We start from the raw sequence: 56,241 nt of genomic DNA on the forward strand, positions 1-56,241 counted from the left end.
CTGTCGTTAGTTCCTCGGAGATCCATCGCAGCCTCCATTCGACAGGAATCCCACAACTAACTGATTCTCTGAGACTTTAGTCCGTGACCTTCTGACTCAGTAATGAAAAACGAGTGGTAAATGCACAACGGAAGGAATCCTTCCCTTGTGCATGCCATCATTGCTCGTGACCCGGATACAGGGAATTACAGGGAAATACAGGGAATAATCGTAAAAAATTCCCGGCCTGAGCAATATCAAGCAGTTGGCTGTCCCGAGTGCAGAATAACAGGGAATCCTCTGCCGGATTGTCGATGAACGCCGTCTCGGCAGATTTTCCTGAAATCAGCCTCTGAAGTCCTATGTCTGATCAATCGGTTCCGGCACCGGGCTGACCCCTCGCGCGCGGATATTCCAGACTGATATTTTCCAAATCACCACCGCTCGGCCCACGATTGCAAGGGCCACTTTCAGAAAAACGCTATGGTGCATGGCTCTCAACGGATTGGGCATGAGGAAGGCCCGCTCGATGAGGTCTTCGTCAGCCCGAAGCGGAGATGACGACGCCACCCCAGGAGTGCCCCACCAGAACGACGGGTCCGGCCTGCATGTCGAGCGCTCGCCACGTGGCGGCAACGCCGTCGGCCAGAGAACTCAATGGGTTCTGGGCCGACACGACCAAATGACGGCAGCTACATGCCGATGGCTCGCGGTGTTCGTCAAGGATCGCCTCAGGAAATCAGCGCAGCAATCGGCGCTCGAGAAAGCTTTGCATGTCTCGGCGCCCATCGACGATACAATAGACCGTCACGTCGCTGCCGGTGACGCGGTAGATGATCCTGTATGGCTTGTAGTGAGCTTCGCGGTAGTCAGCGATGCCGATGCCGACCAACTCCTTCGGGATATTGCCACGCTCGGGCATGTCGGCAAGCCTTCGGCAGGCGTCATCAAGTGCTTCGAGAACCCGGTCAGCGCTCACGAGCGAATCGTGGCGGGCGATATGGCGGTAAATATCCTCGACGTCGCGCTCGGCGCTGTCCGTCAGCAGGACGCGATAGCGCATCGCGGAATCAGTCCTTCAGGCGACCGCGAACGCGCTTGAAGGCTTCATCAACAGGCCGGATCCTGCCCGCTTCGATCTCTTTGTTCGTCAGCGCCAGTACCTTGAGAAGCGCCAAAGTCTCCTGCGTCTCCTCGTAGCGACCGACATCCTGGAGAACCGCTTTGGCCTCGCCGTGCAAGGTTATGATGACCGGCGCCTCGCCTCCGGCCAAGCCGCGAATGACCTCTGGAGCATGTGCTTTGAGGTAGCTGATTGGCTTCACGCGTCCGGAAAGTTTCATGGCGGCGGCACCTCTTTCGACCGAAATATGGTCTAAAGATAGTCCAGGTCAAGGGACCATTGGGCAATTATATACTTGACAAAGCAGCAACTTCGGACGGTACCTAAATACCTCGCGTGACAGGCCGACCGTGTAATACTTGTGTTGTTTTGTATTACAAAGTTGATTGTACAGACATTGGGGAATGCCCGTACATTCAGGAATTGTGGAGCGGGCGGGAATCGAACCCGAACGGCGAGGATAGGAAGCCAGCCTAGGCACCAGCCCTTCCCGCCCCACAAAATGACCGGAAGCCCGTTCGATGGACTGGGACTTCCGGGGGCCCGTAATGGGCTCACCAGTCTCCGGGCTGCGGTGAGCGGGGTGTGAGAGCTTAACGGGCGACTCACCCCCTCCATCGCGGAGACAAGCGAAACTGATAGCGATTGCCTGCGTCACGCGGCGATTCGTTTGGTGATTATGCGCGGTATCCACAGCCCACGGACTAATATTCATCTGGGTACGGCCTGATTCCGTTAATGAAATCCTTGTGAACAACCGACATGGCGAAAAAGCAGCCTTATGACGCCCTTAAGACGCCCGAACCTGAAAATCAGGAATTTGAGCGGGTTGTCCACAAGCTGTTGAAAACGCCCCACAAGCCCCACGCTACAGGGGAGAAGACGGCGAGGCCGAATGCACCTAAGCGGAAGCGACCTTCGGCATCGAATCCCTAGCAATACACGGCTCCCCCTTAGTCCCGGCGAGGCCTACCTTAACCGCCGTCACTGCGTCGATGAGCGTCGGTTGATCGAAAAGCTTGTCCAGATCGAACCCATGCTTGGCAAGGTCGGTTTCGTTCTCAATGACGCATCGCTGCCAACCGGCAGTGGCCTTCAATTGAATGGACGCTTCTTGGACGACGAGGTCGGGGATTGCCCCGTCACCAAAGTTCCAAGTGTGTTGGTGAAAAAGAAAGCGCGCGTTTTCGGAAACGAATCGGCGTTGCTTGGGGACTGCCAGGAAAACGGGAATAGCGATGCTCGATACCGCACCGATTGCGTGCATGCTGATTCGGAGAGGCAACGCGCGGAGATAGGTAAAGAGGGCAATGCCATCCTCTCCCCAACCGCCGTGGCTGGCGAAGAGGATCGTTACACTGGTGGAGCCCTCGTTCACGATGTCGTTGAGCTGATGTCGAAGGGCATTGCTAGCCGGCGGCTCAATCGGTCCGTAGAAAGACAAATATCTGTCGGCTGGAATGGTGTTCATGCGCCTTCCCCGTCCCTGGAAAGGGTAAGCCTAGCGTTTCTTCCGCATATTGTGGAGTCGGCGCGCCAGCTGCTTGTTCGTCTTTGGCTTAACCAACTGTCCTATACATTAGACGCTTTCCGCCGATGCCCTTCAAAGCCATCATGGTGCGCGGGCGGTATCTGAATAGCCGAGCTTCACGCGGTAGTTGTAGCGAAAGTCAAACTCAGCAAGATAGCGATGTAAAGGGGCTTCACCGCAATGCTGATACGTGCCGTGCATCCCGCGCTTGAAGATGTTCCACACGTTTTCGACGGTGTTTGTGTGAACGGTGCCGCGCACATATTCGTCATCAACGTGGCGCACGGTTTCGTGCTTCTTGAGTTCGTTGTCCACCATGACGTAAATCTTGCTTTCGTCAGTGTTCAAGTTTGACTTGCGCGAAGCATTGGTGTCGATGATGTCATGCACTTGGTCAGCGGTAGCGCGGTGAATGGTGCGAACGTTGCCGCCGCGCTCGACAAGGCCAAGCACCGCGCGCTTGTGAGCGGGACCACGCCCGCCCTTTGTGTACGGGGGTAATACTTGGAGCGCTTGCGCGGCGTTTCGAGCTTACCGAAATACGTTTCGTCTGCTTCGAGGGTCTTTCCTTCGCCGCCAAGAGGGCCAGGATTGCTTTCGGCCATCGCCGCACGAATGCGGTGCGCCATGAACCACGCCGTCTTGTAGGTAAGGCCAAGCATGCGGCCAAGCTGTTGGGCGCTGATGCCCTTCTTTGATGATGTCATGAGGAACGTCGCATGAAGCCACTTGTTCAGCGGTATTTTTGAACGCTCGAAAACTGTTCCGACCGTTACCGTAAATTGTTCACGGCAAGCGTTGCATTGGTAGACGCCGGGCCGATGAGCCTTACCCGCCAAGCCCGTAGCATCGGCAATCGAGCTGCAATGCGTGCAGATCGGGCCGTCTGGCCAGCGTTGGGCCTCAAGAAAGGCCCGGGCCTTGTCGGCATCGGTGAAGATCGGATCGTCTAGCTTAACCAAGGGCTCAACCTCTGTGCCCGTCAGTTTGGCCAATGGTTATGCTTTGTCAAGTATATAATTGGCAACCATTGGGTCGCAAGGATTAGTGGCCGGCGCCGTCCTCGACGATCACGTCGACGACCGTCTCTCCGGCATTCAGGAAATCGAGCGTCATCTCGAAGCGATCGCCGGGCTTGAGCGGCCTGACGAGTCCGATGAGGCGCAGGTGCCGCGCGGTCTTGCGCATGGCGACCGGCTTGCCCGGAAGCAGCTCGACCGATTTGAGGGCGGGATCGTCATAGCGGTTGTTCTGGCGCAATTCGATCATCGTGCAGATTGGCGAGCGGGCGGCCACCAGCTCATCGGCGTCCTGGCCGCGATTGGAGATGGGGACGAAGACCTGGGTCTCGTTCGATTGCGACGGCAGGCCCCAGACATGGCCGATGGCGATCTGGCCGAGCTTGAAGGAATGCGCCGAAGCGCCTCGCGCGGCGGTGGCCGACAGGGCCATGATGAGAAAGAGGCGGCGGTGCATCGGCCTACATCATCGTGTTGGTGGTGAAGAGCGAACCCCAGAACATGATGGCGCCTAAGGCCAGGATGACGAGACCGCCGCCCAAGCGCAAACCGAAGGCAGCGTAACCGAGCCAGGCCGCATCGCGCTTGGCGAGGCTGATCGCCAGCTTCTTCGAATAGACTGCGATGGTAGCGATGATCGAGACCGTGATCGCCGTGCCGAGCGCCATGATAAATGTCGAGGTAATGCCGGCCCAATAGATGCCGATGAAATTGGCGGAGACCAGGACAAGAAGTGCGCCGGTACAGGGCCTGATGCCGACGGCAAAGGCGAGGGAAAATGCTTTGGTCATGGACCATTCACCCTTGACCTGGCGCGCCGTCGGGACATGGGCATGGCCGCAGTCGCAGTGCGCATCATGATCGTGATTATGTGCGTGATGGTCATGATGCGCGTGGCCATGATGGTCGTGATGATGACCGGGATGGTCGTGATGGAGATGTCCATGATCATGTCCGCTGTGAGCATGCGCAACTTCATGGTTATGCGGACGCAGCGCCGTCCAGATGAGATAGGCACCCATCAAGCCGATGAGGGCATAGCTGGCACTTTCGAGGAAGCCGCCAACATCGCGAGCGGTCGAGCCGACCGCGGTCACCAACAGCAACAGAGTACTTATAACCATAATGGCGGTCAGAGCCTGGATCACCGCGCTCATGAAGGCGATGAGGATGCCGCGGCGCAGCTCGTTCTCGGTGGCAAGTAGCCAGGCGGAGATCACCGTCTTACCATGGCCCGGTCCTGCGGCGTGAAAAACACCATAACCGAAACTTAGAAGGATCAAAGTGGTAGCGGCAGCGAAGGACGATTGTGCCTTCAGCTGCTTTATGGAATTGTCCATAGCGCCATAAAAATTGCGTTGCTGGATCATGATCCATAGAGCGGGATCACTCCAGAAGGGCGGAGCCTTAAACGTGCCGTCGGCATTGCGCGGCGGCACCAGCAATTTGCGCTGGTCGATCCTGGGCGCGGTCGTGCCCTGCTGGTCCTGTGCAAAGCCCTGGGTCGGCAGCACCGCGGCCACGAGGCATAGCAGCATCAGGCCGGCGAGAAGCCGGGCAATCAATTTCATTTGTCGCATATGACGAGCGCCGGCTGCGCGAACAGGCCGCCGAAATCCTCATCATCCGGCGGCTTCCAGTCGGTGCCCTTGGTGGAGAGCATCTGGCGCGTCTGGTCGAGCTCCTGATCGGACACGACCGGCTTCACCGCGACGCGGCAGCCCTGCGGGATGCTGCCCACGATGCCAACCGGATCATCCTGGACATAGTCCATGGCGATGAAGAATTCCGGGTCATAGATCTTGTACTGGAATTCGGCGTTTTTCGGATCTACCGGGCTCGACAGCGGCACGGTGAAATGCAGCGCGAGCTTTCCGTTGCTGTAGATCTGGCCATAGTCGACCGGATCCGTGATGGCGACGACCTTGCCATCGACGCGCGGCACGACGAAATAATTGTAGTCCTTGAGCGACTTCAGGTTCTCCTGGGTCAGGGGCTCGAGCTCCGACTGGCTGTAGACGCCATCGCCATTGGCATCGAGGCCGTCCAGCGCCACCTGCGCATAGCCGTCATCGAAGGTCCATTCGACGGCGATGCCGCTGACTTCCGCCTTGTCGTTGAAGACCATATAGGAGCGCATGCTGATCCAGACATGGGGATGGGCACTCGCCTGGCCGGCACAAAGCAGGCTCATTGCCGTCGCCATCGCCGCCGTCACCAGACTCTGCCGCATCCCGTGCTCTTTCCTGTCATGCCCGAAAAGAAGGGATGATGGGGGAATGCGGCGGAAAAGTGAAGTTACGCTTCTGTAAAAGGGGTCAGTCTGATCAATTGTCGCGGGTGGCAAGGCAGGAGGTCAGCGCCGTCACGAAATTGCGCATCATGCCGGCATAGGCTTGCGGCCCCTTGGGTTCCCTGGCCCCCAGGCCGTCCAGCACCGCGGGCCTCGCCTTGGTGCCTTCGATGACCGTGTCGACATATCCCGATTCGAATTGCGGCTCGGCGAAGACGCAGACCGCATTGGTCGCAACGATGCGGTCATGGATCTCCTTGATGCGCCGGGCGCCGGGCATCACTTCCGGGTTGATGGTGATGCTGCCGGCCGGCGACATCCCGAAGCGGGCCTCGAAATACTGATAGGCGTCGTGGAAGACGATGTAGCGCCTCTCGCGCACCGGCGCCACGGCGGCCGTGATCTCGGTGGACAGCGCATCGAGGCTTGCCGCGAAGGCCCTGGCATTCGCCTCGTATTTCGCGGCATTTTCCGCATCGATCTCGCTTAGCGCCTTGGCGAGCTCGCTGGCGATCACCTTGGCGTTCCCGGGATCCATCCAGATATGCGGGTCGGCGCCACCATGGTCATGGTCGTGATCATGGTCTTCCGCATGGTCTTCCGCGTGATCTTCCGCATGGTCCGTATGGGCTGCGTCCTCCTCGCCCTCATGGTCATGCGACTCCCACAGATCGCCGCTGCGCACCGGCAAGGTGGTGATGCCCGGCAGCTCGGCGGCTTCCATGAGCTTCTTCCTGGCGATGTCGGGATTCTTGAGCGCCTTGGCGAGGAAGGATTCGAGATTGTCGCCGACGACCATGATGAGATCGGCATTCTGCATGGCCTCGACCTGGGACGGGGTCAGCTGCGCGGTGTGCTCGGAGACCGCGGCATCGAGCAGCAATTCCGGCTCGGCGATGCCCGCCATCACATTCGACGCGATGGAATGGATCGGCTTGATCGTCGCCACCACGCGCGGGGCGGCAAGAACCGGGGCCGTGAATGAAGTGGCAAAAAGCAAGGCCAAGGCAAGTCGGATGGTCGCGGGCACATTGATCTCCTGTAATATTATAACATAACAATAGTAAATTCACGGCAAAGTCAAGTGACGGTGTTTTGACAGGCTGCGGCCTTTCGTGAGTTGTGCGTCCTCGCGCGAACCGCCAAGTTGCGCGCGATGCGATTTGCGAGGTCTTAGTGTTCACCATCCTGACGGCCTTCCTCGGCGGGCTCCTGAGCTTCCTCAGCCCTTGCGTGCTGCCGCTGGTGCCGCCCTATCTGTGCTTCATCACCGGCGCCTCGCTCGATGACCTGACCGACGAGCAGGCGATCTCGCGCAAGCGCACCTTGCTCGCCGCTCTCGCTTTCGTGCTCGGCTTCTCGAGCGTGTTCGTGCTGCTCGGCGCCACGGCCTCGGCCGCCGGGCAGGTCGTGCGCGACTACCTGCCGCTCCTCGCCAAGGTGGCCGGCGTCTTCATCATCCTCATGGGCCTGCATTTCCTGGGCGTGTTCCGCTTCGCCCTCATCAACCGCGAGAAGCGCTATCACCAGGAGACGCGGCCGGCGGGATTGATCGGCGCCTATGCGGTGGGGCTCGCCTTCGCCTTCGGCTGGACGCCCTGCATCGGGCCGGTGCTCGCCACCATTCTCGCGGTCGCGGCGTCCGAGGACAGTGTCGGGCGCGGCGCCTTCCTGCTCGCGGTCTATTCGCTGGGGCTCGGCGTGCCGTTCCTCCTCGCCGCCCTCGCGGTCGAGCGCTTCCTCGAATTCATCAAGCGCTTCGCCAAGCATCTCGATATGGTCGAGAAGGCGATGGGCGTGCTCCTCATCCTCGCCGGCCTCGCCTTCCTCACCGGCCTGCACCAGAATTTCGCCTATTGGCTGCTCGAGACGTTTCCGATCTTCAGCCGGATCGGATAGTCAAATCGAGGGGCGGTGATGAAAACGGACTCCGGGAACGAGACAGTCTTTGCGATTCTCAGGCGACGCGCATTGGGGATTTACGCCCAGCTGTTCGTTGTAACTCTTGCTACAATGCTCCTGATGGCGTTGTTCAGAAGCGTCTTTCCCTGGTTTGTTGGCATGGTGCTCTTGGGCATCATCGGCATAAGAGCGAGAAAGAAAGTGTCCTGCCCATATTGTGATGGAAATGACCCGATAGGAGCATTCCATCGGCAATGGAATAATCCATTCCGTTTGCTGCGGGATTGTCGACGGTGCAAGACAGGGTTGGATGCTCCTTTCGATCCCTCGATGAAGATACAGCCTTGAGTCAGAGCTGCTCCGCAGAAAAGCGCGCCATGAGATGCGCTTCCCGCCGGTTGATGATGGCGCTCTTCTTCAGATGCGAGCGCTCGAGGCGGATGGTGAATTCAGTCAGCGATGGAAAGCCTTCCGCCGTCGTCAGCTCGCGCATATCCGCCGTGACGCTGCTTTTCATCATGACCGAGATCACCGTATTGGTGTCGTCCTCGGTACGCACGGCGACGGGCAAGGGAAGAGCGGCACGGCACAGCGGGTATCACGGCGTCCTTTCGGAAAAGGCGAGTGTTACTTCGTTAAATTTCACCTCAACGGATCTTCCTGGAGACAGGCTGTGGTATATTCCATAGACCTTCAGGGCCTCTTCGATTATTTTTGCTGTCTGCCGTTTTTCTTGCGCTGATGAAAATTCGTGGCTCTTGATTTCCGGATAAGTAATGCCTCCGATTTTTCTGATCACGCATTCTATGATTTCGCTGTCTTTCCCAACGAATCGATAGTTTGCCCAGAACAGTATGTTGCGGTCTCTGACTTTTAGGACGAAAAATGCTTCATCATACGTGATTTTGATATGATTCAGCTCCAATCCACGTTCGCGATCGATTGTTGTCCTGGCTGGCAGTCCGAATTTGTCGACCATTGGTTCGATAGTGAACATGAATACTCGCTAAGAAATGCTGTTTGCCTTACTCAGCTCGATCGGCTTGCCATGCGGGGTCGCCCTCGCGGCGCGGTCCCAGGCGTCGATGCGGGCGAGGCGTTCCTTCCCCGTCATCATCTGCTTCGCCTCGACGATCTTCTCCAGCGCCGCGAGCCAGCATTCGTAATAGCTGCGCGTTCCCTGCACCGCGATCTCAGCGCCCAGCGCCTCGGCCCATTCCGTCCAGGTGAAGAGGCCTTTGCCGTTGAGGCTTACCGTCATGGCGAAGGCCTGGGCTTCCCAGGGCTCGTTGAAGACCGGATCGTCAGGCGGGTTCAAGATAGGCCTCCCATAGATCGGCGGACACCGTGTCCTTCGGATGGCGCGCGTCGCCCCAAATATCGCGCGCGGCGAACCGCACGGTATAGAGGGCCTGCGGGTTCTCGCCCTGGCCATGCGCATTGCTGTCGGGGAAAACATGCGTGCCATGCAGGGTCACGATCTCACCCACATGGCCGCGCAGATAGCGCGGCAGGCGCGTATGCGTCACCGGGTGCATGTTCTTCGCGCGCACCCTGTCGCCCGGCTTGAAGCGCGGCGTCGTCGCGGCGCGAGAGGAAGGCCCGCCTTTGGCCAGCACCGCCGCCACATCCCTGGCGAGAAGCTTACCGGCCACTTTCTTCGCCGCCACCTTCATCCTGCCGGATGAGACCTCATCCTCGGTGACGAGGCCCGCGGCGAGCATGAGCTTGATGAGGCCGGCGATCCAGATCTCGTAATAGCTCGAGCCCAGATACTGCGCCGGGGATAAGCTTTCGCGCGCATGGCGCGAGATGTCGATATTCCATTGGCGCGTGGCGCCCATAGCGAGCGTCAAGGCCAGCGCCTTCTTCTCCCAGGGCGCATGGAAGATGGGCTCGTCCTTCTCGGGCGCCACCGGGCCGAAGCCCATCTGGCCGCCCAGATCCTGCGGGCCGTTCATCTTGCGTCTCCTTCGTCAGGCCGGTTCAAGATAGGGCTCCCACAGATCGGCCGATATCGTATCCTGCGGATGGGCTGCCTTCCCCCAGACCTCGCTTGCGGAGAAGCTCACCGTGTAAAGCGGGTGCGGATCCTCGCCCTTTCCATGGGCATTGCTGTCGGGAAAGACATGCGTCCCGTGCAGGCGGGTGATCTCGCCCACATGGCCGCGCAGATAGAGCGGCAATCTCGTATGGCCTTGAGGATGCATGTTGCGCGTGCGCACCTTGTCGCCTTGCGCGTAGCGCGGCGGCTTGGCGGTGTCCCTCGTGACCGGATCGCCTTTGGCGAGGACATCGGCCAGGTCCCTGGCCAGAAGCTTGCCCCTGACCTTCTTCGCCGGCACCATCATCCTGCCCGATGCAAGCTCCTCGGGCGTGACAAGGCCGGCCGAGGTCATGAGGTCGGCAAGGCCCGCGATCCAGATCTCGTAATAACTCATGGACAGATAGCGTGCCGGCGGAATGCGCTCATTGGCATGGCGCGACATATCGAGGGTCCATTCCCCGGTCGAGTCCATGCCGGAAGTCACCGCCATGGCGCGGCGCTCCCAGTCGGCGTGGAAGACCGGCTCGTCCTTTTCCGGCCTGACCGGGCCGAAGCCCATCCGGCCGCCCAGATCATGCGGGCCGTTCATGCAGCGGCGCGCGGCAGGCCGGTGCCGATCATCGAATCGCGGGTGACGATCCGGGCGAGCTTCTCCTCGCTCCAGCCTTCCGTGCCCTGGGGCCGCATGGGCAGGACGAGATAGCGGATCTCGGCGGTCGAATCCCACACGCTGATCGCCGTCGTTTCAGGAAGGGTCACGCCGAACTCGGCCAGCACGCCTCTCGGATCGATCACCGCGCGCGAGCGGTAGGGCGGCGCCTTGTACCAGACCGGCGGCAGGCCCAGCACCGTCCAGGGATAGCAGGAGCACAGAGTGCAGACGACGAGGTTATGCGTCTCGGGCGTGTTCTCGACCGCCACCATATGCTCGCCCTGGCGGCCGGTATAGCCCAAGGAAGCGATGGCCGCGGTCGCGTCCTTGAGGAGCCAGGCCTTATAGGCCGGGTCGCTCCAGGCCCTGGCGACGACATGGGCGCCATTGCGCGGGCCGATCTTCGTCTCATAGGTCTCGACAATGGCATCGAGCGCCTCGGGGTCGATATAGCCCTTCTCGGTGAGGAGCGATTCCAGCGCCTTCACCCTGAGCGCGATGGGCGACAGGGCCGAGCCCTCGTCGTGGTCGTGATCGTGGTCGTGGTCATGCGGCATTGTGTTTCTCTCCAAGGCCGCTAGCATAAGCTGGAGAAGTCGGGGAGAGAAGCCGTCCAATGGCGAAATTCGAGGGCATCAGAGCCTGCGTCTTCGACGCCTATGGCACGCTGTTCGACGTCCATGCGCCGGTGGCGAAGCTTGCCGCGGAAATCGGCGAAAAGGCCGACGCGCTGTCGAAACTGTGGCGCCAGAAGCAGCTCGAATATTCCTGGCTCAGAAGCCTGATGGGCGTCCATGCCGATTTCTGGCATGTGACCGGCGATGCGCTCGATTATGCGCTGGCCTTCCACGGCATCGACGATCCGGGACTCAAGGACGAGCTCATGGTCCTCTATCTCAAGCTCGATGCCTATCCGGACGCAAAGCCGGCGCTGGAGGCGATCAAGTCGCGCAACCTGCGCACCGCGATCCTCTCCAATGGCAGTCCCTCGATGCTCGATGCCGCGGTGCGCTCGGCCGGCCTCGACAAGCTTCTCGATGAGGTGCTCTCGGTCGAGGATGTCGGCATCTACAAGCCGAGCCGGCGCGTCTACCGCCTCGCGATGCAGAAATTCGTCATCCATGACGCGCCCGCCATCTGCTTCGTCTCGTCCAATTGCTGGGATGCGCAGGCGGCGGCGCAGTTCGGCTTCCAGGTGGCACGCGTCGATCGCTTCGGCTTGCCGGACGACAAGATACCGGGCAAGCCTCGCGCCCTGATCAAATCGCTCGGCGAATTGCCCGACCTTCTGTAGGAACCTCGCTCATGAAATGGCTCAACGAACCGCGCGAATGGCGGGCGGATGGTGGAAATCTCTCTCTCGTCACCGGGGACAAGACCGATTTCTGGCAGGAGACCTTCAACGGATGGCGCAATGACAATGGCCATTTCTATTACCGGGAGATGGAGGCTGAGTTTTCGGCCGATGTCGTGTTCTCGGCGCAGTATGAAACGCAATATGACCAGGCCGGCCTGATGCTGCGCTTGGGACCGAATGACTGGATCAAGGCCGGCGTCGAATTCGCCCATGGCCGCGCGGCACTGAGCTCGGTGGTCACCAAGGGCCAGTCCGACTGGGCCATCGCGACGCAAATTGCGCCAGGGGACCCGATCCATTTGCGCCTGACCCGTCTCAACAATGCGGTCTGTGTGCAGTGGAAGGATGGCGGTGCATTCCAGACCCTGCGGCTCACGACATTCGCCGTGCCGGGCAAGGTCATGGTCGGCCCCATGGCCTGCTCGCCCATGCGCGCCGGCCTCAAGGTCGCGTTCGAGGATTTCAAGGTGGGCCCCGCGGTGGATTTCACCGCGGAGGTCTGATTCTCCCTCCACCGCCGACCTTGCTCCGCCGAAGCGAAGCCTCGGCTTCGCGAAGGCGAGAGGCGGGGAGGGTGGCGCGCGGAACGCGCGACGGGTGGGGTCTCTATGCGAAGAAGGTCTGTCAGGAAACGCACTTGTCAGCTGTGCAGGCCAATTGTCGGACATCTGTCGGCTGAGACACCCCACCCGGTCTCCGCTTCGCTCCGACCACCCTCCCCGCGCTTTGCGCGGCGGAGGGAGATAGCCTCTAACTCGCCCTTGCCAGCTTTTCGTTCATGCGGCGGGCCGCATGCAGGCGCACCGCATCGCCAAAGGCCTTGAACAGCTTGACCGAGTCGGGATTGTCCGCGGCCTTGTATTCGGGATGCCACTGGGTGCCGATGGCAAAGGCCTTGGCGCCCTTGACCGAAACGGCTTCGACGATGCCGTCAGGGGAGCGCCCCTCGGCAACAAGGCCCGGCGCCAGCCGGGATATGCCCTGGCGGTGCAGGCTGTTCACCATGATCTCGCGCTTGCCCAGGATGGTTTCGAACTGGCCGCCGGGCGTGAGCGCCAGCGCATGGACGGGACCATATTTGACATCCATGTCCTCGACCTTGCGCGAGCGGTGGTCGAGCCGGCCTTCGCCGCGCTGCAGCTCGGCCTCGAGCGTGCCGCCCATCACGACATTGAGCTCCTGGAAGCCGCGGCAGATGCAGAAAAGCGGCATGCCGCGGTCGATGACGGCGCGGATCAGCTTCAATGTGAGCTTGTCACGGTGATGGTCATAGGGCTCGTGATCGACGGTGGGCTCGCCGCCATAATGGGGCGGATGGACATTGGAGACGGCGCCCGTCATCAGGATGCCGTCGAAATGATCGAGCAGCGCCGAGAGGTCCATGGCCTCGGCGATGGCGGGGATCATCACCGGCAGGCATTGCGCCACATCCGAGACGGCGCGCACATATTTGTCGCCGAGGGAGTGGAAGAGGAGGTTCTTTTCCTCGTAGGTGTCGGAGGGGAGGCCGACCAGGGGGTGTCTGATCATGATGGGAAACAGATACCCTAGAATGCGCGGAAAATCCATGGCACGCTCATTATTGCATGCGAAATCTACACCTTAACCCCAGGCGAAAGCCGGGACCCCGTAAATTCTTTCCCCGCGATCAGCGCGGCCCGGATTGCACTTGTTCAATGGGTCGCGGCTTTCGCCGGGATGACGGTTGCGGGAGTTGACCATGGACTTCACTCTTTCTCCCGATATCGAGGCGCTCCGCCGCAAGACCCGCGACTTCGTCGAGGCTGAGCTTCTGCCGCTCGAAAGCCGTCCCGACATCTATGACGAATTCGAGAATATCAGGCTCGACCGGCTGGAGGAGGTGCGGGCCAAGGCGAAGCAGGCCGGCCTGTGGGCGCCGCAAATGCCGAAGGCGCGGGGCGGGCTGGAGCTCCCGGTCGTGGGCTGGGCGGCGGTCTATGAGGAAGCCAACCGCTCGATCTTCGGGCCGGCGGCGCTCAATTGCGCGGCACCCGATGACGGCAATATGAACGTGCTCAACAAGGTGCTGAGCGAGGCGCAGAAGGACAAGTGGCTGCAGCCGATCATCGACGGGAAACTGCGCTCGTCCTTCGCCATGACGGAGCCGGCGCCGGGCTCAGGCTCCGATCCCGGCGGCATGATGCTGACCAGGGCCGAGAAGAAAGGCGGGCGCTATGTGATCCATGGGCGCAAATGGTTCATCTCGGGCGCCGCCGCGGCGAAGCATTTCATCCTCATCGCGCGCACATCCGGTGATGCGCGCCGCGGGCTCACGGCCTTCCTCTATCATGGCGATGATCCCGGCTGGCGGATCGTGCGGCGCATCGACATCATGGGGCCGCAAGAGCATGGCGGCGTGTGCGAGCTCGACTTCGACGGGCTCGAGATCCCGGAAGAGAACCGGCTGCTCGGGGAAGGCGACGGCCTCAAGCTCACGCAATTGCGCTTAGGCCCGGCGCGGCTCACCCATTGCATGCGCTGGCTCGGCCTTGCCAGGAAAAGCCTCGCCATCGCGCGAGAGCATGTGAAGGAGCGCATGGCTTTCGGCATGAAGCTCGCCGATCACGAGTCGGTGCAGATGATGCTGGGCGAGGTCGCCAAGGACATCGAGGTCGGCCGTCTCCTCACCATGAAGGCGGCCTGGAAGCTCGACCAGGGCGGGAAGGCGCAGAGCGAGGTCTCGATGGCCAAGATCCATGTCGCCGACACGCTGCACAAGGCCGCCGATACCGCGGTCCAGCTTCTCGGCGCCAAGGGCTATTCGAAGGACACGCTGCTCGACTGGATCTATCGCTATGCCCGCGCCGCCCGCCTCATCGACGGTGCGTCGGAAGTGCACCGCATGCTGATCGCACGGGCGCTCGCCAAGCAGGGCGATGATTTCTGGAAGTGGGGCTAGGCACGGCCCTCATGCTGAGGTGCGAGCGCAGCGAGCCTCGAAGCATGATCCAGGTATATCGGTCTTGCCGCTTGCCACCCTTCGAGGGCCGCTGCGCGGCCACCTCAGGGTGAGGGTTTTGTGGGAAGACACTCGGCCGGCATCTAGGCCAGCGGCACATAGTCGATCTCGAGGAACTTCTCGACCTCCGGGATCCAGCGGTCGCGCACGAAGGCGACGTGATCGGGGTGATCATTGTAGCCCGAATAGGCCTTCTGGTCGGCGAACTCCATCGAGAAGCCGAAATGATAGTCGTTCTTGGGGCTGACCTGGCGCAGCTGCTCGAAGGCCTGGACGCCCGGTATGGAAGCCAGCAGATTTGCATCGCTCAGAAACTTCTTCTCGGCGGCCGAGCCCTTCGGGTGCTTCAGCCGGAAAACGACGGTGTGACGGATCATGATGTTGCCCCTGTTGCCCGTTGAGCGGGGGAGCTTAGGGGCAAGATCATGCCGTGGAAAGCCGTTTAGAGCAGGGTCTTCCAGACCGCGCCGATCACGGCGCAGATGAGGAGCGTGCGCAATATCCCCTGATGAAAGACGAACAAGGCGGCGGCCGCGATGAGGGAGAGGATGAGCGCCGGCGCGTCGAGACTGCGAATGACCGGCACGAGGCCGAAGCTCGTGCGCTCGAGCAAGCCGAACAGCACATGCAGACCGAACCAGACGGTGAGGTTCAGGATGACGCCGACCACAGCAGCCGTCACCGCGGCCAGCGCACCTGACAGACGCGGCATGTTCTGCAGGCGCTCGATATAGGGGGCACCCACCATGATCCACAGGAAGCAGGGGACGAAAGTCATCCACAGCGTGATGGCGGCCGCGGCCACGCCGCCCCACAGCCCGCCGGCCAGGCGATAGCCCGCCATATAGCCCACGAATTCGGTGACGAGGATCAAAGGTCCGGGCGTCGTCTCGGCAAGTCCCAGCCCGTCGATCATCTCCTCCGGCTTGAGCCAGCCGAAAGTCTCGACCGCCTGCTGCGCCATGTAGCTCAGGACCGCATAGGCCCCGCCAAAGGTGACGACCGCGAGCTTGGAGAAGAACAGGCCGACCTGCGCGAAGACATGGTTCGGGCCGAAGCCGAGGATGATCAGCGCCAGGGGCACGAGCCAGAGCGCGAGCCACAAGGATAAAGTCGCAAGCGACCGGCGCCAGGGTATCGGCGTCGTTGCCGCCGCGACGGACCGGGGTGCCCTCGTCCGGAAGTAGCCGAAGAGGGCAGCGGCAAGGATGATGAGCGGGAAGGGCACGCTGAACACATAAAGGGCGAAAAAGGCCGCTGCGGCGATCCACCAGTCGCTCGCATGTTTGAGGGCGCGCCGCGCCACGCGCAGCAGCGCCTCGATGACGATGGCGAGCACCGCCGCCTTGACGCCGAAGAAGAGGGCCGCGACCAGCGGCACTTCGCCGAAAGTGGCATAGATCATCGACAGAGCGAGGACGACGAGCGCTCCCGGCAGGACGAAGAGCGTGCCGGCCGCGAGGCCGCCCCGCCAGCCATGCAGCGACCAGCCGGCATAGGTCGCGAGCTGCATCGCTTCCGGCCCCGGCAGCAGCATGCAGAAATTGAGCGCCGCCAGATAGCGCTTCTCGTCCAGCCACTTCTTCTCATCGACGAGGGCGCGATGCATCAGCGCGATCTGGCCGGCCGGACCGCCGAAGGAGAGGACGCCGATCTTCGCCCAGGTGTTGAGTGCCTCGGCGAAGCTCGGCGCGTTTGCCGGTTGTGTCGGGAGCGTCAGGGCTTCGGCTTGTTGGTCGGCCAATTGTGGGTCTCCTCGGTCGCGTCGCGGCACCAGCGGTAGAAGGCGTCATAGAGCAGCATGCCGGCTTCGAGCTGCTGCAGGTCATCGGCATACATGCGCGACAGGCCAAGCGAGGCGGCGAGCAGGCCCGCCGATTCGGGCGCCAGATCGAGGCGGGCCGTATCGGCGCCCCTGACAATGGTGGCGAGGCGCTGCAGCGGCTCCGTCGTCAGGCCGAATTCCTCGATCATCGTGTCGAAGGTGCATTTCTCGCCGCGATGGCTCCAGAAGGTGTTCTCGATGTCGAAGGGCGTCGCGCTGAAGCGCTCGCCGACGGTCACGACCTCGCTCGGCGCCACGAACAGGAAGACGGCCTCGGGGTCGAGGAAGCGCCGGATCAGCCAGGGACAGGCAATGCGGTCGACCTTGGGTCTCGCCCGCGTCACCCAGACGGTGCGGCCCTTGCCGTCGCGGCGCGGCAGTTTGGCGTCGGGGATGAGCGGCAGGTCCGATTTCAACCAGGCCTCGAAGCCGTCTTCGAGGACACTGGCCTCCTTGCCGAGATGGCGCAGCCAGGCGGCGGTGCCGTGGCTGAGCTTGAGGCCCTTCTGGCAGATGACGACGGCGGAGGCGCCGCCGAGCTCGCTGCCCCAGCTTTCGGCGAGGGGGTGGGGCCGCCAGACCGAGCCCGGTATCAGGCGCGGATCCAGGGCAAAATCCTCATCGGTGCGGACATCGATGAGGTGGGGGCATTTGGGCAGGCCGATGAGGCGAGCCAATTTGTCGACAGCTATGGTGTTGGGTGATGGCATGGGCGTCCTCCGGACAAAAACCAGGACGCGATGCTTCGGCATGTAGCCTTGTGGGGTGATCGCTTCGCCCCATGGGTGCAATTAGGCGCGTCTTGGGCACCGAGTCAAGCCATGCGCGCAAGTCCATTGCGCGGCAACCCGCCGGCGCGACAGCGCGTTGCCAATGCTGCGCTGCTTCCGCGGCGGTATTTCTTTTTTGGCCAGCAATACCTACCTTATTGTCGTTGGGCCCATGGATGGTAGAGTCTGAGGCCATGACTCGGAAGTCGGCGTCCCTCGACGACAAATATGATCTGACCAAGGACCGGATCTTCATTTCGGGGCCCCAGGTCATGGTGCGCGCCACCCTCGCCCAGAAGGCGCTCGACCGCGAGGCCGGCCTCAACACCGCAGGCTATATCACAGGCTATCGCGGCTCGCCGGTGGGTGGTGTCGACCAGGCCTTCCAGCGCGCCGAGGCAAAGCTCGCCCCGCAGGACATCAAGTTCCATCCCGGCCTCAATGAGGACCTTGCCGCCACCGCGGTGTGGGGCACCCAGCAGGCCGAGATGTGGGGCGAGGGCGCCTATGACGGCGTCTTCAGCATCTGGTACGGCAAGGGCCCCGGCGTCGACCGCTCGGGCGACGTGCTGCGCCACGCCAATGCGGCGGGCACCTCCAGGCATGGCGGCGTGCTGGTGATGGCCGGTGACGACCATGGGGCGGAATCCTCCACCGTGCCGCATCAGAGCGAGATCGCACTTCTCGATGCCATGATCCCGATCCTCAACCCGGCCGGGCTGCAGGAGCTTTACGACTATTCGATCTATGGCTGGGCGCTGTCGCGCTTCGCCGGCACCTGGGTGGGCGTCAAATGCCTGCATGACACGGTCGAATCGACCGGCGTCATCGAGGGTGGCCTGCACCGCATCCGCCCGAAGGTGCCCAAGGATTTCAAGATGCCGCCCGGCGGCCTCAATATCAGGCCGAATGACGACCGCCACGACCAGGAGAAGCGTCTCCACAATTTCAAGCGCCAGGCGGCGGTCGCGTTCGCGCGCGCCAACGGGCTCAACGAGATCGTCTTCCGCGGCGGCCCCAAGCCCAAGATCGGCATTGCCAGCGTCGGCAAGAGCTATCTCGACACGCGCCAGGCGCTGGAAGAGCTCGGCATCGATGAGGCGATGGCGGCGAAGATCGGCCTCAGGCTTCTCAAGATCGGGCTGATCTGGCCGCTCGATTCGGCGATCATGCATGAATTCGCCGACGGGCTCGAGCTCATCATCTGCGTGGAAGAAAAGCGCGACCTGCTCGAGACGCATGTGCGCGAATTGCTGTTCAACGACAGGAAGCATGCGATCATCGTCGGCAAGAAGGACGAGCAGGGCGACGATCTGTTCCCGGTCTATGGCACGCTGGAGCCCAACCAGATCGCCATCGCCATTGCCGAGCGCATCCTGGCGCGCAAGCACTGGGCGCCCGTCGCCGAAAATCTCGATGTGATCAAAGGCGTGCAGAGCCGCCTCAGCAACGCGCCCGATCTCCTGTCGCGCACGCCCTATTTCTGCGCCGGCTGCCCGCATAATTCATCGACCGTCCTGCCCGAGGGTGCGCGCGGCTATGCCGGCATAGGCTGCCACTGGATGGTGCAGGCCATGCCTCAGCGCAACACCCATGGCTCGACGCAGATGGGCGGCGAGGGCGCCAACTGGGTCGGCGAAGCGCCGTTCTCGAAGCGCAACCACATTTTCCAGAATCTCGGCGACGGCACCTATAATCATTCGGGCCTCCTCGCCATCCGCGCGGCGCTCGCGTCGGATGCGAACATCACCTACAAGATCCTCTACAACGACGCGGTCGCCATGACCGGCGGCCAGGCGCATGACGGCAAGCTCAGCGTGCCCCTCATCGCCGCGCAGGTGCGCGCCGAAGGCGTCGAGCGCATCGCCGTCGTTTCCGACGAACCTGACAAGCATTCTGCAAGCGCCTTTCCCGCCCATGTCAGCTTCCACCATCGCGACGATCTCAATGCGGTGCAGAAGGAGTTCATGGGCGTCAAGGGAACCTCGGTCATCATCTATGACCAGACCTGCGCTGCCGAGAAGCGCCGCCGGCGCAAGCGCGGCGAGTTCCCCGACCCCAACAAGCGCGTCTTCATCAACGAGCTCGTCTGCGAAGGCTGCGGCGATTGCGGGGTGCAGTCGAACTGCGTCGCCATCGCGCCGGTCGAGACGGTGTTCGGGCGCAAGCGCCAGATCGACCAGTCGGCCTGCAACAAGGACTATTCCTGCGTCAAAGGCTTCTGCCCGAGCTTCGTCACCGTCGAGGGCGGCGAACTCATCCGCGGCCTCGATGCGAAAAGCCTGCCGGGCGGGGGCGCCGTCTTCCCGGTGCTGCCGGAACCGAGCCTGCCCAGGCTCGCCCGGCCCTGGGCGATCATGGTCACCGGCATCGGCGGCACCGGCGTCATCACCATCGGCCATATTCTCGGCATGGCGGCGCATCTCGAGGGCAAGGGCAGCGGCATCATCGACATGGTGGGCCTGTCGCAGAAGAACGGCGCGGTGGTGAGCCATCTCAAGATCGCGGCGAAGCCTGAGGATATTTCCGCGGTGCGCATCGCAGCCGGTGGCGCCGATCTCATTCTGGGCTGCGACCTCGTCACCTCTGCGGCTGAAAAGGTGCTGGCCGGCGCCTCGCCCGAGCGCACCCATGCCGTGCTGAATATCGCCGAGATCATGCCGGCATCCTTCACCCAGAAGGCCGATCTCAGGATTCCGGCGGAAGAGATGCGGCTCAAGATCGAGACCAGGGTGTTGCGCGATGCGGCGCATACGATCGATGCCACCCATATCGCGACGGCGCTGCTCGGCGATTCGATCGCCAGCAACCTCTTCACTTTGGGTTTCGCCTATCAGAAGGGCCTGATCCCGCTTAGCGCCCAGTCGATCGAGGAGGCGATCCGCCTCAATGGCCAGGCGGTGAAGATGAATCTCGACGCCTTCCTGTGGGGCCGGCGCGCCGCCCATAATCCTGCCGCGGTGGAGAAGATCATCGCGCCGCGCCAGGCGAAGGCGACGGAAGAAACACTGGATGAGATGGTGGCCCGGCGCGAAGCCTTCCTCACCGGCTATCAGGATGCGGCCTATGCCTCGCAATATGCCGAGTTCGTGGCCAAGGTGCGCCAGCGCGAGATGGAGGTTTCACCCAAATCGACCGTGCTCAGCCGCGCCGTGGCGCGCTATCTCTTCAAGCTCATGGCCTATAAGGACGAGTATGAGGTGGCGCGGCTTTATACCGACGGGACATTCGACGCTGAGTTGCGCAAGCGCTTCAAGGGCGGCCGGCTTACCTTCCATCTGGCGCCGCCACTGCTCGCCAAGGCCGATCCGGTGACGGGCGTGCCGCGCAAGATGACCTTCGGCCCGTGGATGAAGCGCGCCTTCGGCGTGCTGGCTTATTTCAAATTCCTGCGCGGCACGGCCTTCGATCCCTTCGGGCGCAGCCATGAGCGCCGGCAGGAGCGCGCGCTGATCGGCGAATACAAGGCGGTGATCGACGAGCTCCTGGCCGCGCTGACGCCGAAGAACCTGGCGCTGGCCGCCGAGATCGCCGCCATTCCGGAACAGATCCGCGGCTATGGCCATGTCAAGGAGCGCCATCTCAGGCAGGCCAAGGCGCGGGAAGGCGAGTTGCTCGGCGCCTTCAGAAGCGGCAAGGCGAAGCTGCCGGCGGCGATCGCGGCGGAGTGATGAATTACACTCGCCCTTGCGGGGAGGGCAATCGCATTTGAAATTTCCGAAGCAGGCGAGTCACCTCCAATTTCCCCCTCGCCCGTTGCGAAGCAATGGGAGAGGGTGCCCGAAGGGCGGGTGAGGGCTCTTAGTCCCGATACTCAATTCTTTCAGAATCTCGCATACTTCGAGGAAGAGCCCTCATCCGCCCTTCGGGCACCTTCTCCCATCCTCCGGACGGGAGAAGGGGAAATGAAGAAGTGTAAAGCTGCGCTTCAACAGCCCTTTCAAATTCCTCATGCGATCGCGCTGCCTGCAGGGGGGAGGGGAATGGTTTTCGCCAGGCTGCCGATCACGTTGCAGATGATGCGCGCGGCGGTGAAGGCGCCGATGCCGCCCTGGTCGCGTCTGGCTACGAACTCGATCAGGTCGAAGCCGACAAGCCGGGCCTTGGCGATGGCCGCCTGGATGAGGCGCGTGACTTGCGTATAGGTGAGACCGCCGGTGGTGGGATAGGTCACCGCCGGCATGATCGACCAGTCGATAGCATCGCAATCGAGCGTGATGAGGAGCGGCGCATCCTTGTCGATATGATCGAGCGCCAGCCCGAGCCCGCGCAGATGAATATCGGCCGCGGTGATGAGCCGCGCGCCCCAGGCTTCAGCGTCACGAACCTCCTGCTCCCGCGCGGATCCCATGCCGCGCAGGCCGACCTGCACGATCTTGCCGACATGGCCCATTTCGGAAGCGCGGCGCATCGTCGATGAAAAGCCCAAGGGCTCGCCATAGCGCTCGCGGCGCCAGTCGATATGCGCATCGATCTGCAGGATGGTGATCGGCGGAGATCCGGAAAAGGCCTTGATGAAGGGAATGGGCGTCGAGTCATCGCCGCCGATCATCAGCGGGATGGCGCCGTGGTGCAGTATGTCGCGCGTGCAGTCCTCGATGAGCTTGCGGTTCTTCGCCGCCTGCTTCGCCCGGGTGGGAAGATCGCCCAGATCGGCGAAGCGATACTGCCCGCTCCTGCCGAGCAAGGGGCCGCCGAAGTCGAAATCCCAGGAGTCGAGGAAGCCCTTGTCGGGCGCCAGCGCCCTGCGCAGGGCATCGGGTGCCGTCTCACAGGGGCGGTTGTCGATGCCGCGGTAAGGTGTGCCATGCGGGGCGCCGAACAAGGCGGCATCCGAGCCTCTGGGCGATGCGGCAAATGAGCTGCCGAGAAACGGCGTGCGGGGCTTCTTCAGTTTCATGGAACTCCGATGGGTAGAAGGCTAAAGCGTGATGGCTTCAAGTCGAGTCGCCATCACGCTTTAGCTTTTTGTTTGCGCATGATTTTTCCGGAAAACCGGCATCCACTTTTCCGGATCATGCTTTAGAAAGCTGCCGCGCGCCGGGGCTGCACGGGCTCGGGCCATCTTACACGTTGGGCGGGGAGGATGAAGAAGGCGGTCGTGCCTTCTCCCGCGACGCTTTCCAGGACGACATCGCCGTCATGGAGTCGCGCGATCTTGCGGGCGATGGCCAACCCCAGGCCGATGCCGCCATGGCGGCGCGATGCGCTGGCGTCGGCCTGCACGAAAGGCTCGAAGACGCGCTCGATATCGTCTGCCGCTATGCCGATGCCGCGATCGGCGATGACGAAGACGAGCTCGTTCTCGGGGCTGCGCTCGATGGCGAGCGACACCTCGCTTTCGGGCCTGGAGAACTTGATGGCATTGGTGATGAGGTTGATCAGCACCTGGCGGACGCGCGTGATGTCGCCCCGGATCTCGGCGGTGGCATCGAGATTGATGGTGAGCGTGATGTTCGCAGCCTTCGCCTGCTCGCGGCACATCTTGTAGGATATTTCGAGGATTTCGGCGGCGTCCATCTCCTGCTCGACCAGATTGAGAGCGCCGCGCTCGATGCGGGTGACATCGAGTATGTCGCCGATGATGTTGCGCAGATGCGTGCTGCTCTGCAGGATCGTCGAGGCATATTCGGCATAGGCCGGGCTGCCGAGCGGCCCGTCGCGCTGAGCAAGCAGCATTTCCGAGAAGCCGACAATGGCGTTGAGCGGCGTCTTCAGCTCATGGCTGGTGATGGCGAGGAACTGGGATTTGGCCTGCGAGGCGCGCTCGGCGTCTTCCTTCGCCTTGATCAGGTCGACCTGGGCGCGCCGTTCGAGCGAGATGTCGCGGATCACGCCGCGATAGCCGAGAAATTCCTGCAAGTGTCCCCACAAGGGATGCGCGGTGATCATCCACCAGTCGGTCGCCTCGGGACGGCGAACTTCCAGACAGAGAGCGTCGATGGTCTGGCGGTTGGCGGACAGTCCGGCGAAATCACTCCAGCCCTGATCGGCCGGAGAAGCGCCGGCTGCTTCCTGCAGCGTCCGGCCAAGAAGCAGCGAGGAGGTTCTGACGAGGGTCGGCAGGCGGTCGGAAAAATAGATGAGCTTACCCTGTGCGTCGGTTTCCCACAGGAGATCGCTCGAGCAGATCTCGAAGTCTTTCAAGAGAAGGGCGAGGAACTCGGCCTGCCGGTTCATCTGGTAGCTGACGGCGGCGCGACGCGTCAGCGTGCGATGCAGCGTCAGGCTCATCAGCGACATCAGCAGGGGGATGATCACGGCGATCGAGCAGAGGACGAGATCGATCTCGTCGCCGCGGATCTGGCTGACGAAAATGGCGCCGCTCACGATCGTGGCGAAGGCGATCGAGGCGAAGGGCAGCCGGGTGATGGCGAAGGCGCCGGTGACCGACGCGATGAAGGAGATCGCGATGACGATGCGGCGGGCTTCCTCCGGCAATTCGGGAAGGAGCTGTAAGGATGGAAATGCCCACATGACGGCGAAAGCGAGCGTCGTCGCCTCGATGAAGCCGATCACATAGCGGTTGATGCTGGTGAAGTTCCGATTCTGGAGCCAGTAGGAGAATACGGTTCCGGTCAGCGCGAATTGCGCCGCGCCCCATAGATAGAGCCAGGGGCCCGAGACGTGCTCCACGCTGACCCAGGCGACCACCAGCACGGCCAGCATGTTGGCGACCATGATATAGGGCCGGAACTGGGCCAGCGGCGCCAGCTGCTCGGCGCGAAACCGGCTGAGATCGAATCTCGATCTGGAATCGACGCCGATCGACGCCGAAACCGCATCGGCGGATGCGCGGCGCTCCAACTGCCCGAGAGGGCCATCGCTTGGCGTCAGCATAGGCTTGCCGCCTGTCTCCCCGTTTCCCACGATCACATTATTGTAAGGCGCAATTGGGGTTGCGTTAAGGTGCCGGCGGTTCTTCCGCTTTGGTTAACAATCCGCTAGTTCAGGGCATCATGCTGAATGCGAAAGTCACTGCGCCGGGAAGCGGCCGGATCGGCGTCCTGATCGTCAATCTGGGCACCCCGGAAGCGACGTCCTATTGGCCGATGCGGCGCTATCTGAAGGAGTTCCTGTCCGATCCGCGGGTGGTCGAAACCAACCGCCTCCTGTGGTGGCTCATCCTCAACGGCATCATCCTGACGACGCGCCCGAAGCGCAGTGGCCATGCCTATGAGAAGATCTGGAACCGGGAGTTGAACGAGTCGCCGCTCATGACCATCACCCGGTCGCAGGCCGAGAGAATCGGCGCCCAGTTCCGCGATGACGGCCGGATCCTGGTCGACTGGGGGATGCGCTACGGGCTGCCGCCCGTGGGCGAGCGTCTCAAGGCCCTCAAGGAGCGGGGTTGCGACCGTATCCTGGTCTTCCCGCTCTATCCGCAATATAGCGCCGCGACGACGGCGACGGTGGCCGACAAGGTGTTCGAGACCATGGAAGCCTTGCGCTGGCAGCCGGCCTTGCGTTTCGTGCCGCCCTATTTCGCCGAGCCCGGCCATATCGCGGCACTGGCCCAGAGCGTCAGGGATCATCTCAAGACATTGAGCTTCGCGCCCGAGCTCATCTTCGCTTCCTATCACGGATTGCCGGAAAGCTATGTCGAAGCGGGCGATCCCTATTACGGCCACTGCCGGCAGACGACCCTCCTGCTGCGCGAGGCGCTCGGGCTGCCGGAGAACCGGCTGCAGATGGTCTTCCAGTCGCGCTTCGGCAAGGCGGAATGGATCAAGCCCTATGCCCAGGACATGGTGGCGGACCTTCCGGCCAAGGGGGTGCGCAATCTGGTCATGATCATGCCCGGATTCGCCGCCGATTGCGTGGAGACACTGGAAGAGGTGGCGATCGGCCTCAAGGAGACTTTCCTTGAAAAGGGCGGGGTAAATTTCTCGACCGTGCCCTGTCTTAACGATTCGGACGGTTCCATTACGATGCTGACCGGTCTGATCCGCCAGGAATTGGCCGGCTGGTTATGAAGGGACTTGCGATTCAACAACATGCCCCTATGTTATCGCCCGAGAGGGCGCTAGACTAGTTTCCTAGTCCCAGGTGGAGACGGCTTATGTTCGAAGGCGCTGGAATAGCAGTCATCATTCTTCTGGCCGTGGTTTTGTTCGGCCTTTTGCGGTCGATCAGAATGGTCCCGCAAGGATCCAACTACACGGTCGAGCGCTTCGGCCGCTATATCAGGACACTGCCGCCTGGCCTCGGCATCATCGTCCCGTTCTTCGATCGCGTCGGCCACAAGCTCAGCATGATGGAGCGGGTGCTCGACGTCCCCAGCCAGGAAGTCATCACCCGCGACAACGCCATGGTGAAGGTTGACGGCGTTGCCTTCTTCCAGGTGGTCGAAGCGGCGAAGGCCGCCTATGAAGTGCAGAATCTCGAACATGCCATCCTCAACCTGGTGATGACGAATATCCGCACCGTGATGGGCTCGATGGATCTCGACAGCCTCCTGTCGCAGCGCGACGAGATCAACCACCGCCTTCTCGGCGTCGTCGACCAGGCCGCCACGCCGTGGGGCATCAAGATGAACCGCATCGAGATCAAGGACATCAGTCCGCCGCGCGACCTCGTCGACGCCATGGCGCGGCAGATGAAGGCCGAGCGCGACAAGCGCGCCACCGTGCTCGAAGCGGAAGGCCAGCGCCAGTCGCAGATCCTGCGCGCCGAAGGCGAAAAGCAGTCGGTGGTGCTCGAAGCCGAAGGCCGGCGTGAAGCCGCCTTCCGCGACGCGGAAGCCCGCGAGCGCGCCGCCGAGGCCGAAGCCAAGGCGACCCTCATGGTCAGCGAAGCCATCGCCAGCGGCAATATTCAGGCGATCAACTATTTCGTCGCCAACAACTATGTGAAGGCGCTCGAGGCGCTGGCGGCCGCGCCCAACCAGAAGGTGCTCATGCTGCCGCTCGAAGCGACGTCGCTCATGGGCTCGCTCACCGGCATTGCCGAGATCGCACGCGAAACCTTCGGCGGCGGAAGCTCGGACCAGGTCGCTGGTCCGAAGAAGAAGAGCAGCGTTCCCTCCGTTCCTCACCAGCCCAAGGCCTGACGGGCCATGCAGCAGTTCCTTCCATTTCTCGGGGGCTGGACCTGGTGGGTGATCGCGGGGTTGTTGCTCCTCGTCGAACTCGCCTTGCCCGGCGTGTTCTTCATGTGGCTGGCGGCCGCCGCGGCGGTCATCGGCGTGATCGACCTCTTCGCCGATCTCTCCTGGCAGATCGAGATCGCGATATTCGCCGTGCTCTCTGTCGTCTTCGTGATGCTCCTCAGGCCGCGGTTCCAGTTGCCGCAAGGCAGCCCCAACAACCTCAACCAGCGCATGTTCGACTATGTCGGGCGCGCCTATGTGCTGGAAGACGCGATCGTCAATGGCCGCGGCAAGGTGCGCATCGACGACACGCTGTGGGTGGTGTCAGGCGCCGACCGCGGCAAGGGCGAATGGGTGAAGGTGACGGCGGTCGAAGGGCTGCGTCTGGTGGTCGAGCCCTTTGAAAGGCCTGCCTCTACCTGACGCCCTGGCGCAGCAGGTCGTGGATGTGGACGAGGCCGACCGGCTTGCCTTCATCATCGACGACAAACAGGCTCGTGATCTTCGTCGAGTTCAGATGCTCGAGGGCTTCCGAGGCCAGCGTATCCGGCGCCACGGTATGCGGCTTGCGGGTCATCACATCCTCTATCGCGTGATCGATGAGATCGCGTGACATGTGACGGCGCAAATCGCCGTCGGTCAGGATGCCGATCAGCCTGCCGCCGTCATCGACGACGCCAAGGCAGCCGAAGCTCTTCTGGGTCATGATGACGAGAGCTTCCGCCATCGGCGTCGCCGGCGCCACGATCGGCAGCCTGGGTGGCTTGTGCATGCAATCGCGCACATGGGTGAGGGCGGCGCCGAGCAGACCGCCCGGATGGAAGGTCTTGAACTGCGTCGCGTTGAAGCCGCGATCCTCGAGCAGCGCCAGCGCCAGCGCGTCGCCCATGGCGAGCTGCAGCAGGGTCGAGGTCGTGGGCGCCATGCCGATCGGACAGGCCTCGCGGGCATCGGGCAGGCACAGCAGCACATCGGAATGACTGGCGAGCGTGCTCTGGTCGCGGCTGGTCAGGCCAATGATCTTCACATCGAAGCGCTTGGCGTAGTCGAGAATGGCGTGCAGCTCGGCGGTCTCGCCGGAATTCGAGATCATGATGATCACGTCGTCGCGGCCGATCATGCCGAGATCGCCATGGCTGGCTTCGGCCGGATGCACGAAGAAAGCCGGCGTGCCGGTGGAGGCGAGCGTCGCCGCGATCTTGCGGCCGATATGGCCGCTCTTGCCCATGCCGGTGACGACGACGCGTCCGGCGCCGTTCTTGATCAGACGGACCGCTTCGGCGAAGGCGCGGCCGAGAGAGCCGTCCAGCGCGGCGATGAGCTTGGCCATGGCCTCGCTCTCGATACTGAGCGTGCGCCGGGCCGAGGCGATCCAGCCGCGCAATCCCTCAGGGTCAACTTCGATCACTCTTGCCATGGGCTCACTTAGAGCAAATCCCGCCAAAGTTGAAGACTTTGGCGATAAGGATTTGCTCCAACATATTGACGTGGCGCGAATCCTTTTCGGCGAGGTGATTCCACCTCGCCGGGATGCGCGCTAACTCATTCTGCCAGTAAACTTAAGACCATATCAGGCCCGATCAGGCCCCCGTCAACCGCCCATTAACCATGTTTTCGTTAGGTTCACCGGGAGGAATGAGGTTTGTGAATGGTCCGCCAGCGTTTCATATTTTGCGGGATCGCGGCGGCGTTCATCCTGACCGGTGTGGCGCAGGCGCAAGGGCAGGAGACCCAGGTCTCGGGCCTCCGGGCCAGCATCGATACGCCGGATCCGCTGGCCGATGGCGACCAGGCGGATGAGGAAGCCGTGCCGCCGCCCATTGCCGCCAGGCCGACCACGCTCGAAGCAGGCCTTGCGGTCGAGCCGCCGCCACCACCGCCGCGCCGGCGCCGCCGCGAGGATGATCCCTATGCGGCGCTCGGGCTCGATGTCGGAGGACTCACGGTCTTCCCGGTCCTGAGGGCCGGCATCATCGTCTCCGACAATCCCGCCTCCGCATCGACGGACCGCAAGGGCGATATCGGCGCCAGGCTCCGGCCGTCGCTCAGGATCGCCAGCGACTGGGTCAGGCATGAGCTGACCGTCGACGGCTCGGGCGATTTCGTCTTCTACGACGATCAGACCGAGAATGACTCCAAGGCCGCCGATATCCGCGCCCGGCTGAGGCTCGACGTGCTGCGCTCGACGACGCTGGCTCTCGATGTGGGCTATGTGCTGACGCAGGAAAACGGATCCGACAGCGAAGTGCCGGATACGGCGATCGGCAACCGCACCGACCAGTCCTTCAGCCAGAATGTCGCTTTGACGCGTCGCGCCGGCCGGTTCGCGGCCACGCTCAGGGCCGGCTCGGTGTGGCGCTACTTTGGCGATGTCGATCTTGCCGGCGGCGGCAAGGAGACCAACGGCGACCGCGAATATGTCGAGCCGCAAGCGGCCGTGCGCGTGAGCTATGAGGCCTCACCGGCGCTCAAGCCCTATGTCGAGGTCGGCTATGCGCCGCGCATCCATTTCGAGGATCGGGACCGCAACGGGCTCAACCGCAATTCGGACGGCTACCGGATCGAAGCCGGTGTCGCCTTCGAGCCTTCGCCTCTGTGGTCGGGCGAGCTCGGCGTCGACTACATGCTGCGCGACTACGCCGATCCGGCGCTCTCATCGATCGACATATTCGGCCTCACCGGCCGCGTCGCGTGGCGGCCGAGCGAGCTGACTACGGTCGATCTCTCGCTCAGCACCGATCTCAACGAAACATCATCGGCGGATTCAAGCGGCTCGCGCGTCTATGGCGCGCGCATCGGCATTGCCCATGACCTGCGCGACCATATCACGCTGAGCGGCAGCGCCGGCGTCGACTATGAGGACTACCAGGGCAGCGATGAGACCGAGCTGACCGTGCGCAGCAATGCCGGCGTGCTGTGGCGGCTCAACCGCTGGATCGCCTGGACGCTCGATTACGACTTCATCTACAACGACTCGAGCCTGCCCGAGTCAGACGATTACGAGAACCGGCTGACCGCGGGGATAGAGCTTAGGGGATAGAAGCCACTCCATCTAATTTCCCTTCTCCCGTCCGAAGGATGGGAGAAGGTGCCCAAAAGGGCGGATGAGGGCTCTTTACTCACGTGTGCGAAGCTTTCAGGAGCATTTTTCATTTTGCAGTCAAAGAGCCCTCACCCGACCTTCGGCCACCCTCTCCCATTGCTTCGCAACGGGCGAGGGGGAAAACCGGAGAGAGCTGACGGGTTCTAGCCCAACCCGCCTGCCTCATCGATGATGCCCTTGAGCTCGCGCTTGAAGTTGGCGGAGAGATCGCTGCGCTCGAGGCCATAGGCCACATTGGCGGTAAGGAAGCCGACCTTGTCGCCGCAATCGTAGGTCTTGCCGGTGAATTTCAGGCCGGAGAATTTCTGCCTGGCCTGCAGGCGGATCATCGCATCGGTGATCTGGATCTCGCCGCCGGCACCCGGCTCCTGCTTCTCGATCTCGGCGAAGATCTCGGGCTGCAGGATGTAGCGCCCGGAAATGATGAGATTGGAGGGGGCGGCCTCGCGCTTCGGCTTCTCGACCATCGCCTCGATCGAGAAGGAGCGGCCCGACCAGGTGCCGGGCTTGACGACGCCATAGCGATGCACATTCTCCCACGGCACTTCCTCGACCGCGATCACATTGCCGCCGCCCTGGGCCTCATACACATCCATCATCTGGCGCATGCAGCCGGGCTTGGCATGGATGAGCATGTCGGGAAGCAGCAAGGCGAAGGGCTCGTTGCCGATGATCTCGCGCGCGCACCACACCGCGTGACCGAGCCCCAGGGGCTCCTGCTGGCGGGTGAAGCTCGTCTCGCCGGCGCGGGGGAGAGATTTGGCGAGCAGGTCGAGCTCGGCCGTCTTGTTGCGCTGACGGAGCGTCGCCTCGAGCTCATACTGCTTGTCGAAATGATCCTCGATGACGCTCTTGTTGCGCCCGGTGACGAAGACGAAATGCTCGATGCCGGCTTCGCGCGCCTCGTCGACGACGATCTGGATGACCGGGCGATCGACGATGGTCAGCATTTCCTTAGGGACAGCCTTCGTCGCCGGCAAAAAGCGCGTGCCGAGACCGGCCACCGGGAAAACTGCTTTCTTGATGCGGCGCTGCATTTATGATTACTCCTCATTAAGTCTGTTTCTGCCGGTCCCGATGTCGTCACGCATTGTTGTGGCAATTTGGGTCAAATCGTGAAGAAAGCCAAGGTTTCTGACGAAAGCGCCAAAGGAGAACACGCATGGCTGTATTGGTGACCGGAGGTGCCGGATATATAGGCAGCCATATGGTTTACGCGCTCGCCGATCAAGGCGAGGAAGTGGTCGTCCTCGACAATCTGTCGACCGGCTTCTGGTGGGCGATCGCACCGCAGGCAAGGCTCATCGAGGGCGATATCGGCGATGAAGCGCTGATCGGCAAGCTCGCCACGGAGCACAAGTTCGATGCGATCATCCATTTCGCGGGCTCCATCGTGGTTCCGGAATCGGTCGCCGATCCTCTCGCCTATTATCTCAACAATACGGTGAAGACGCGCAGCCTGATCGCAGCGGCGGTGAAGGCGCAAGTGCCGCGCTTCGTGTTCTCATCGACCGCCGCGGTCTATGGCAATCCCGAAAGCGTGCCGGTCAAGGAAGACGAGCCGCTCAAGCCGATCTCGCCCTATGGCTCGTCCAAGCTGATGAGCGAATGGATGCTGCGCGACAGCCATGCCGCCTATGGACTGCAATATGTGGCCCTGCGCTATTTCAACGTGGCGGGCGCCGACCCCAAGGGCCGCACCGGACAATCGACGCCCAAGGCGACCCATCTCATCAAGGTCGCCTGCCAGACGGTGCTCGGCGAGCGCGAGCAGATGGATGTGTTCGGCTCGGACTATGACACGCCGGACGGCACGTGCCTGCGCGACTACATCCATGTCAGCGATCTCGCCCAGGCGCATCTCGACGCGCTGAAGCATCTGCGCCACGGCGGGGCGAGCGGCGCCTATAATTGCGGCTATGGCCAGGGCTACAGCGTCCTCGACATCATCAAGGCGGTGGAGAAGGCGGCCGGCAAGCCGGTCAACAAGCGGATGGCGCCGCGCCGGCCGGGCGATCCGGCTTCGATCGTCGCGGCCTCCGACAAGATCAAGCAGGAAATGGGCTGGACGCCGAAACATCAGGATATCGACGGGATCGTCCAGAGCGCGCTCGCCTGGGAGGATTATCTGCGCCAGCGCAACGAGGCCGCCTGAAAAGAGGGCTACCGCGTATCGAAACTCTCCATCATTTCCCTTCTCCCGTGCGAAGCACGGGAGAAGGTGGCCGATAGGCCGGATGAGGGCTCTTTCGTGCGGTCTGTCCAAATCCCCATGAGTGTTCCTTGCTGAAGCAAAGAGCCCTCACCCGCCCTCCGGGCACCCTCTCCCATTGCTGCGCAACGGGAGAGGGGAAAGTTGGAGAGGCGCGTGAAAGGAAAGTAGAGCTCGACGGGTAGTTCCCCATCATTTCCCTTCGCCCGCGCGTAGCGTGGGAGGAGAAAACGGAAGAGCCGCCTGAAAGGAGCCGCATTTGGCGGGTTTCCTGCGCGTCTGATATGACGGTTGAGCGGAGCGAATCGGCTCATCCCGATGCCTCGAGGACGATGATGGCGAAATCCAAGCTTCCAGCCGCGGCTTTCCTGGCCGCAGCCTTATGTGGACTGACGGCGTCGCAAGCCTTTGCCGATGCCGAATTCGAGAGCTTCATCCGGGACATGTGGCCCAGGGCGAAGCAGGCCGGCATTTCGCGCGAATTGTTCGATCGCGCCTTTGCCGGCGTGACGGATCCCGATCCCGACGTGCTGAAGCTCGCCAACAACCAGCCGGAAGTCACCTCGACGACATCGAAATATGTGTCGAAGGCCGTGACGCCCGTCCGCATCGAGACCGGGCAGAGCATGAAGGCATCGGAGCAGGAGCTGCTTGCGGCAATCGAGAAGCGCTACAAGGTCGACCGCAATATTCTCCTGGCCATCTGGGGCATGGAAAGCAATTTCGGCCGCGACAAGGGTCAGATGAGGGTCATGCGCTCGCTCGCCACCTTGCTCTATTCCGGCAACAAGAAGGATTACGCGCGCGAGCAATATGTCGCCGCGCTCAAGATACTGAAGACCGGCATCGTGCCAGTGAAGAGTTTCACCGGCTCCTGGGCCGGCGCCATGGGGCATACGCAATTCATCCCGACATCCTATCTCAATTTTGCCGTGGACTGGACCGGCGACGGCAGGAAGGACATCTGGAATTCGAAAGAGGACGCGCTCGCCTCGACGGCCAACTATCTGGCCAAGTCGGGATGGAAGAACGACCGCCCGTGGGGCTGGGAGATCAAGCTCCCGGCGAAGTTCAACCGCAGCCTGATCGGCCGCTCCAACTGGCGCCCGGTGGCCGACTGGGTGAAGCTCGGCATCGTGCCGGCGCGCGGCGGCAAGTTCGGCGCGCCCAAAGCCGATGCCTTCATCATGGTGCCGCAGGGCGTCGATGGCCCGGCCTTCCTGGTCACGCGCAATTTCATGGCGATCATGGACTACAACCAGTCGCATTCCTATGCGCTCGCGGTCGGCCATCTGGCGGACCGCATCAGGGGCGGGCAGCCCTTCGTGTCCACCTGGCCCGATGTCGATTACGACCTTTCGGCGGCGCAGCGCATCGAGATGCAGAAGCTCCTCATCAAGCGCGGCTTCGATACGGGCGGCGCCGATGGACGCTTCGGCGCCCGCACCTATGAGGCCATCCTGGGTTTCCAGACCAAGGCCGGCCTCAGGCTCGACGGGACGCCGACGGCAGCCCTGCTTGAGCGCCTGCGCCGGGGAAGCTAGGATGGGGCCATGATCAGGCATTTCCTCATTCTCCTGACGACGCTCGCGGCACTTGCCGTTCCGGCGCTGGCGCAGGAGACAAAGCAGGACAGGCAGCAGGAAACACCCTATTTCACGGCCAAGGACGTCTACCAGGTCTTCGTGATCGGCGACTCGCTGGCCGCCGGCCTGTGGTCCGGCGTCTCGCGCATGATCGACGGCGACATGCGGATATCGCTCAATGGCCGCTACAAGGAGGATTCAGGCCTGTCGCGGCCCGAATATTACGACTGGAACGGCGCCCTGCCGAAGATCCTGGCGAGCAACAAGATCGACATCGCCATCGTGATGATCGGCTCGAATGACGCGCAGCCGATCCGCAACGGCCAGATCCGCTATGCCTTCGACACGAAGGAGTGGCACACCGCCTATGTCGCGCAGGTCGACAAGCTCATGGCCAGCCTCAAGGCTGCGGGAGCCGCGGTCTACTGGATTGAAATGCCTCCCATGCAAGCGGCGAAATACGATGACTCGATGAAGGTCATCGCGGCCATTCATGCCGAACGCGCCAAGGCCGCCGGCATCCGCTTCGTTTCAACGCGCGATGCCTTGCTCGACAATGGCAGATACGCCGAAAGCGGCTTCGACGAGACGGGCGAGTTCGTCAAGCTGCGGTCGAAGGACGGCGTGCATTTCCTGAGGGAAGGCAACAACAAACTGGGCAGCCTCGTGGTCGCGGCCATCAACAAGGACATCGAGATCGCGGTTGCGGCGGCGCCAGATGTGGCGACGCCCGAGCCGACGGAGAACCAGCCCTTGCCCGGCTTCGGTCAGCCTGCGGCCACCTTGCCGCCGCCGGTGGCCCTGCCGGACGATTTGGGCCCCGCGGAGGTCTCGCAGGCGAAGTCGGACTATGCGGGGGCGCTGCCGGCGCCTGCCGACCCCGCCATGGCGCAGCTCGCCAAGACGACGCAGCCCGGCACCGACGCCTCGCGCCTGTTCAGCCGCGGCGAAGCGATCACCGCGCGGCCCGGCCGGTTCGACGATTTCACGCCGGCGCAGCCATAGTCCGTCATCCGGCGAAAGCCGCTATCATATGCACACAATTCGCGAGCGAGCTTTTCACCCTCGCCCCCGCTGAAGCGGGGCGAGGGCAAGGTCGCAATCCCTTCTACGATATGTGAATCCAATAGCGGCGAAAGCCGGGATCCCCTGAATGAGCGAAAGGCGGGCGTTGCCGCCCGCGCGGCGGGAATTCAATGGGCCCGGCTTGCGCCGGGGTGACGGATGTCGTTGTTGGCCCGAAGAAACCTTATCTGGGCAATTCCGTCTCACCCATCAGAAATTCATCGATGGCGCGCGCCGCCTGGCGGCCTTCGCGGATGGCCCAGACGACGAGCGACTGGCCTTTGCGGATATCGCCCGCGGCGAAGACCTTGGGCACCGATGTCTTGTAGTCGTCGGTATTGGCCTTCACGTTGCTGCGCTTGTCGCGCTCGAAAGCGGTCTCTTCGAGGAGACCCTTTTCCTCCGGACCCGCAAAGCCGATGGCGATCAGGACGAGATCGGCCTTGATGATGAATTCGGTTCCGGGCAGCGGCTCGCGCTTCTGGTTGACGCGGGCGCATTTGACACCGGTGACCTTGCCCTTTTCGCCCACGATGCCGAGCGTCGCGCAGGAGAACTCGCGCGCGGCTCCTTCGGCCTGTGATGAAGAGGTGCGGAACTTGGTCGGCCAATAGGGCCATACCAGCATCTTGTCTTCCTGCTCGGGCGGCACCGGGCGGATGTCGAGCTGCGTCACCGAGAGTGCCCCCTGGCGGAAGGAGGTGCCGACACAGTCGGAGGCGGTGTCGCCGCCGCCGATGACGACGACATGCTTGCCGGTGGCGACGAGCGGCGCCTCGCCTGAAATATCCTCACCGCCGACGCGGCGGTTGCTCTGGATCAGGAAGGGCATCGCATAATGCGCGCCCTCGAGGTCCATGCCGGGCAGGCCCGGATCGCGCGGCCGCTCCGCGCCGCCCGCCAGCAGCACCGCATCATAGGCATCGACGAGCGAGCGGAAGGGACGGGTGACGCCGATATCGACATTGTAGTGGAAAGTGACGCCTTCGGCCTCCATCTGCTCGACGCGGCGGTCGATCGGATGCTTCTCCATCTTGAAGTCGGGGATGCCGTAGCGCAGCAGCCCGCCCGCCTTGGCATGGCGCTCGAAGACATGGACCTCATGACCGACGCGCGCCAGCTGCTGGGCGGCGGCGAGACCGGCCGAGCCCGAGCCCACGACCGCCACCGTCTTGCCGGTCTTCTCCTCCGGCACTTGCGGCTTGATCCAGCCTTCGGTCCAGGCCCTGTCGGCGATCGCCTGCTCGATCGTCTTGATGGTGACCGGCACATTCTCGAGATTGAGCGTGCAGGCCTCCTCGCAAGGCGCGGGGCAGATGCGGCCGGTGAATTCCGGGAAGTTGTTGGTGGAATGCAGGTTGATCGCGGCATCGCGCCAGTTGCCCTGATAGACGAGGTCGTTCCAGTCGGGGATCTGGTTGTTCACCGGGCAGCCGGTGTGACAATAGGGAATGCCGCAATCCATGCAGCGCGCCGCCTGCTTTTCGGTGTCGCGCTCATCGAGCGGAATGGTGAATTCGCGGAAATGGCGCACGCGATCGGAGGCCGGCGCATATTTCTGCTCCTGCCGGTCGATTTCCAGAAAGCCGGTGATCTTCCCCATCGTCTGCTCCTAATGCCTGTTCACGGGCGAGAGGCCCAGGGCCTTCTCCGCGCGCGCAATCCATGCCTTGACCTCGGGCCTTGCCGCCAGGTCGAAGCCGCCTTCATGGGCAAGCCGTGTGTAAGCGACAAGAGCAATGTCGGCGACCGACACGGCGTCTCCCACATACCAGGTCTTGCCCTTGATGAGCTGCTCCATCAGATCGAGCGCTTTCTCGGCACGCTCGACCCGCATCGGCTCACGCTGTTCCTTCGTGCGGCCAAGATAGACCATGTGGTAGCGACTCGTCGCCACATAGGGCTCGTGGCTGTATTGCTCCCAGAACAGAAGCTCATCGATCTTCGCCTGGGCGAAAGGATCGACCGGGAGCAGGGCGCTGCCCGCCGCCAGATAGCGAATGATCGCGTTGGACTGCGCCAGGCAGCGGCCGTCATCGAGCTCGATCACCGGAACCTGGCCCATCGGACTCTTCTTCAGGAACGCCTCGGTCCGGCTCTCGTTCTTCATGATGTCGATATCGACCCACTCATAGGGGATCTTGAGAAAGTCGGCGGTGATGCTGACCTTCTGGCAATTGCCGGAGCCTCTGTCGCCATAGATTTTCATCTAGCACCTGCTGCCGGAATGGGTTGCGCGCTCTCCCACTATCGTCATCCCGGCGAAAGCCGGGATCCCCTGAACAGATGCAACGGGAGAAATCCCGCCCGCGCTGATACGATTTAATGGATCCCGGCTTTCGCCGGGATGACGGATTTTCATGCGACAGCTTTCCATGATCGAACGCCCTAGGCTCTCCGCTTCATGCCGATGGTCATGCCGTCGCTGCCCGCTTGCGCCTTTTCGAGCTCGCGCAAAGCGCGGGCATATTCGACCGGCATCACCTTGACGAATTTGGGCAGATAGTCGCCCCAGTGATCGATGATCTCGCGCGCGCGGCCCGAGCCCGTGTACTTCAAGTGACGCCCAAGCAGGTGCCAGATGCGCTCGGCATCATGGCGGTCCATATGGGCGGTCACATCGACAAGGCCGTGATGCTCGAGGTCGCCGCCATGGTGATGCAGGCGCTCGATCGCGACTTCCTCCGCCGGCACCGGCGCCAGATCGACCATGGCCAGGTTGCAACGCTGGGCGAAGTCGCCCTTTTCATCGAGCACATAGGCGACGCCGCCCGACATGCCGGCGGCGAAGTTGCGCCCGGTCTCGCCGATGACCAGCACGACGCCACCGGTCATGTATTCGCAGCCATGATCGCCGACGCCTTCGACGACGGCGATGGCGCCCGAATTGCGCACGGCGAAGCGCTCGCCGGCGACGCCGCGGAGATAGCATTCACCGCCGATGGCGCCATAGAGCACGGTGTTGCCGGCGATGATCGACTTCTCGGGCACGAAGCCCACATTCTCATGCGGCCTGACGATAAGCTTGCCGCCGGAAATCCCCTTGCCGACATAGTCATTGGCTTCACCGGTGAGCTCGAGGGTGACGCCATGGGCGAGGAAGGCGCCGAAGCTCTGGCCGGCAATGCCGGTCAGCGCGACGCGGATCGTGTCTTCGGGCAGGCCCACATGGCCATGGCGCCGGGCGACCTCGCCCGACAGCATGGCGCCAATGGTGCGATGGACATTGGTGACCCTGGCTTCGATCTCGACCGGCGTGCCGGAAGCGAGAGCGGCCTCTGCCTGCTCGATCAAGCGGACATCGAGCGAGTCCGAGAGGTCGTGCTTCGGCGGCTCGTCGCGGCGGATCGAGACCTTGCCGATTGTCTGCGGCTTCTCGAAGATGCGGGTGAAATCGAGGCCCTTGGCCTTCCAGTGGTCGATGGCCGCGATCTTGTCGAGATATTCGCTCATGCCGATGAGCTCTTCGAAGCGGCGGATGCCCATTCCGGCCATCAGCTCGCGCAGCTCCTCGGCCACATAGAAGAAATAGTTGATGACATGCTCAGGCGCGCCCTTGAAGCGCTTGCGCAGCACCGGATCCTGGGTCGCAACGCCCACGGGGCAGGTGTTGAGATGGCACTTGCGCATCATGATGCAGCCGGCGGCGATCAAGGGCGCGGTCGAGAAGCCCATTTCATCGGCGCCGAGCAAAGCGGCGACGAGGACGTCGCGGCCGGTGCGGATGCCGCCATCGGCCTGGACGATGATGCGGCCGCGCAAGCGGTTGGTGACCAGCGTCTGCTGGGTTTCGGCGAGACCGATCTCCCAGGGGCTGCCGGCATGCTTGATCGAGGTCAGGGGCGAAGCGCCGGTGCCGCCCTCGAAGCCTGAAATGGTGACGTGATCGGCGCGCGCCTTGGCGACGCCGGCGGCAACCGTGCCGACACCCACTTCCGAGACGAGCTTGACCGAGATCGAGGCGGAAGGATTGGTGTTGCGCAGGTCGAAAATGAGCTGGGCCAGATCCTCGATCGAATAGATGTCGTGATGCGGCGGCGGCGAGATGAGGCCGACGCCCGGCGTCGAATAGCGCACGCGCGCAATGGTGGCGTCGACCTTGTGGCCGGGCAATTGCCCGCCTTCGCCGGGCTTCGCCCCTTGCGCCATCTTGATCTGGATCTGGTCGGCATTGACCAGATATTCGGTGGTGACGCCGAAACGGCCGGAGGCGACCTGCTTGATCGCCGAGCGCATGGAATCGCCATTGGGCAAGGGCTTGAAGCGGTCAGGCTCCTCGCCGCCCTCGCCGGTGTTGGAGCGCCCGCCGATGCGGTTCATCGCAATGGCGAGCGTGGTGTGGGCTTCGCGGCTGAGCGAGCCATAGGACATGGCGCCGGTCGAGAAGCGCTTCACAATATCCCGCGCGGGCTCGACATCCTCGACCGGTATGGGCTTCCGGCCGATCTCTTCCGCCGACCTGATGCGGAAGAGGCCGCGCGGCGTCATGAAATGCTCATTCTGGTTGTTCACCAGCCGGGCGAAATCGCGATAGGTCTCGTGCGACTTGCCGCGCACGGCATGCTGCAGCTTCGCCACCGATTCCGGCGTCCACACATGCTGCTCGCCGCGGATGCGGTAGAGGTAATCGCCGCCGACTTCGAGAGCGGACGACAGGACCGGGCTTTCGCCGAAGGCGGCCGCATGGCGGGCGAAGGCTTCGGCGGCGATCTCATCGAGACCCACGCCTTCGATCTGGCTCGCCGTGCCGGTGAAGTAACGGGCGATGAATTCGCTCGACAGGCCGATGGCGTCGAAGATCTGAGCGCCGCAATAGGACTGGTAGGTCGAGATGCCCATCTTGGACATCACCTTCAATATGCCCTTGTCGACCGCCTTGATGTAGCGCTTGGCCGCTTCCTCGGCCGTGATCTTCTCATCGAGCGAGGCGATCATGTCTTCCAGCGTCTCGAAAGCGAGATAGGGGTTGATGGCTTCGGCGCCATAGCCGGCCAGCGTGCAATATTGATGCACTTCGCGCGGCTCGCCCGATTCGACCACGAGGCCGACCGAGGTGCGAAGGCCGCGGCGGATCAGATGGTGATGGGTGGCGGAGGTGGCGAGCAGAGACGGGATCGGCACGCGCTCGGCCGAGACCGCGCGGTCGGAGAGGATGATGATGTTGTAGCCGTCGCGCACCGCGCGCTCGGCGCCCGCACAGATCGCCTCGAGTGCTGCTTCCATGTATTCGGGGCCATTGGCGACATCATAGGTGATGTCGATGGTCACGGTGCGGAAGGGATTGTCCTTCACCACATTGATGGTGCGGATGCGCTCGAGCTCCTCATTGGTGAGGATCGGCTGCGGCACTTCGAGGCGCATCTGCTTCGAGGTGCCCTTGAGGTCGAGCAAATTGGGCCTGGGCCCGATGAAGGAGACGAGCGACATGACCAGCTCCTCGCGGATCGGGTCGATCGGCGGGTTGGTCACCTGCGCGAAGTTCTGCTTGAAATAGGTGTCGAGCTGCTTGGGCTTGTCGGACAAAGCCGAGATCGGCGTGTCATTGCCCATCGAGCCGACCGCTTCCTGGCCGGTCTGCGCCATCGGCGCCATCAGGAGCTTCACATCCTCCTGGCTGTAGCCGAAAGCCTGCTGGCGGTCGAGCAACGGCACCGCGATCTTGGGGCGCTTGGTCTTCGCCGCCGGCATTTCGCGCAGGACGAGCTGGGTGCGCTTCAGCCAGTCCTTGTAGGGATGCTGGGTCGAGAGCGTCTTCTTCAGCTCATCGTCGGAAATGATGCGCTTCTGCTCGAGATCGATGAGCAGCATCTTGCCCGGCTGCAGGCGCCACTTCTGGATGACCTTCTCTTCGGCGAATTGCAGGCAGCCCATCTCGGAGGCGAGCAGCACGAAGCCGTCATCCGACACCATGTAGCGCGAAGGGCGCAGGCCGTTGCGGTCGAGGGTGGCGCCGATGAGGCGGCCGTCGGTGAAGACCATGGCAGCAGGTCCGTCCCACGGCTCCATCAAGGCGGCGTGATATTCATAGAAAGCGCGGCGGTCCTCATCCATCAGCGGGTTGCCGGCCCAGGCTTCCGGGATGAGCATCATCATCGCATGGGGCAGCGAATAGCCGCCCATGAAGAGAAGCTCGAGCGCGTTGTCGAAGCAGGCCGAGTCGGACTGGCCCTCATAGGAGATCGGCCACAGCTTCTCGAGGTCGCGGCCCAGTATGTCGGACTTCATATTGGCCTGGCGCGCCGCCATCCAGTTGTAGTTGCCGCGCAAGGTGTTGATCTCGCCATTGTGGCAGATGAAGCGATAGGGATGGGAAAGCGGCCAGGACGGGAAAGTGTTGGTGGAGAAGCGCTGATGCACCATGGCGAGCGCCGAGGTCACGCGCTCATCCGCCAGGTCCTTGTAATAGAGGCCGAGGTCCTTGCCGAGGACGAGGCCCTTATAGACGATGGTGCGGCTCGACACCGAGACCGGGTAATAGCTGCGGCCCTTTGACCCTAAGACTTCGAGGACGCGGTTCGACACCACCTTGCGGCAGACGAAGAGCTTGCGCTCGAAATGCGCCTCATCGCGAATGGTGGGACCGCGGCCGATGAAGATCTGGCGATGGAAGGGCTCGGTCGGCCTGACACTGTGGCCGAGCACGGTCTCATCGACCGGCACGTCGCGCCAGCCCAGAACCTTGAGGCCTTCCTCGCGCGCGGTTTCCCACCAGATGCGCTCGATGTCCTGGCGGTAGACGGGCTCGCGCGGCAGGAAGAGGTGGCCCACGGCATAATGCTGCGGCGCAGGCAGAGCGAAGCCCAGGCGCTTGCCTTCCGCGAGGAAGAACTCATGCGGGATCTGCAGGAGGATACCGGCGCCGTCGCCCGCCTTGGGGTCGGCGCCGACGGCGCCGCGATGCTCGAGATTGCGCAGGATGCTCAAGCCATCGGAAATGATCTTGTGGCTCGCGAGATTATGGATATTGGCGATGAGGCCGATGCCGCAGGCATCATGCTCGTTGCGCGGATCGTAAAGGCCGTGCGCTTCGGGCAAGCCCTCGGGCAGAAGATGGGTCGCGTGTCTCATGGCCTCAAGCCTCTCACGTTTCCTAGACGGTCTTATAACCCTCCAAGGCGGGGCGTGAACCCGCCGAAGGGCTTGTAATCTTTGTTTGAGCAAATCCTTGTCGCCAAAGTCTTCAACTTTGGCGGGATGTGCTCGGGGTGTCGGCGTTTCGAGTTGGAGGAGCAGTCGCGAGGCTTCCCCGCGATTATCCTGGATCGAACCTCCGGCACCCCTTAGGGTCGTCCCGGAGCTTCAATCTTTTTTCGTTTTCGTCGTTTCAGCTCGGGACATAGACAGGCAATCGGCGGCTTTGTCGGCCGTCGTGTTCAGAGCCACATTGGCATCGGTCCGGATCATCCGGGTTCCCTGAACTTGTTGCACTGCAAAAGGACAGCATAGCTGTCCTTTTTATTTATGTCAGACCGAGGAAAGGGGCGCAAGTAAAGATTGGCCCCGGAGTCAACTTCGAAACAAAATTGCGCAACCGGGACAGATATGCGCCGGAGGGGGTTGGCAGCGCCCGAGCGCTTGGCTAGGCATCAGCCCCTCAGCAGGGGTTCTCAACCATGAATTTCGCCTCCGACAATGTCTTCGGCATCCATCCCAAGATCTTCGCCGCCATCGAGGCCGCCAATAAGGGCACTTCCGCCTCCTATGGCTATGACGATTATTCGAAGCGCGCCGAGGAGAAGCTGTCGGCGGTCTTCGGCAAGGAGGTGCGTGCTTTCCTGGTGACGACGGGCACGGCGGCGAACGGCCTTGCCCTCTCGGCGCTGTCTCCTTCCTATGGCGCGGTCCTCACCCATGCGGAAGCGCATGCCTTCGTCGATGAATGCAACAGCCCGGAAATGTTTACGGGCGGCGCCAAGATCATCGGACTTCATGGCATCGAGGGAAAGATCACGCCCGCCATCGTCGAGAAGGCGCTGAAAGGCTTCATCCGCGCCGAGCATGATCCCAAGCCTTCCGCCCTTTCGATCACCAATTCGACCGAGCTTGGCCGTGTCTACACGCCCTCCGAGATCAAGGCGCTGTCGGCCGTCCTCAAGCCGCGCAAGATGAAATTCCACACCGATGGCGCGCGCTTCGCCAATGCGGTGGCGAGCCTCGGCGTGGCGCCGGCGGAGATCACCTGGAAATCCGGCATCGATGTGATGTCCTTCGGCGGCACCAAGAATGGCGGCATGCTGCTGGAAGCAGTCGTGTTCTTCGACACGGCGCTGGCGGAGGATTTCGTCTACCGGCGCATGCGCGGCGGCCAGCTCGTGTCCAAGAGCCGCTATCTCGGCGCCCAGATGCTGGCCTATCTGGAAGGCGATCTGTGGCTCGACAATGCCCGCATCGCCAACGGCTATGCCAAGCGCCTGGCGGACGGCCTCAAGACGTCCAATCGCATCCGGATCCCCTTGCCGACCGATGCGAACGAGGTCTTCGCCGTGGTCCCCAGGGCGCTGCATGACAAACTGCAGGCGGCGGGCGCCCATTATTATGACTGGATGCCGGATACGCTGGGCCCCGACGGCGTCAAGGACGACGAGATCTTCGTGCGCTTCGTGCTCTCCTATGCAACGCCGCCCGAGGATGTCGATCGCTTCATCGGACTGGTGAAGGAACTCAGCTCAGCCTGACGATCCAGCTTCGGCCCAGTCCAGCACGCGGAGCGCGCGCAGCGTGTTCCAGCGGCTGGCGCTCCCGACTTCGTTTTCCATGGTGAACGGCAGGCGGGTCGGAAGCAGCACATTGAGCGGCCAGCGCCCGTTCTGGTGGCTTCTCTTCTTCACAAGCTCGATCGCTTCGGCGGCCCGCTTGTCGGGTTTGACTTCGGCGCTGCGCAGGTAATCGAGGCCGCGCAGCACGTCGTAATGGTACATGGTCGAATAGGCGAAACGCATCCATTTGCGATCGATGATCTCGCCGGATGTGAGCGACTTCAGCATTTGGCGGTCGAGCAAATAGTCCTGAGCCCGGGCACGGGCCTTAGTCACCGCAGGCGTGGCGCCTTTGGCCTTCTCATATTCGAGAAGTCCTTCGAGGACGCAGATCGTTGAATGAAATGAGGCGCGCTTGCTCTGCGGCGCCTCACAGTTCCAGCCACCATCCGCGAGCTGCTCAGAGAGCAGCCGGTTGGCCAGACGGTCGCAGGGTGCTCCGAAATAGGCGCCTGCCGAGAGAATCCTGCCATTGATGCAGGCTTCGGTTTCGCCGTCGAAGAAGGGACGGCCGTCAAGCTGCCACCAGGTGATGCGCTCTTGCACGAGATCGACTGCCTGACGTGCTTCCTTGCTCGTCGGTTCCACACCCAGATTTTTCAGCAAGGCCAGGGCGTCGACCGTCGTCATCCAGCCATTATCGTCATCGGGTCCCCATTGGCCACGCGGCGACTGGAGCTTGAGGAGTTGGGCGCCCCAGCCTTCCCCGACAACGCGCGAACGCTCCGCGGCGACGACCGCATCAGGCTCATCGGTAAGGTCGCGCATAGCTTGCCATCGGATCGAGGGATCCGACTCGAGCAACCATTTCACAACGGCCTTTCGGCTCGCCATATCTCGCTCCGTTTCTGACCGGGATTGCCGTATGGTCACCGACAATCTGAATCTTAGGATTTGTGGATTGCTATATCAAGGCACGGCTCAGGCCAATCCTAGGTACTGTTGTAGATGAGCCAAAGGAATGCAATGCCTCCGGCAAAATAGAACGCGTCAAATACAGCGTGCGCGATGATGGGCACGATCAGGTTGCGCGCAGACAAATAAATTGTCGAAAGTACCAAGCCGGCAAGCATGGCAAACACCGCGGCCCCGGCACCATATGACCAATGAACACCCGCGAAAATCAAAGTCGATCCAATGACTGTCATCGCGGGCGACACACCTCGCAACAGCAGCAGATTGATGAGATAGAAGCGAAAAACAATCTCTTCGCTCAGTCCAACAAAGACCATGCCCACCGTACTGTCGAAATAATGGAGCGCTGAATTGGTTGGTGAAGGAAAGCTTGTCACTTGCCAGCTATGAGCGTTCAGATATTGGAGAAATGTCCCGCCGACGACGTTAGCGCTGATCAAAATGATCGTTCCAACTAGGGCCGTCAGAAGTTCTTTTGCGGACGGCACGGAGAGACGCCAAGGTATGGGCAGCGAAGCCGGTTCGTTGCGTAGCAGCAGATAGATAAGCACGAGGCTAAATATCCGGCAGGCATAGTCCGTGGCGACGAAGACAGGGTAACCCGGAAACTGGATGTAAATCAGCTTGTTGAAAAAATATGGACTAACAATAACGAGTGCCGGCAGCAGGGCAGCTGATCGTCACCATTCGTTGCTGTGTCTGCCCGCCATCTGCCTGATCCGTTAGTAAAGCTCACGCAGGGAATATGCCTCAGTTGGACCATTCTCGATAGCGGCGCTCCTTCTCGACGCCATTGCGTTAGTTCACTTGAAACCCCTTCACATAGGGATCGCGGTCGTCGAGGAAGATGGTGTTCATGCCGGTGATGCGCGCCCAGCCGGCGATCGAGGGGATGATCGCATCCAAGTCTGCGACTTTGGCGTGGCCTGCGATGCGGCCGGCAAAAGTCGAGCCGATGATCGATTCGTGGATGAAACAGGCATCATCGGCGAGCCGGCCGGTTGACCAGAGCTGCGCCATGCGCGCCGAGGTACCGGTGCCGCAAGGTGAGCGGTCGATGGCCTTGTCGCCATAGAAGACGGCATTGCGGGCCGTTCCGCCAGCGGTCTGCGGCCGGCCGGTCCACAGGACATGGGTCAGCCGGTCGAGTGCCGGGTTTTCCGGATGGGCGATCTGGTGGCGCTCGTTGAAAGCGGTTCTGAGACGCGGCGACCAGCGCAGGAGATCGCCCGGGCTCACATCGGCGAGGTCGCTGAAATTCTCCTGCGGCTCGACAATGGCGTAGAAATTGCCGCCATAGGCGACATCGACCGTGAGTTGGCCCAGTCCCTCGACCTCGACTTCATAGTCCCGGCCGAGCAGGAAAGAGGGGATATTGACGATGCGCACGCTCTCGACGCGGTCGCCCTTGCGTTCAAAATAGGCCTCGACGACGCCGGCCGGCGTGTCGAGCCTGAGCATGCCGTCGGTCCTGGGCGTGACGAGGCCCTGCTCGATGATGGCGGTGACGGTGCCGATCGTGCCGTGGCCGCACATGGGCAGGCAGCCCGATGTCTCGATGAAGAGAATGGCGACATCGCAATCGGGACGTGTCGGGGGATAAAGGATTGCGCCCGACATCATGTCATGGCCGCGCGGCTCGAACATGAGGCCGGTGCGAATCCAGTCGAAGTCCTCAAGGAAATGCTGGCGGCGGGCGAACATGGTGTCGCCCGCGAGAAGGGGAATGCTGCCGCCGGTCACGACCCTGACGGGATTGCCGCAAGTATGTGCGTCTATGCAGAAAAATGTAGATCTGGTCATGGCTTAGCTCGGATGCCTGATATCCCCTCAGGGTACGATTGGTTGTACATTGTATAAAATATAAAAGTCAAGAGCAGGACTTTTGACGTCCCGCCGAACGGTTCGTCATACAAATCGGCTGGTCCCGAAAGGCCAAGAAGAAAGCCCGCCGGCGAATCGCCAACGGGTCGCCGCAGAGAGGAAGGGATGATGCGCGGCTTGCTCGTCATTCCGCTCGCGTGGAAAAGGCGCAAGGCACGCAACTTTGTCGCGCCATATTGACGGCTGAGGGGCTGGTGGATGACAATCGCCTGTTCGCGAAGGGCCTCGCCTTCCCGCCCTTTGAAAAATCCAAGCGTGAACCGCACGCAAGCAACCCAGGTGGATCAAGATTTATGCGATACGAAGCACCCAGCTCGACCAAGGCCGCGGTTACTCTCCTGATGAAAGAAAAGGGCAAGTCTGCCATCCTCGCGGGAGGAACCGATCTCCTCGTGCGCATGAAGGGCGGGTTCATCGAGCCTGATCTCATCGTCGACATCAAGCGCATTCCGGCGATGCGGGAAATCAAGAAGACGGCTTCCGGCTTCCAGGTCGGCGCCGCCGTTTCGGGCAATGAGCTCGGCCGAAGCGTGGTCAAGAAGGCATGGCCCGGCGTCGTCGAGGCGGCCAATCTCATCGGATCGAAGCAGGTGCAGGGTCGCTGCACCATGGTGGGCAATATGTGCAACGCGTCCCCCGCCGCCGACAGCGTGCCGGCTCTCGTTGCCGCGGGCGCCCAGGCGGTGATCGTCGGCCCCAAGAAGAAGCGCACCATCCCGGTCGAGAAGGTCTCGACAGCCCCCGGCCGCACCAGCCTCGCCAAGGGCGAGATCGTCGAATCGCTGCTGCTGCCGAAGCGCCCGCCGCGGTCGGGCGATGCCTATCTGCGCTTCATTCCGCGCTCGGAAATGGATATCGCGGTGGTCTCGGCCGGCGTGAATGTGGTGCTCGACGCCAAGGGTGTCATCAAGGAAGCGCGCGTGGCGCTGGGCGCGGTGGCGCCCACCGTGCTGCTGGTCGCTCCCGCCGCCAAGGCCATCATCGGAACCAAGCTCGACGATGAAGCGTTGGATAAGCTCGCGGCCGCATGCTCTGCCGCCTGCTCGCCCATCGACGACAAGCGTGGAACCATCGAATTCAGAACCAAGGTCGCAGGCGTGCTGGCAAAGCGGGCTGCAAAAATCGCGTATCAGCGCGCAGGAGGCAAATAATGTCGGGTGTTCATGTCTCAACCACGATCAATGGCGATCCGATCGATTTCGTCTGCGATCCCGATGAGCCGCTGCTCGACGTGCTGCGCAACCGGCTGGGCCTCACCGGCGCCAAGGAAGGCTGCGGCACCGGCGATTGCGGCGCCTGCAGCATCACGCTCGATGGCGAGCTGGTCTGCTCCTGCCTGGTGCTCGGCGCCGAGGCGGAAGGCCGCAAGATCGAGACCATCGAGGGCATGGCGGATGGCGACAAGCTGCACCCGCTGCAGCGGGCCTTCATCTCCAATGCCGCGCTTCAATGCGGCATCTGCACGCCGGGCTTCCTGATCGCGGCGAAGGCGCTGCTTAAGAAGAACAAGAACCCGACCGAGGAAGAGATCCGCTTCGGCCTTGCCGGCAATCTTTGCCGCTGCACCGGCTATGACAAGATCGTGCGCGCCGTCCAAGAGGCCGCCAAAGAGATGAGAGGAGCCTGAGCCATGGCTTACGACACCAATTATACCGGCCAGAAATTCAAGGTCGTCGGCACGCGCCCGCTGCGTCCGGACGGCGTCGACAAGGTGACGGGCCGTGCCCGCTATGGCGCCGATGCCTTCGCGCCGGGCCAGCTCGTGGGCCGCGTTCTGCGCTCGCCGCACGCGCATGCCAAGATCGTCAAGATCGACACGTCGAAAGCCGAGAGGCTTGCGGGCGTGAAGGCGGTGATCACCTCGGCCGACCTGCCCGATCTCACCAATGGCGATCAGGCGATGTATGACATGCTGGTCAATTGCATGGCGCGCGAGAAGGCGCTCTATGACGGCCATGCCGTGGCGGCGGTCGCGGCCATCGATGCGGCGACGGCGAAGAAGGCGCTCAAGCTCATCAATGTCGAATACAAGGTCCTGCCGCATGTGACCGATGTCGATGAGGCAATGAAGCCTTCAGCCCCGGTACTGCATGCCAATATGTTCACGGAAGGCGTCGAGCCCAAGCCGGCCAAGGCCTCGAATATCGCCAAGCGCACCGAGTTCGGCCATGGCGATGTCGAAGCGGGCTTCAAGGAAGCCGATGTCATCGTCGAACGCAGCTTCAGGACCGAGCAGACGCATCAGGGCTATATCGAGCCGCATGCCTGTCTCGCCAATGTCGGGCCGGACGGCCAGGGCGAGATGTGGGTGTGCACGCAGGGCCACTTCGTCTATCGCAACCACTGCGCCCAGCTTCTCGGCATGGATGCGGCGAAGCTGCGCGTCACCGCATCCGAGATCGGCGGCGGCTTCGGCGGCAAGACCCATATCTGGGCCGAGCCTCTGGCGCTGGCGTTGTCGCGCAAGGCCAACCGGCCGGTGAAGCTGGTGATGACCCGCGATGAGGTGTTCAAGGCCTCAGGCCCCACCAGCTCGACCTCGATCGACGTCAAGATCGGCGCCACCAAGGATGGCCGCATCACCGCGGCCACGGCCACCCTGCGCTATCAGGGCGGACCGTTCCTCGGCATCTGGGCCGAGCTCGGCGCCATGACCTCCTATGCCTGCTACGACCTCAAGAATGTGAAGACGGTCGGCTATGAGGTGGTGGTCAACCGTCCGAAGGTCGCCGCCTATCGCGCACCTTCCGCGCCGATGGCTGCCTTCGCGGTCGAGAGCGTGGTCGACGAGGTCGCGGCCAAGATCGGCATGGACGCGGTCGAATTCCGCATCAAGAATGCGGCGAAGGAGGGCACCAAGTCCTCCTATGGCCCGACCTACGGGCCGATCGGCATCGGGCCGACGCTCGAAGCCGCGCAGAACCATCCGCATATGCGCGCACCCCTGGGCAAGAACCAGGGGCGCGGCATGGCGTGCGGCTTCTGGTTCAATTTCGGCGGCCAGACCTGCACGTCGCTGAACGTCAATCCCGACGGCTCGGTGACGGTGGCGGTCGGCACGATCGATGTCGGCGGCTCGCGCGCCTCCATGGCGCTCATTGCCGCCGAGGAACTCGGCGTGGCTTACGAGAATGTGCGCTGCGTCGTGGCGGATACGAGCTCGCTCGGCCACAACGACATGAGCGACGGCAGCCGCGTCACCTTCTCCTCCGGCATGAACACGGTCATCGCCGCGCGCAACGCCAAGAAGGTGCTGTGTCAGCGCGCCGCCAAGATGTGGAAGATCCCGGAAGACGCGGTCACCTGGGAAGACGGCCATGCGAAGCCCGCCGGCGCCAATGCCGGCGACTTCCCGCCGCTCTCGCTCAAGGAGATTGCGGCCGCTGCCGCCAATACCGGCGGCCCGATCGCCGGCCATAACGAGTTCGTGGCCGACGGCGCGGGCGTCTCTTTCGCCACCCATATCTGCGATGTCGAGCTTGATCCCGAAACCGGCGCCACCAGGGTCATCCGCTACACGGTGATCCAGGATGCCGGCAAGGCGATCCATCCGTCCTATGTCGAGGGCCAGTATCAGGGCGGCGCCGCGCAGGGCATCGGCTGGGCGCTCAATGAGGAATATGTCTATGGCAAGGATGGCAGGCTGCAGAATGCCGGCTTCCTCGACTATCGCATCCCGGTGTGCTCCGATTTGCCGATGATCGACACCGTCATTCTCGAGATCCCCAATCCGAACCACCCCTATGGGGTGCGCGGCGTGGGCGAGACCTCGATCGTGCCGCCGCTTGCCGCCATCGCCAATGCCGTCTCCAATGCGGCAGGCGTGCGCATGACGCATATTCCGATGTCGCCGCCGCGCATCCTCAAGGCGCTGGACGACAAGAAGGCGAGGAAGGCGGCCAAGGCAAAGGCCGCTTAGGGATGGTCAATGTCGTGCTCTGGGGGGCGCTCAGCGCGGCCGCCGGAGGGGCAAAGACCGTCGATGTCGAGGCGCACGATATCCGCGATATGTTCGGCAAGCTTGCCGCCGAATATCCGGGGATCAAGCCCCATATCGAACGCGGCATCGCGGTCTCGATCAATGGCCGCATTTTCCGGGATTCATGGGATGAGAAGATCCCGGAGAATGCGGAGGTCTATCTCCTGCCGCGCATCGCCGGCGGGTGAGATTTCGGTGTCATGCGGAAATTGGGCCTGATCGGCGGCATGAGCTGGCAGAGCACGGCGATCTATTATCGTCACGTGAACGAGATTGCGCGGGCGAGGCTGGGCGAGCTCCATTCGGCGGATATCATCCTGCGCTCCCTCGACTTCGCCGATGTCGCCGAGGGCCAGCATAAGGGCGATTGGGAAGGGCTTGCCGACATCCTGGCCGCGGCCAGCCGGGACCTGGAGAAGGCAGGTGCCGCGGCGCTGGTGCTGTGCACCAACACCATGCATCTCCTGGCCGGGCATATCGAGGCGGCGGTACCGATCCCGCTCATCCATATCGCCGATGCGACGGCATCCGCCATACGCCGATCCAAGGCGCGCAACCCGATCCTGCTCGCCACCCGTTTCACCATGGAGCGCGACTTCTATCGCGGCCGGCTGCAATCGTTGCACGGCCTGCCGACGGTTATTCCCGACGAAGCCGCAAGGCTCGAGATCCATCGCATCATCTATGAGGAGCTGTGCGAAGGGGTGATCAAGCCGGAATCCAAGCGCCGGTATGTTGCAGAGGTCGAACGCCTGCGACAACAGGGCGCCGACGGCGTGATCCTTGGCTGCACCGAGATCACCATGCTGATCGGGCAGGACGATTTCGACATTCCCGTCTTCGACACGACCCGGCTGCATGCCGAGGCCGCCATGGATTTTGCGTTGCGCGGCGAGTTGCCGGCAAGACAGAAAGCCGAAGCCTGAGCCGCAACCCGGCAAGCCACGCCTAATACCAGCCGACCATGCCAATGCGCGCACCGTCCTCCGCCGTCCTGATGATGATCGGAAAATCCTCGCTGGTCTCGTCGAATGAGCGAAACCAGCGCGTCAGCCTGCACCAAAGCCTCCTCATGGGAGCCTCCATTCCTGAATGGAGATAACTGTGCCGCGCAACCGGTTTCCCCGCCAATGCCGCGTGGTCATCGATTTTATGCCCGTCCGACCTGACTCGGATCTGGAATTTCCGTTCCAGAACAAAAAATTAGGCGGGCGCGATGATGGGGCGCGGCGGCGGCTGGATTTAAGCCGCAGTCTTGTTACCATGAAGAGGCAGGGGCCATCACCTCCGAGGTCCGCCATGGAACTCCACCAGGTACGCTATTTTCTCGCGGTCGCGGAGGAGCTCAATTTCTCGCGCGCCGCCGAGAAATGCGATGTGTCGCAGCCGGCGCTGTCGCGCGCCATCATCCTGCTCGAGGAAGAATTCGGCGGCCCGCTGTTCCATCGCGAGCGCCGGCTGACCAATCTTTCGCCGCTCGGTCGCATGGTGAAGCCCTATCTCGAGCAGATCTGGCGCGATTCGGACGACACGCTGCGCATGGCGCGAGAGCTTGCCGGCAAGGCCGAGGAGGAGAAGCGCACCCTCAAGCTCGGCATCATGACCACCATCGCACCCAGCCAGTTCACCGACCTCATCCTGGCCGTGCCGCGGGCGGAGGCCGGCGTCAACATGGTCCTGAGCGATGCGAATTCCTTCGAGCTCGAGCAGAGACTGGCGGATGGCGAAATCGATGTCGCCATCTACGCCTTTCCGGGCCGGGACACGGACGGCAAGTTCAGCCGGGTCCCGCTGTTTCGCGAGCAGATGGTGATCGTCGTCCATCCCCGGCATCGCTTCGCCAATCTGGAGACCGTGCGCGTCAAGGATCTCGATGGCGAGGCCTATATCCATCGCAACCACTGTGAATTTGCGGGCTATGCCGACGGCATCCTCAAGGCGCATGGCGTCAGCGTGTCGCCCGCCTATTTCAGCGACAGCGAGGAGTGGACCCAGGCGATGATCGCGGCGGGGCTGGGCTTCGGCTTCATGCCGCGGCATTGCGTCAATCACCCCGATGTGGTCGCCGTTCCGGTCATCGAGCCGGAATTCTGGCGCGTGGTCCATCTGGTGACGGTGGCCGAGCGGGCGCATTCGCCGGCGCTGGGGGTGCTGGTCCGCGAGGCGATGCGCAAGGAATGGTTCGGCGAGAAGGCCATCTCGCTGGCGGAGAGCCCCGTCGCATAGGAGCTCTCCGGCAGGGACCGTTACTTCTTCACAGCAGAGGTCACGGAGGCGATGACCTCGGAGGCCATCTTGAAGGCGGCGCCGCGGTCCTTGATGCCGTGGCGGCGGGCGATATAGCCAAAGTCATTATAGACCGTCCAAACCTGGCCCTTCTTGTCCTCGAGGACAAGCAGGCGCACCGGCCAGTCGATGCCGGCCGAGGGGTTGGACGTCATGAATTGCGAGCCGAGGGCGGGATTGCCGAAGATCAGAAGCGTCGACGGCTCGAGCTTAATGCCGGCATCCGCGGCGAGCTTCGCCTGGTCGATCTCGGCGAAGAAGGTGATGCCCTTGGCCGCGACATCCTTCTTGATGCGGTCGATCGTCTCGGCCATCGGATAGGCGCTCTTGCCCTTGACGACGCCATTATTGGCGGCCTCCGCCGCGGGAAGCGTGGCAAAGGCGAGGAAGGACGCGGTCATGGCGACGGCGCATTTGGTGGACAGACTGTCAAGCATCGATATCTCCTGTTCTGTGGACCACGCGATTGCCGCGTGATGCGTCGAGCCAAGCATGTCAGATGCAGGCAGGTGGCTGAAATGCCGTATCGCTATCGTTCCGATGTAAGTTTGCTATCGGGCGCGCGGAGGAAGACGGCGAGCGCACATCCGGCGACAAGCGCCAGGCCAAGGACGATCACGACGGCCGTCCAGCCCAGCTGATCGAATACCTGCCCGATGACGATGCTGCCGATCAGGCCGCCGGAATAATAGGAAGCGAGATAGATGCCGCCGGCCGCTCCGCGCGCCGCACCGGAGCTGCGGCTCACATAGCCTGTGGCCGCGGCCTGGGCGAAGAAGGTTCCGGCAGCCAGAAAGACGAGCGCGACCAGAATGAAATTCAGATCCGGCACGAGCGAGGCGGAAAGCCCGAACAAGGCAACGAGCAAGGACAGGGCAATGACCCTTCGGGCGCCGAACCGATTGCTTGCCAGGCCGGCAAAGGGTGTGGCGATGATCGAGGGCACGAAGACGAAATAGACGAAGCCCAGCTGCATGGTCGACAACGAGATCGGCGCCCGCGTCAGCACGAAATTCACATAGGTGAAGGTGCCGATGAACACGAACAGGATGAGAAAGCCGATGGCGAAGCTCGCATTGAGCGAGGGCTGCGCGAACACATCGGCCAGTCGGACGGCGGTCTCGGACGGCTTCGTCATCATCCTGCCTTTGAGCAGGAAAAAGGCGAGCAGGGCGCCCAGAAGATTGAGGCCGGCAAAGATCACGAAATTGGCGGGAAGGCCGAGATGATCGGCGATCGCCGCCGACATCAGCCGGCCGAACAGATTGCTGGCGACATTGCCGGTCACATAGGCGGCGAGTGCCGCCGCGATGAAGTCGGCCGTCGCGGTTTCGGCAATGTAAGTGATCGTCAGGGTGAAGGCGGCGGACATGAACACGCCCTGAAGCAGGCGAAGGCCCGCGAACCAGGTGAGATCCGGCATGAAGGCCAGGAGCAGCGTGGGGATGGTGAGACAGGCGAGGCTCAAGGCGACGCCCAGACGCCGATCGATCCGCCGATTGAGCAAAGCCACGGCAAGTCCGGCAGCCGCCATGCCCAGGGTGCACAGATTGACTGCCGATCCCATGACGCCCGGAGAGACGTCATAGGCCACGGCGAGCGACGGCAGGATGGCTTGTGTCGCGAACAGATCGACAAGAGTAAGGAAGCTGACGGCAGCAATCGCCAACAGCTTGAATATATGCGCCGTGTGAATAGCGGGAGCGGTTTGCGTCGCTGTCGTCATGTCGATCATCCGATGAATGAATTGCGCGACACTCTCTCATCCGACGTGGAGAGAGTATCGCGCAGGCAAGTGCCGGCCGGAAGCGTTGGAGCGTGCGGCCGAGCGGGTTTCACATCATATGGTCGTCCATCGTGGCGTCATGGAAGATGTCGGCCGACAGCAGGACCACGGGCTTCTTGCCGGTGTTCTTCCACCAATGGGAGAAGCCTTCGCCGAATTCGGCGACCGTATCGCCGGCCTTGTGGACGATCGGCACTTCGCAGCTGCTGCGATATTCGGTGACCGTGCCTGAAACGATATGGATATTGGCGGGACGGGTCTTGTGATCATGCCACGGCACGACGCCGCCCGGCTGGATCACGAGCTTGCGCAGGCGAAGCGCTTCGCCCTTGAAGGCATCGCCCTTGGGCGAGAGATCGATCGAAGACAGGATTTCGTCGGTCACTTTCTTCGGCGTCATTTCGCCGGTGGTGAGGGCATTGTCCTTCATCTTGCCGGCAGGGCATTCGCCGGCCTGGGCGAAATTCGCGGCGGCGGCGAGCGCCAGAGCGGCAATGCCAAGGCGTATGGTCAGATCGAGTTTCATGAAACATCTCCGTTGCTGCTGCGTGGGTGAGGAGGGCGCAGCTTCCATGGCGGAGTGTGTCAAAGCCCGAGGCAAGGATGAAATGCCGAAAGGCTTTGGATTCGATAGGCGGGCCTTATGATGGTCAGGCCGCTGCGGGGGCAAACTGGCTTTCCGGCCAGGGATGAGAACGGGCAAGCTTCACAAAGGCCGCGACGGCCGGGGAGTGACGCCGGCCGGCCATCCAGACGAGGCTCACATCGCGTGAAACATCGGGATCGACCAGCGGCCTGATCTGGATGCCGGGGATCACCGCGCTGAATTCCGGGATGATGCAGATGCCCAAGCCCCCTGCTACCATGTTCTGGATCCAGTCCTCGCGCTCGCTGGCGAAAGCGAGTGGCGCGTCGGCCTGGCACTCATCAGCCAGTTTCGACAAATGATCGCGATATTCGCAATTGATCCGGCGCAAATAGCTTTCGCCATGGATTTCGCGCATCGCTATGCCGTTCATGGCGGCGAAGCGGTGGTGCTCGGGAAAGGCGATGACGAAGCGCTCGTCATAGAGACGATGTGCCTCGATGCGCCCCGAGAATCCCTCCGGATTGGCCATGATGGCGATATCGAGCTCGCCATTCTCGACCTTGGCGGCGAGGTCCGCGGCGATGCCTTCGATCAGTCTGATCGAGACGCCCGGGTAACGGCGACCGAATTCGGCGATGAGGCCGGTCAGCCGCCGGGGGCCGATGGTGCACATGATGCCGAGCGTGATGCTCGCTTCTTCGAGGGTGAGGAAGCGCCTGGCGTCACGCTTCACGTCACTCAGGCCGTCAAGCACCTGCTGCAAACGCGGCTTCATCAGGAGCCCGAGATCGGTGATATGGGTGAGGTTGCGCTCGCGGCGGAACAGGAGGCCGCCAACCTCTTCCTCGAGCTGCTGGATGGCGCGGCTCAGCGCCGGCTGGGTGACGTTGCAGCTCTCGGCGGCGCGAGTGAAGTTCAGCGTCTCGCAGACGGCCAGAAAATAGCGGATGTGGTGGATATCCAAAGGTCGTCCCCAGAAAGCCCGTGTCCGTCGCCATGGTATCCATGTTCATTTGTGGTGAACAGCCGGAAGGTAAACAGGGTGGGCGTGCCTGATTTTTGGGCTTTCGGGCGGGGAGAGGGATTTCTGCAGATAGTAGCGGAGAATGCCGTGGCCCGCGGTTCTGAGGCTGGAGGGGGCGGATGCTGAAGGATATTGGCTGCTCCGGCATGATGGCTCCCTAGATCGTGTCGAAGCGGCTGGCGGGCCAGGGATAGTCGCGCACCGCCTTGATGAAGCTTGCCAAAGCGGGTGACATGCGCCGGCCCGACATGGTGACCAGATTGATCTCACGCCATACGTCAGGCTCGATGACGGGACGCAGTTCGAGACCCGGCAGCATGACGCTGAATTCGGGGATGAAGCAGATGCCGAGGCCTCCCGCCACCATGTTCTGGATCCAGTCCTCGCGCTCGCTCTGATAGCAGATATGGACCGCGCCGCCGGTCTCGCGAATGAGGTTTTCGATGTTGTCGGCATATTCGCAGTTGAGGCGCAGCAGATAGTTCTC

The 56,241-nt window shown here is 62.4% G+C and carries 52 protein-coding genes and 2 pseudogenes (1 of these 54 only partly in view); 19 read left to right on the top strand and 35 right to left on the bottom strand.

The features are described from left to right. Window positions 1–523 precede the first annotated feature (523 nt). The 9 genes and pseudogenes from DT068_RS21225 to DT068_RS21265 form a co-directional block, all read right to left on the bottom strand. Window positions 524–658 (bottom strand): annotated as a pseudogene (locus DT068_RS21225) (alpha/beta hydrolase); the annotation flags it as partial. Between the two features lie 60 nt (window positions 659–718). Next, a complete protein-coding gene (locus DT068_RS21230) occupies window positions 719–1,042 on the bottom strand; it encodes a type II toxin-antitoxin system RelE/ParE family toxin (RefSeq protein ID WP_119391904.1) in 324 nt (107 codons plus the stop codon). A gap of 7 nt (window positions 1,043–1,049) precedes the next feature. Then, window positions 1,050–1,322 carry a type II toxin-antitoxin system Phd/YefM family antitoxin gene (locus DT068_RS21235; protein WP_119391905.1) on the bottom strand — a complete coding sequence of 91 codons (273 nt, stop codon included), beginning with the start codon at window positions 1,320–1,322 and terminating at the stop codon, window positions 1,050–1,052. 681 nt (window positions 1,323–2,003) lie between these two features. Further along, entirely contained in the window at window positions 2,004–2,573 is a 570-nt protein-coding gene (locus DT068_RS21240) for an ATP-dependent Clp protease proteolytic subunit (protein ID WP_119391906.1), read from the bottom strand. Window positions 2,574–2,661: 88 nt separating this feature from the next. Beyond that, window positions 2,662–3,595, bottom strand: a pseudogene (locus tag DT068_RS21245) (IS1595 family transposase). Window positions 3,596–3,677: 82 nt separating this feature from the next. Further along, window positions 3,678–4,109: a copper chaperone PCu(A)C gene (locus DT068_RS21250; RefSeq protein WP_119391907.1), complete on the bottom strand. Its 432-nt coding sequence runs from the start codon at window positions 4,107–4,109 to the stop codon at window positions 3,678–3,680. Window positions 4,110–4,113: 4 nt separating this feature from the next. Continuing rightward, the gene (locus DT068_RS21255; protein ID WP_368904929.1) at window positions 4,114–5,223 is read right to left on the bottom strand and encodes a nickel/cobalt transporter; all 1,110 of its coding nucleotides are present in this window, start codon (window positions 5,221–5,223) and stop codon (window positions 4,114–4,116) included. Next, window positions 5,220–5,885, bottom strand: coding sequence for a DUF1007 family protein (locus DT068_RS21260; RefSeq protein ID WP_119391908.1), 666 nt, complete (start codon window positions 5,883–5,885; stop codon window positions 5,220–5,222). The genes DT068_RS21255 and DT068_RS21260 overlap by 4 nt, the downstream gene beginning before the upstream one ends. Before the next feature lie 94 nt (window positions 5,886–5,979). Continuing rightward, a complete protein-coding gene (locus DT068_RS21265; protein ID WP_368904931.1) occupies window positions 5,980–6,975 on the bottom strand; it encodes a zinc ABC transporter substrate-binding protein in 996 nt (331 codons plus the stop codon). Window positions 6,976–7,121: 146 nt separating this feature from the next. Here DT068_RS21265 and DT068_RS21270 point away from each other — a divergent pair, with 146 nt between their 5' ends. Next, window positions 7,122–7,844 carry a cytochrome c biogenesis CcdA family protein gene (locus DT068_RS21270; RefSeq protein ID WP_119391910.1) on the top strand — a complete coding sequence of 241 codons (723 nt, stop codon included), beginning with the start codon at window positions 7,122–7,124 and terminating at the stop codon, window positions 7,842–7,844. 352 nt (window positions 7,845–8,196) lie between these two features. Here the strand turns inward: DT068_RS21270 and DT068_RS21275 are convergent, their stop codons facing one another. The 6 genes from DT068_RS21275 to nthA are packed head-to-tail and all read right to left on the bottom strand — an operon-like array spanning window position 8,197 to window position 11,103. Then, the gene (locus DT068_RS21275; protein WP_119391911.1) at window positions 8,197–8,418 is read right to left on the bottom strand and encodes a hypothetical protein; all 222 of its coding nucleotides are present in this window, start codon (window positions 8,416–8,418) and stop codon (window positions 8,197–8,199) included. A 27-nt stretch (window positions 8,419–8,445) separates the two neighbouring features. Beyond that, window positions 8,446–8,844 carry a hypothetical protein gene (locus DT068_RS21280; RefSeq protein WP_119391912.1) on the bottom strand — a complete coding sequence of 133 codons (399 nt, stop codon included), beginning with the start codon at window positions 8,842–8,844 and terminating at the stop codon, window positions 8,446–8,448. Between the two features lie 9 nt (window positions 8,845–8,853). Further along, on the bottom strand, window positions 8,854–9,165 hold the full coding sequence (locus DT068_RS21285) for a nitrile hydratase accessory protein (RefSeq protein WP_368904933.1): 312 nt from the start codon (window positions 9,163–9,165) through the stop codon (window positions 8,854–8,856). Continuing rightward, window positions 9,152–9,808 carry a nitrile hydratase subunit beta gene (nthB, locus tag DT068_RS21290; protein ID WP_119391913.1) on the bottom strand — a complete coding sequence of 219 codons (657 nt, stop codon included), beginning with the start codon at window positions 9,806–9,808 and terminating at the stop codon, window positions 9,152–9,154. Before nthB (DT068_RS21290) ends, DT068_RS21285 begins: the two co-directional genes overlap by 14 nt. Window positions 9,809–9,823: 15 nt before the next feature. Continuing rightward, on the bottom strand, window positions 9,824–10,483 hold the full coding sequence (nthB, locus tag DT068_RS21295) for a nitrile hydratase subunit beta (RefSeq protein WP_119391914.1): 660 nt from the start codon (window positions 10,481–10,483) through the stop codon (window positions 9,824–9,826). Then, window positions 10,480–11,103, bottom strand: coding sequence for a nitrile hydratase subunit alpha (gene nthA, locus DT068_RS21300; RefSeq protein ID WP_119391915.1), 624 nt, complete (start codon window positions 11,101–11,103; stop codon window positions 10,480–10,482). Before nthA ends, nthB (DT068_RS21295) begins: the two co-directional genes overlap by 4 nt. A gap of 59 nt (window positions 11,104–11,162) precedes the next feature. On the opposite strand from nthA, the gene DT068_RS21305 reads away from it, so the two are divergent. Both DT068_RS21305 and DT068_RS21310 read left to right on the top strand, forming a co-directional pair. Then, window positions 11,163–11,840 carry a haloacid dehalogenase type II gene (locus tag DT068_RS21305; RefSeq protein WP_119391916.1) on the top strand — a complete coding sequence of 226 codons (678 nt, stop codon included), beginning with the start codon at window positions 11,163–11,165 and terminating at the stop codon, window positions 11,838–11,840. Window positions 11,841–11,851: 11 nt separating this feature from the next. Then, window positions 11,852–12,406, top strand: a complete 555-nt coding sequence (locus DT068_RS21310) for a DUF1349 domain-containing protein (protein WP_119391917.1) — start codon at window positions 11,852–11,854, stop codon at window positions 12,404–12,406. Window positions 12,407–12,653: 247 nt separating this feature from the next. Here DT068_RS21310 and DT068_RS21315 read toward each other — a convergent pair whose 3' ends face one another. Next, a complete protein-coding gene (locus DT068_RS21315; RefSeq protein ID WP_119392102.1) occupies window positions 12,654–13,433 on the bottom strand; it encodes a gamma-glutamyl-gamma-aminobutyrate hydrolase family protein in 780 nt (259 codons plus the stop codon). Between the two features lie 190 nt (window positions 13,434–13,623). On the opposite strand from DT068_RS21315, the gene DT068_RS21320 reads away from it, so the two are divergent. Next, the gene (locus DT068_RS21320) at window positions 13,624–14,823 is read left to right on the top strand and encodes an acyl-CoA dehydrogenase family protein (RefSeq protein ID WP_119391918.1); all 1,200 of its coding nucleotides are present in this window, start codon (window positions 13,624–13,626) and stop codon (window positions 14,821–14,823) included. A 143-nt stretch (window positions 14,824–14,966) separates the two neighbouring features. Here the strand turns inward: DT068_RS21320 and DT068_RS21325 are convergent, their stop codons facing one another. From DT068_RS21325 to DT068_RS21335, 3 genes are all read right to left on the bottom strand, one after another. Further along, the gene (locus tag DT068_RS21325; RefSeq protein WP_119391919.1) at window positions 14,967–15,260 is read right to left on the bottom strand and encodes a Dabb family protein; all 294 of its coding nucleotides are present in this window, start codon (window positions 15,258–15,260) and stop codon (window positions 14,967–14,969) included. Window positions 15,261–15,325: 65 nt separating this feature from the next. Continuing rightward, window positions 15,326–16,627 carry a chromate efflux transporter gene (gene chrA, locus DT068_RS21330; protein WP_162914354.1) on the bottom strand — a complete coding sequence of 434 codons (1,302 nt, stop codon included), beginning with the start codon at window positions 16,625–16,627 and terminating at the stop codon, window positions 15,326–15,328. Continuing rightward, window positions 16,600–17,418: a chromate resistance protein ChrB domain-containing protein gene (locus DT068_RS21335; protein ID WP_119391920.1), complete on the bottom strand. Its 819-nt coding sequence runs from the start codon at window positions 17,416–17,418 to the stop codon at window positions 16,600–16,602. Before DT068_RS21335 ends, chrA begins: the two co-directional genes overlap by 28 nt. A gap of 236 nt (window positions 17,419–17,654) precedes the next feature. Between DT068_RS21335 and DT068_RS21340 the strand changes: the two genes are divergently transcribed. After that, the gene (locus DT068_RS21340; RefSeq protein WP_119391921.1) at window positions 17,655–21,149 is read left to right on the top strand and encodes an indolepyruvate ferredoxin oxidoreductase family protein; all 3,495 of its coding nucleotides are present in this window, start codon (window positions 17,655–17,657) and stop codon (window positions 21,147–21,149) included. 278 nt (window positions 21,150–21,427) lie between these two features. Here DT068_RS21340 and DT068_RS21345 read toward each other — a convergent pair whose 3' ends face one another. Both DT068_RS21345 and DT068_RS21350 read right to left on the bottom strand, forming a co-directional pair. Next, window positions 21,428–22,378, bottom strand: a complete 951-nt coding sequence (locus DT068_RS21345) for an arginase family protein (protein WP_119391922.1) — start codon at window positions 22,376–22,378, stop codon at window positions 21,428–21,430. A 122-nt stretch (window positions 22,379–22,500) separates the two neighbouring features. Then, window positions 22,501–24,318, bottom strand: coding sequence for a sensor histidine kinase (locus tag DT068_RS21350; RefSeq protein ID WP_119391923.1), 1,818 nt, complete (start codon window positions 24,316–24,318; stop codon window positions 22,501–22,503). Window positions 24,319–24,437: 119 nt separating this feature from the next. On the opposite strand from DT068_RS21350, the gene hemH reads away from it, so the two are divergent. From hemH to DT068_RS21365, 3 genes are all read left to right on the top strand, one after another. After that, window positions 24,438–25,454 (top strand): ferrochelatase, encoded by a 1,017-nt coding sequence (gene hemH / locus DT068_RS21355; protein WP_119391924.1) that lies wholly within the window; start codon window positions 24,438–24,440, stop codon window positions 25,452–25,454. 86 nt (window positions 25,455–25,540) lie between these two features. Further along, window positions 25,541–26,530, top strand: a complete 990-nt coding sequence (locus DT068_RS21360; RefSeq protein WP_119391925.1) for an SPFH domain-containing protein — start codon at window positions 25,541–25,543, stop codon at window positions 26,528–26,530. 6 nt (window positions 26,531–26,536) lie between these two features. Continuing rightward, window positions 26,537–26,992, top strand: a complete 456-nt coding sequence (locus DT068_RS21365; RefSeq protein WP_119391926.1) for an NfeD family protein — start codon at window positions 26,537–26,539, stop codon at window positions 26,990–26,992. Here DT068_RS21365 and DT068_RS21370 read toward each other — a convergent pair. Then, window positions 26,985–27,986, bottom strand: coding sequence for a KpsF/GutQ family sugar-phosphate isomerase (locus DT068_RS21370; RefSeq protein ID WP_119391927.1), 1,002 nt, complete (start codon window positions 27,984–27,986; stop codon window positions 26,985–26,987). The two genes, DT068_RS21365 and DT068_RS21370, sit on opposite strands and share 8 nt — an antisense overlap. Before the next feature lie 231 nt (window positions 27,987–28,217). Between DT068_RS21370 and DT068_RS21375 the strand changes: the two genes are divergently transcribed. Continuing rightward, window positions 28,218–29,609, top strand: a complete 1,392-nt coding sequence (locus DT068_RS21375; RefSeq protein ID WP_119391928.1) for an outer membrane beta-barrel protein — start codon at window positions 28,218–28,220, stop codon at window positions 29,607–29,609. Between the two features lie 206 nt (window positions 29,610–29,815). Here the strand turns inward: DT068_RS21375 and galU are convergent, their stop codons facing one another. Continuing rightward, entirely contained in the window at window positions 29,816–30,709 is an 894-nt protein-coding gene (gene galU / locus DT068_RS21380) for a UTP--glucose-1-phosphate uridylyltransferase GalU (RefSeq protein WP_119391929.1), read from the bottom strand. A 125-nt stretch (window positions 30,710–30,834) separates the two neighbouring features. Here galU and galE point away from each other — a divergent pair, with 125 nt between their 5' ends. From galE to DT068_RS21395, 3 genes are all read left to right on the top strand, one after another. After that, window positions 30,835–31,827 (top strand): UDP-glucose 4-epimerase GalE, encoded by a 993-nt coding sequence (gene galE, locus DT068_RS21385; protein WP_119391930.1) that lies wholly within the window; start codon window positions 30,835–30,837, stop codon window positions 31,825–31,827. A 341-nt stretch (window positions 31,828–32,168) separates the two neighbouring features. Beyond that, the gene (locus DT068_RS21390; protein ID WP_119391931.1) at window positions 32,169–33,428 is read left to right on the top strand and encodes a lytic murein transglycosylase; all 1,260 of its coding nucleotides are present in this window, start codon (window positions 32,169–32,171) and stop codon (window positions 33,426–33,428) included. Window positions 33,429–33,437: 9 nt separating this feature from the next. Then, window positions 33,438–34,475 carry an SGNH/GDSL hydrolase family protein gene (locus tag DT068_RS21395; protein WP_119391932.1) on the top strand — a complete coding sequence of 346 codons (1,038 nt, stop codon included), beginning with the start codon at window positions 33,438–33,440 and terminating at the stop codon, window positions 34,473–34,475. 244 nt (window positions 34,476–34,719) lie between these two features. Here DT068_RS21395 and DT068_RS21400 read toward each other — a convergent pair whose 3' ends face one another. The 3 genes from DT068_RS21400 to gltB form a co-directional block, all read right to left on the bottom strand. Next, window positions 34,720–36,138, bottom strand: coding sequence for a glutamate synthase subunit beta (locus DT068_RS21400; protein WP_119391933.1), 1,419 nt, complete (start codon window positions 36,136–36,138; stop codon window positions 34,720–34,722). Between the two features lie 9 nt (window positions 36,139–36,147). Continuing rightward, window positions 36,148–36,744, bottom strand: a complete 597-nt coding sequence (locus DT068_RS21405; RefSeq protein ID WP_119391934.1) for a glutathione S-transferase family protein — start codon at window positions 36,742–36,744, stop codon at window positions 36,148–36,150. Window positions 36,745–36,923: 179 nt separating this feature from the next. Next, window positions 36,924–41,603 (bottom strand): glutamate synthase large subunit, encoded by a 4,680-nt coding sequence (gene gltB, locus DT068_RS21410; protein ID WP_119391935.1) that lies wholly within the window; start codon window positions 41,601–41,603, stop codon window positions 36,924–36,926. A gap of 545 nt (window positions 41,604–42,148) precedes the next feature. Here gltB and DT068_RS21415 point away from each other — a divergent pair. Beyond that, window positions 42,149–43,210: a threonine aldolase family protein gene (locus tag DT068_RS21415; RefSeq protein WP_119391936.1), complete on the top strand. Its 1,062-nt coding sequence runs from the start codon at window positions 42,149–42,151 to the stop codon at window positions 43,208–43,210. Here DT068_RS21415 and DT068_RS21420 read toward each other — a convergent pair. The 3 genes from DT068_RS21420 to DT068_RS21430 form a co-directional block, all read right to left on the bottom strand. Further along, window positions 43,202–44,059, bottom strand: coding sequence for a squalene cyclase (locus tag DT068_RS21420; RefSeq protein WP_368904942.1), 858 nt, complete (start codon window positions 44,057–44,059; stop codon window positions 43,202–43,204). The two genes, DT068_RS21415 and DT068_RS21420, sit on opposite strands and share 9 nt — an antisense overlap. A 164-nt stretch (window positions 44,060–44,223) precedes the next feature. After that, window positions 44,224–44,757 carry a CPBP family intramembrane glutamic endopeptidase gene (locus DT068_RS21425; RefSeq protein WP_119391938.1) on the bottom strand — a complete coding sequence of 178 codons (534 nt, stop codon included), beginning with the start codon at window positions 44,755–44,757 and terminating at the stop codon, window positions 44,224–44,226. Window positions 44,758–45,004: 247 nt separating this feature from the next. Further along, window positions 45,005–46,009 (bottom strand): 4-hydroxyproline epimerase, encoded by a 1,005-nt coding sequence (locus tag DT068_RS21430; RefSeq protein WP_119391939.1) that lies wholly within the window; start codon window positions 46,007–46,009, stop codon window positions 45,005–45,007. 374 nt (window positions 46,010–46,383) lie between these two features. On the opposite strand from DT068_RS21430, the gene DT068_RS21435 reads away from it, so the two are divergent. From DT068_RS21435 to DT068_RS21455, 5 genes are read left to right on the top strand one after another with little or no spacing between them, the layout of a single operon-like run. Further along, window positions 46,384–47,241 carry an FAD binding domain-containing protein gene (locus DT068_RS21435; protein WP_119391940.1) on the top strand — a complete coding sequence of 286 codons (858 nt, stop codon included), beginning with the start codon at window positions 46,384–46,386 and terminating at the stop codon, window positions 47,239–47,241. Continuing rightward, window positions 47,241–47,717 (top strand): (2Fe-2S)-binding protein, encoded by a 477-nt coding sequence (locus DT068_RS21440; RefSeq protein WP_119391941.1) that lies wholly within the window; start codon window positions 47,241–47,243, stop codon window positions 47,715–47,717. Before DT068_RS21435 ends, DT068_RS21440 begins: the two co-directional genes overlap by 1 nt. A gap of 3 nt (window positions 47,718–47,720) precedes the next feature. After that, window positions 47,721–50,009 (top strand): xanthine dehydrogenase family protein molybdopterin-binding subunit, encoded by a 2,289-nt coding sequence (locus DT068_RS21445; protein ID WP_119391942.1) that lies wholly within the window; start codon window positions 47,721–47,723, stop codon window positions 50,007–50,009. 2 nt (window positions 50,010–50,011) lie between these two features. After that, window positions 50,012–50,257 (top strand): MoaD/ThiS family protein, encoded by a 246-nt coding sequence (locus DT068_RS21450; RefSeq protein WP_119391943.1) that lies wholly within the window; start codon window positions 50,012–50,014, stop codon window positions 50,255–50,257. A 12-nt stretch (window positions 50,258–50,269) separates the two neighbouring features. Then, window positions 50,270–50,995 carry an aspartate/glutamate racemase family protein gene (locus tag DT068_RS21455; RefSeq protein WP_119391944.1) on the top strand — a complete coding sequence of 242 codons (726 nt, stop codon included), beginning with the start codon at window positions 50,270–50,272 and terminating at the stop codon, window positions 50,993–50,995. 22 nt (window positions 50,996–51,017) lie between these two features. Here the strand turns inward: DT068_RS21455 and DT068_RS28420 are convergent, their stop codons facing one another. Continuing rightward, window positions 51,018–51,143 carry a hypothetical protein gene (locus tag DT068_RS28420; protein WP_368904946.1) on the bottom strand — a complete coding sequence of 42 codons (126 nt, stop codon included), beginning with the start codon at window positions 51,141–51,143 and terminating at the stop codon, window positions 51,018–51,020. Window positions 51,144–51,368: 225 nt separating this feature from the next. Between DT068_RS28420 and DT068_RS21460 the strand changes: the two genes are divergently transcribed. Next, window positions 51,369–52,295, top strand: coding sequence for a LysR family transcriptional regulator (locus DT068_RS21460; RefSeq protein WP_119391945.1), 927 nt, complete (start codon window positions 51,369–51,371; stop codon window positions 52,293–52,295). A gap of 20 nt (window positions 52,296–52,315) precedes the next feature. Here the strand turns inward: DT068_RS21460 and DT068_RS21465 are convergent, their stop codons facing one another. The 5 genes from DT068_RS21465 to DT068_RS21485 form a co-directional block, all read right to left on the bottom strand. After that, window positions 52,316–52,792, bottom strand: coding sequence for a DUF302 domain-containing protein (locus tag DT068_RS21465; protein ID WP_119391946.1), 477 nt, complete (start codon window positions 52,790–52,792; stop codon window positions 52,316–52,318). 92 nt (window positions 52,793–52,884) lie between these two features. Next, on the bottom strand, window positions 52,885–54,081 hold the full coding sequence (locus tag DT068_RS21470) for an MFS transporter (RefSeq protein WP_119392104.1): 1,197 nt from the start codon (window positions 54,079–54,081) through the stop codon (window positions 52,885–52,887). A gap of 109 nt (window positions 54,082–54,190) precedes the next feature. Next, window positions 54,191–54,667, bottom strand: a complete 477-nt coding sequence (locus DT068_RS21475) for a cupin domain-containing protein (protein ID WP_119391947.1) — start codon at window positions 54,665–54,667, stop codon at window positions 54,191–54,193. Between the two features lie 124 nt (window positions 54,668–54,791). Beyond that, the gene (locus DT068_RS21480) at window positions 54,792–55,694 is read right to left on the bottom strand and encodes a LysR family transcriptional regulator (RefSeq protein ID WP_119391948.1); all 903 of its coding nucleotides are present in this window, start codon (window positions 55,692–55,694) and stop codon (window positions 54,792–54,794) included. Window positions 55,695–55,911: 217 nt separating this feature from the next. Further along, window positions 55,912–56,241, bottom strand: the final stretch of a protein-coding gene (locus tag DT068_RS21485) for a LysR family transcriptional regulator (RefSeq protein WP_119392105.1). Its footprint extends 567 nt past the window's final position; 330 of the gene's 897 nt are visible here — the last part of the coding sequence; its start codon lies off the right edge, out of view; the stop codon is at window positions 55,912–55,914.

Origin of the sequence: Taklimakanibacter lacteus (assembly GCA_003576695.1) — a bacterium.
Taxonomy (GTDB): domain Bacteria; phylum Pseudomonadota; class Alphaproteobacteria; order Rhizobiales; family Aestuariivirgaceae; genus Taklimakanibacter; species Taklimakanibacter lacteus.

What these genes read in the sequence shown, in the direction of transcription:
- DT068_RS21375 (WP_119391928.1), top strand. Translation starts at nt 28,218, where the DNA reads ATGGTCCGCCAGCGTTTCATATTTTGCGGGATCGCGGCGGCGTTCATC.
- DT068_RS21475 (WP_119391947.1), bottom strand. Translation starts at nt 54,667, where the DNA reads ATGAAACTCGATCTGACCATACGCCTTGGCATTGCCGCTCTGGCGCTC.
- DT068_RS21440 (WP_119391941.1), top strand. Translation starts at nt 47,241, where the DNA reads ATGTCGGGTGTTCATGTCTCAACCACGATCAATGGCGATCCGATCGAT.
- DT068_RS21230 (WP_119391904.1), bottom strand. Translation starts at nt 1,042, where the DNA reads ATGCGCTATCGCGTCCTGCTGACGGACAGCGCCGAGCGCGACGTCGAG.
- DT068_RS21325 (WP_119391919.1), bottom strand. Translation starts at nt 15,260, where the DNA reads ATGATCCGTCACACCGTCGTTTTCCGGCTGAAGCACCCGAAGGGCTCG.
- DT068_RS21435 (WP_119391940.1), top strand. Translation starts at nt 46,384, where the DNA reads ATGCGATACGAAGCACCCAGCTCGACCAAGGCCGCGGTTACTCTCCTG.
- DT068_RS21255 (WP_368904929.1), bottom strand. Translation starts at nt 5,223, where the DNA reads ATGAAATTGATTGCCCGGCTTCTCGCCGGCCTGATGCTGCTATGCCTC.
- DT068_RS21260 (WP_119391908.1), bottom strand. Translation starts at nt 5,885, where the DNA reads ATGCGGCAGAGTCTGGTGACGGCGGCGATGGCGACGGCAATGAGCCTG.
- DT068_RS21430 (WP_119391939.1), bottom strand. Translation starts at nt 46,009, where the DNA reads ATGACCAGATCTACATTTTTCTGCATAGACGCACATACTTGCGGCAAT.
- DT068_RS21240 (WP_119391906.1), bottom strand. Translation starts at nt 2,573, where the DNA reads ATGAACACCATTCCAGCCGACAGATATTTGTCTTTCTACGGACCGATT.
- DT068_RS21310 (WP_119391917.1), top strand. Translation starts at nt 11,852, where the DNA reads ATGAAATGGCTCAACGAACCGCGCGAATGGCGGGCGGATGGTGGAAAT.
- gltB (WP_119391935.1), bottom strand. Translation starts at nt 41,603, where the DNA reads ATGAGACACGCGACCCATCTTCTGCCCGAGGGCTTGCCCGAAGCGCAC.
- DT068_RS21420 (WP_368904942.1), bottom strand. Translation starts at nt 44,059, where the DNA reads ATGCGCGACCTTACCGATGAGCCTGATGCGGTCGTCGCCGCGGAGCGT.
- DT068_RS21390 (WP_119391931.1), top strand. Translation starts at nt 32,169, where the DNA reads ATGACGGTTGAGCGGAGCGAATCGGCTCATCCCGATGCCTCGAGGACG.
- DT068_RS21280 (WP_119391912.1), bottom strand. Translation starts at nt 8,844, where the DNA reads ATGTTCACTATCGAACCAATGGTCGACAAATTCGGACTGCCAGCCAGG.
- DT068_RS21350 (WP_119391923.1), bottom strand. Translation starts at nt 24,318, where the DNA reads ATGCTGACGCCAAGCGATGGCCCTCTCGGGCAGTTGGAGCGCCGCGCA.
- nthB (WP_119391913.1), bottom strand. Translation starts at nt 9,808, where the DNA reads ATGAACGGCCCGCAGGATCTGGGCGGCCAGATGGGCTTCGGCCCGGTG.
- DT068_RS21400 (WP_119391933.1), bottom strand. Translation starts at nt 36,138, where the DNA reads ATGGGGAAGATCACCGGCTTTCTGGAAATCGACCGGCAGGAGCAGAAA.
- DT068_RS21360 (WP_119391925.1), top strand. Translation starts at nt 25,541, where the DNA reads ATGTTCGAAGGCGCTGGAATAGCAGTCATCATTCTTCTGGCCGTGGTT.
- DT068_RS21305 (WP_119391916.1), top strand. Translation starts at nt 11,163, where the DNA reads ATGGCGAAATTCGAGGGCATCAGAGCCTGCGTCTTCGACGCCTATGGC.
- DT068_RS21345 (WP_119391922.1), bottom strand. Translation starts at nt 22,378, where the DNA reads ATGAAACTGAAGAAGCCCCGCACGCCGTTTCTCGGCAGCTCATTTGCC.
- DT068_RS21470 (WP_119392104.1), bottom strand. Translation starts at nt 54,081, where the DNA reads ATGACGACAGCGACGCAAACCGCTCCCGCTATTCACACGGCGCATATA.
- DT068_RS21235 (WP_119391905.1), bottom strand. Translation starts at nt 1,322, where the DNA reads ATGAAACTTTCCGGACGCGTGAAGCCAATCAGCTACCTCAAAGCACAT.
- DT068_RS21320 (WP_119391918.1), top strand. Translation starts at nt 13,624, where the DNA reads ATGGACTTCACTCTTTCTCCCGATATCGAGGCGCTCCGCCGCAAGACC.
- nthB (WP_119391914.1), bottom strand. Translation starts at nt 10,483, where the DNA reads ATGAACGGCCCGCATGATCTGGGCGGCCGGATGGGCTTCGGCCCGGTC.
- DT068_RS21415 (WP_119391936.1), top strand. Translation starts at nt 42,149, where the DNA reads ATGAATTTCGCCTCCGACAATGTCTTCGGCATCCATCCCAAGATCTTC.
- DT068_RS21460 (WP_119391945.1), top strand. Translation starts at nt 51,369, where the DNA reads ATGGAACTCCACCAGGTACGCTATTTTCTCGCGGTCGCGGAGGAGCTC.
- nthA (WP_119391915.1), bottom strand. Translation starts at nt 11,103, where the DNA reads ATGCCGCATGACCACGACCACGATCACGACCACGACGAGGGCTCGGCC.
- DT068_RS21455 (WP_119391944.1), top strand. Translation starts at nt 50,270, where the DNA reads ATGCGGAAATTGGGCCTGATCGGCGGCATGAGCTGGCAGAGCACGGCG.
- DT068_RS21365 (WP_119391926.1), top strand. Translation starts at nt 26,537, where the DNA reads ATGCAGCAGTTCCTTCCATTTCTCGGGGGCTGGACCTGGTGGGTGATC.
- hemH (WP_119391924.1), top strand. Translation starts at nt 24,438, where the DNA reads ATGCTGAATGCGAAAGTCACTGCGCCGGGAAGCGGCCGGATCGGCGTC.
- DT068_RS28420 (WP_368904946.1), bottom strand. Translation starts at nt 51,143, where the DNA reads ATGAGGAGGCTTTGGTGCAGGCTGACGCGCTGGTTTCGCTCATTCGAC.
- DT068_RS21340 (WP_119391921.1), top strand. Translation starts at nt 17,655, where the DNA reads ATGGTAGAGTCTGAGGCCATGACTCGGAAGTCGGCGTCCCTCGACGAC.
- DT068_RS21250 (WP_119391907.1), bottom strand. Translation starts at nt 4,109, where the DNA reads ATGCACCGCCGCCTCTTTCTCATCATGGCCCTGTCGGCCACCGCCGCG.
- DT068_RS21395 (WP_119391932.1), top strand. Translation starts at nt 33,438, where the DNA reads ATGATCAGGCATTTCCTCATTCTCCTGACGACGCTCGCGGCACTTGCC.
- DT068_RS21450 (WP_119391943.1), top strand. Translation starts at nt 50,012, where the DNA reads ATGGTCAATGTCGTGCTCTGGGGGGCGCTCAGCGCGGCCGCCGGAGGG.
- galU (WP_119391929.1), bottom strand. Translation starts at nt 30,709, where the DNA reads ATGCAGCGCCGCATCAAGAAAGCAGTTTTCCCGGTGGCCGGTCTCGGC.
- DT068_RS21465 (WP_119391946.1), bottom strand. Translation starts at nt 52,792, where the DNA reads ATGCTTGACAGTCTGTCCACCAAATGCGCCGTCGCCATGACCGCGTCC.
- DT068_RS21405 (WP_119391934.1), bottom strand. Translation starts at nt 36,744, where the DNA reads ATGAAAATCTATGGCGACAGAGGCTCCGGCAATTGCCAGAAGGTCAGC.
- DT068_RS21445 (WP_119391942.1), top strand. Translation starts at nt 47,721, where the DNA reads ATGGCTTACGACACCAATTATACCGGCCAGAAATTCAAGGTCGTCGGC.
- DT068_RS21335 (WP_119391920.1), bottom strand. Translation starts at nt 17,418, where the DNA reads ATGCCATCACCCAACACCATAGCTGTCGACAAATTGGCTCGCCTCATC.
- DT068_RS21315 (WP_119392102.1), bottom strand. Translation starts at nt 13,433, where the DNA reads ATGATCAGACACCCCCTGGTCGGCCTCCCCTCCGACACCTACGAGGAA.
- DT068_RS21370 (WP_119391927.1), bottom strand. Translation starts at nt 27,986, where the DNA reads ATGGCAAGAGTGATCGAAGTTGACCCTGAGGGATTGCGCGGCTGGATC.
- galE (WP_119391930.1), top strand. Translation starts at nt 30,835, where the DNA reads ATGGCTGTATTGGTGACCGGAGGTGCCGGATATATAGGCAGCCATATG.